We start from the raw sequence: 57,046 nt of genomic DNA, 5'->3' as shown, positions 1-57,046 counted from the left end.
TCCGCGCCGATTGGCGAGACCGCGATTTCTCAAGATTTACCGCCGACGACAAGGCGTGCCCCAAAACGCCCCCGGCGGCTCAATCCTTCGACTGGATCCGCCCTTCGACCTTGGGCGACACCGCCTTCTGCGCCGCGACATAGTCGATCACCTGGCTCGCCATCAACTGCGCGTCGATCGGACCGACCAATGGCTCGGCGTCGCGCAGCATGACATAGCCGTCGCCCCCGCCGGCCATGAAGTCATTGGTCGCCAGCGTATAACTCGCTGCCGGATCGAGCGGCTTGCCAGCCACGAGAACCGAGAGGACGCGGTCGCGCGGCGGCTTGGAAAGATCGACATCGACGGTCAGGCCCGAGACCTGCGGGAAGCGGCCGGCGCCCTGGTCGGCCTGGCTGAAGCCATTGACGAGGGCGGCAAGCAGCGTCGCTCCGGTCACCTTCAGCTTCACCGTCTTGTTGCCGAAGGGCAGCTCCGCGAAGATATCGGCGCGGGTCAGCACCGTGCCGGCCGGGTATTCGCGATCGGCACGAATGCCGCCGCCATTGGTGATCGCGACATCGGCACCGACCGCGGCGCGCATCGCATCGGCAAAGAGATTGCCGATCGCCGCTTCCTCGCCCCGCACCGTGGCGCGGCGGCTGTCGAGCGGCGTCGCGGTGGTACCGATCTCGATCTTCAATTGCTTGTCGAGTTCGTCCTGATAGGTCTTCACCACGGCGGCGATCTTGGGATCCGGCGTCACCGTGGCGCTGTCGATGATGTCGAAGCTCGGCCGCCAGGTAACCGTGGTCTTGCCGTCCTTCACTTGCTTGTCGAGATCGACGCGCGTGACGACGATGCTGTCGCCCTGCGAGCCGGATTCTGTAAGCACCGTCTTTCCGTCATAGAAGGCCATCAGATGTTCGTCATGGCCCGAGAGGACCAGATCCGCGGCATGGGCGCGGACGAGGGCGATATCGACCGAGAGCGGGGTATGCACGACGGCGACGACGAGATCGGCGCCGGCATCGCGCAGCGCCTTGGCTTTCGCCTTGCCGGTCTCGATCGAAGAGAGGAATTGCATGTCGCCGGGGCTCGACACCATGGGCGTGTCCTCGGTGGTGAGGCCGTAGAAGGCGATCTTGACGCCGCCGACTTCGACCACGCGCTCATCGAGCGTATTGGGCGGCTGGCTGCCATCCGGCTCGCGGATGTTCGAGGTCAGGACCGGAAACGTCGCCTCGCCGATCCTTGTATGGAAATTATCCTTGCCGAAATCGAACTCGTGATTGCCGGGGGTCATCGCGTCGACGCCCATCTGGTTGAGGATGGCGACGATATGGGCGCCCTTGTCGATGCCGGACAGCAGCGAGGGCGACAGCGTATCGCCGGAATGGACGAAGAACGTCGGGCCCTGCTCCCGTTCGGCGTTGACGACGGCGGCAAGACGCGCAAAACCGCCGCGGCCCTTGACCTCCTCCATGCGATCGATGTCGTTGGTCTGCACGAAGCGCAGCGTCACCGTCTCGGCGAGAGCGGCAACGGGCAGCATCATGGCGAGCGCCAGGACGCTCAGCCGGATTCGGGATCGAACGGTCATGCGGGGCTCCTTCGGTTGGCTCGGCCCTAAGCCTGCCCTATCGATATTACACCGCGATTGCATGGCCTCCGTCGACTGCAAAACGGTCGCCCCTTCGCGTTCGCCACTTCGGGCGCTAGATAGGTGCCCATGACCCATTCCAGCGCACCCACGCCGATAGCTCGGACCCATCCCCTGCCCTCGGGCCATCCGCCTGTCGCCTTCGGCAAGATCGGGCTTCTCCTCGTCAATCTCGGAACGCCCGATGCAACCGACTACTGGTCGATGCGGCGCTATCTGAAGGAGTTTCTCTCCGATCGCCGCGTCATCGAGGTGCCGCGCCTCATCTGGTGGCCGATCCTCAACCTGGTCATCCTGACGATCCGGCCGAAACGCTCCGGCCACGCCTATGAGCAGATCTGGAACCGGGAGCGCAACGAATCGCCGCTGCGGACCATAACCCGCGCCCAATCGGAAAAACTGGCCCAAGCGCTCGCCGGCGAAGTCGTCGTCGACTGGGCCATGCGCTACGGCACACCCGCCATTGCCGAGCGGATCGAAGCACTGAAGCAGGCGGGGTGCGAGCGCATCCTCGTCATGCCGCTCTACCCGCAATATGCCGCGGCGACGACGGCGACGGTCAACGACAAGGTCTTCGACACGCTGAAAGCCATGCGCTGGCAGCCGGCCATCCGCACGCTTCCGCCTTATCACGACGATCCGGTCTATATCGACGCACTCGCCCGTTCGATCGAGCGCTCGATAGCGGCGCTCGATTTCGAGCCCGAGCGGGTGCTGGCCTCGTTCCATGGCCTGCCCAAATCCTATTTCGACAAGGGCGATCCCTATCACTGCCATTGCCACAAGACGGCCCGGCTCCTGCGCGAGCGGCTTGGCTGGCCGAAGGAGCGGCTGACGCTCACCTTCCAGTCGCGCTTCGGCCGCGCCGAATGGCTGCAGCCCTATACGGATGCGACGGTCGAGGCGCTGGCGAAGAGCGGCGTCAAGCGCATCGCCGTCGTCAGCCCCGGCTTCTCGGCCGATTGCGTCGAGACTTTGGAGGAGATCGCGATGCAGAACCGTGACATCTTCCTGGAGAATGGCGGCGAGAATTTCGCAGCGCTGCCCTGCCTCAATGACAGCGCCGAGGGCATGGAACTGCTCGAGCATCTCGCCCGGCGGGAACTTCGCGGCTGGCTCTGACACGGCAGGCATGCGTCATTCACCGGTTGCATGCCTCGCGCGAACCGCATAGTTCTCACTCGTCCGATGGAGAGGGGCATGGAATTCTTCGGTTTCGACGCGACAGTCGTCGTCCTGGCTCTGCTCGTGATCGCCCTGCTGATTGCCGGGGTGAAGACCGTTCCGCAGGGTTTCAACTACACGATCGAGCGTTTTGGACGCTATACACGCACGCTCTATCCCGGCCTGAACCTGATCGTTCCGTTCATTGACCGCATCGGCGCCAAGATGAACGTGATGGAACAGGTGCTGGATGTTCCGACCCAGGAGATCATCACCAAGGATAACGCCACGGTCAGCGTCGACGGTGTCACCTTCTTCCAGGTGCTCGACGCGGCCAGGGCCGCCTATGAGGTGAGCGGGCTGCAGAACGCGCTGCTCAATCTCACCATGACCAATATCCGCACGGTCATGGGCTCGATGGATCTCGACGCCTTGTTGTCGCATCGCGACGAAATCAATGACCGCCTGCTGCGCGTCGTCGATGCCGCCGCGTCGAGCTGGGGCATCAAGATCACCCGCATCGAGATCAAGGACATCGTGCCGCCGGCCGATCTCGTCGATTCGATGGGCCGCCAGATGAAGGCCGAGCGCGAGAAGCGCGCCCAGATCCTGGAGGCCGAAGGGCTGCGCCAATCGGCGATCCTGCGCGCCGAAGGCGAGAAACAGGCCCAGATCCTTCAGGCGGAGGGACGCCGGGAAGCGGCGTTCCGCGATGCCGAAGCCCGCGAGCGCGCCGCCGAGGCGGAAGCCAAGGCAACGGCCCTCGTCAGCCGCGCCATTGCCGAGGGCGACGTGCAGGCGATCAATTATTTCGTCGCGCAGGGCTATACCAAGGCGCTTGAACATCTTGCCTCGGCGCCGAACCAGAAAGTACTGATGCTGCCGGTCGAGGCGACCGCGCTGCTCAGCTCGATCGGCGGCATCGCCGAGATCGCCCGGGAGGCCTTTGCTCCATCCGAGGCCGCTGAAACCAAGAGGCGCGGCGGAACCGTGCCGCGGATGGGAGGTTGAGTCGCGACCATGGTATTTGAAATGATCCGCGGTTGGGGCGAGTGGAACTGGATCATCCTGGGGCTGATTCTCATGCTCCTCGAGATCGCAGTGCCGGGCGCCAGCCTGATCTGGCTCGGCATTTCCGCGCTTCTCGTCGGCGGCATCGCCCTGCAGACGGACATGCCCTGGCAGATCCAGGTGCTGCTCTTCGCGGTGCTCGCGCTGATCTGCGTCTATGTCCTGCGCCGGGTGCTTCTCATGCGGGAGGCCCGCGGCGACCCGCTCCAGCTCAACTCGCGGACGGGACGGCTCTATGGACACGTCTATCCGCTGGCCGAGTCGATCGTGAACGGCGTCGGTCGCATTCGCGTCGACGATACGACCTGGGGAGTTGCGGGACCCGATCTGCCGGCCGGCACGCAGGTCCGCGTGACCGGCCATGACGGCACGCTGTTGACGGTTGCCGCGCTCGATCGGTGAGTGCCCTTAGGCGACACCGATCCGCAAGAGATCATGCACATGTAGGACGCCGATGGGGCGATCCTGCTCGACCACGAAAAACGCGGTGATCGCCGTCCGGTTCAGGAGTTCGATCGCCGCCCCGACCAGCATGTCGGGCGGGATCGTTCTCGGGCGAGGCGTCATCACCGCCTCGACCGGGCGATCCAGGAGATCGGGGCCGAGATGGCGGCGCAGATCGCCGTCCGTGACGATGCCGACGATCCGGCCGGCTTCGTCGACAACGCCGACGCAGCCCAGCGACTTCTCCGTCATCACGACAATCGCGCGGTGCATCGGCTCCCCGAGCGTGATGAGCGGCATCGCCTCGCCGGCATGCATGATGTCGCGGACGAAATGCAGGCTGGCGCCGAGGCTGCCGCCGGGATGGAACAGGCGGAAATCCTGGGCCGAGAAGCCGCGCGATTCGAGCAGCGCGATGGCGAGCGCGTCGCCAAGCGCCAGTTGCATGACCGCCGACGTCGTCGGGGCAAGCCCGTGCGGGCAGGCCTCCTCCGCGCGCGGCATCAGCAGCACATGGTCGGCCTGCCGGGCCAGGGAACTGCTCGAAACCGACGTCATCGCCACGAGGGGTATCCGGAAGCGAACGGCATATTCGACGACGGCGTGAAGCTCGGCTGTCTCGCCAGACCAGGAAATGGCAAGGATGACATCCTTGTGCGTTACCATGCCGAGGTCGCCGTGGCTTGCCTCCGAGGCATGGACGAAGAAGGCTGGCGTGCCGGTCGAGGCCAGTGTCGCAGCGATCTTGACGCCCACATGGCCGCTTTTGCCGACGCCGGTGACAACCACGCGGCCCTCGGTCGCTCGGATGGTCTCGACGACTGCCGCGAAGCTCGGCCCCAGAGGGCCGGCAAGGGCTTCTGCGAGCGCATCGAGCCCTGCCCTTTCGCTCGAAAGCGTCCGAATGCCAGAGGCGATCGTGTCGATATCGTCGACCGGCTGCGGCCGAACCGAACCCATCATGTCGGGCTCCTCGTCGTTTCCTGCGCCGGCTTCTAGCACGGCGCCGAACCGACCGCCGCTCGAAAAGCGGATGATCCCCCGAAAGCGACCGACAACTTTCTCTTAACCAAGTCCGTTTACATTTCGGAAACCATCTGCCGCCTCCGAAGCGGCATCCCACGCCTGTTACCGAAGACGGATAGCGGAATGCGCCTTTTCGTCCGGCTCCTCGCATCGGCCGCGCTTCTCGTCGCGCTCGGCCCGATGCCGGCTGCCCGGGCGCAGCAGGTCGACGCGCCGCCGATCTGGTTCGACACCGAGGACGATTTCTCGCAACTGCGCGGCACCGATCGCGGCGCGCCCGTCGAGATCGATTCCGGCCCCGGGTCGGACGTGGCCGCCCCGCCGGACGAGACCGAGGATGGCCGGCCTCTGCGCGTCGCACCACAGGCGACGATCACCGATGCGGAAGCCGCGGCGCGCCCCCGCGCGCCCAACCCCAACGCCAGCGGCGAGAACGCCTTCGAACCGCTCGGCATCCGCCTTGGCAGCTTCATCCTGAAACCAGCGATCGAGTTTCGCACGGGCTACACCAGCAACGCCGCCGGCTCATCGACCGGCGGCCCCTCCGGCGTGCTGACGGTCGCCCCCGACGTGACGCTGCAATCCGACTGGAGCGAGCATGAACTCGGCTTCCGCCTGAAGGGAGCCTACGACTATTACACCGACACCAGTGTCGCCGCCTCTCCGAACCTCTATGTCGAAACCAACGGGCGGATCGATCTGCCGAGCGACTGGGCGCTGCGCCTGAAGGCGGACTACAATTACGACAAGGAATCGGTCGACGTGCTCGGCTCTCCGGTCGATGCCGACAACCCCTCGGGCGTGAACCGCTTCGATGCCGGCGCCACGCTCGACGGCGACATGGGACGCGTCCTGTTCGAACTGCGCGGCACGGCGACGCGGATGAGCTATGAGGATGCCGAGATCGCCGGCCAGTTGGTTGGCCAGTCCTACCGCGACAACGATTTCATCGGCGGGGCGGCACGGATCGGCTACCAGGTGACGCCCGCCATCGCGCCGTTCGTCGAGACGCAGCTGACGACCCGTCTGTTCTCGCAGCCGACAGATTCGCTCGGCTACAACCGCAACTCCAACGGAATCACCATCCGCGGCGGGCTGCAATATTCCGCCGACCCAATCCTGAAGGGCGAGGTCGCCGTCGGCTGGCATCGCGAGAACTATGTCGATGCCGCCTATCCCTCCTTCGACGCCCCCACGATCGATGCCTCGCTGATCTGGTCGCCGTCGGTCCTGACGCAGGTGACGTTCCTGGCATCGACATCGGTTCAGCCAGCGGACGACATCACGGCATCGAGCACGCTCGTCTATGATCTGGCTCTCTCGGCGCAGCACTATATCCGCCGCAATTTCACACTCGAAGGCGATCTCGGCTGGCGGCGCGAGCATTACATCGGCACCGACCTGTCGGACATCACTTATGAAGCCGGCATCGGCGCGACGTGGAAGCTGAGCCGGGAGGCCTGGCTGGTCGGCCGCCTTTCGCAGGAATATTACGTCAGCGCCGCACAGGGCGGCGACTATCCGACGACGACCGCGACGATCGGCCTGCGCCTCCAGCGCTGACAGCGCTTGGCAGAACCGTGCGGCATGGCAAAGACTTGGTCCGGCGCCAGCGAAGGGACGGCTCGCCCGACGAACGGCCTCAGGGCCGAGATTCGGGCTGCCGCCATCCCCTTTCGGGCGGCTTGGAGCAGGCGGGACCCAATTCCTTTGCCGTGTCATCAACGCGACACGATTTCGGGCTAAACGAAGCCATCATGGCTTTCAATCACCGCAAGACAGTCACCTTTCGCCTCGCCCAGACCGCCCGGGCGGCACGCGGCCGTTCCGGCGGCCACCTGATCCGCATCGGCCTGCATCCCGGCCAGGAGAGCGTCCTCAAGGCGCTCGGCGAGCAGGATGGGCTGTCGATGAGCCAACTGGCCCAGACGCTTTCGGTCCAGCCGCCGACCGTCACCAAGATGGTGAGCCGGCTCGCGGCGCAAGGCTATGTCGAGCGCCGCGCCTCCAAGGGCGACGGGCGTCAGGCGCATGTCTTCCTCACCGAACAGGGTCGCGGCACGATTGCCGATGTCGATCGCGGCTGGAAACGGCTCGAGAAGGAAGCTCTCGCCGGCATCGACGAGAAGGACGTCAAGCGGCTGCGCAAGCTGCTGCGCCAGATCGAACGCAACCTGACGGCGTCGAGCGAGCAGCCCGATGAAGCCGCAGAGGACGAGCCCGAAGCCGAGGACGTCCAGATTGTCGCGGAGCCCGTGGCTTGAGGCTCACCGCCCGATCTGGTTGATTGGGGGCTAATGCGTCTTATGCCGGCTGCGCTGTCGCGACCCGGCTTCCCCTGGAGTCCCGATGCCTTCCCCGCCGTCATCGGCAGCCGATGCCGCGCATCGATTGCGCGGCATATCCATCTATTGCTGCACCATGCTGGCCTTCGCCGGTCTCGACGCATCGGCGAAATATGCCGGCCGCTATGTGCCGGCACTGGAAGTCGCCTGGGTGCGCTTTCTCGTGCATGTCGCGCTGGCCCTGCTGATCCTGCGGCCATGGCACGACTGGGGTCCTTACCGGACGAAGCGGCCCTTGCTGCAGATCCTGCGCAGCCTCTTCCTCGTCGGGTCGACCATCTTTAATTTCCTGGCCCTGCAGAGCCTTCAGCTCGATCAGACCGTATCGATCGCCTTCTCCTGCCCGTTCCTGATCGCGGCCCTTGCCGGCCCCCTGCTCGGCGAGTGGGCAGGGCCGCAGCGCTGGATTGCGATCGGCATCGGATTCCTCGGCGTGCTGGTGATCGCCATGCCGGGTTTCGGCGATGCGAAGCCGGCGCTGCTGCTGTCCTTCGGCTCGGCGATTTCCTACGCGTTCTACATCATCCTGACCCGCATGCTCTCGCCGACGGAGAGCAGCGCCAGCATGCTGCTGCTCTCCGCGGTGGTGCCGGCCATCGCGCTCGCACCCGTCGCAGTGCCTGTCAGCGTCTTGCCACCTACCCTCATCGTCGTCCTCTGCCTGTTCCTGACCGGCTTCTGCGGCCTGTTCGGACATTGGTGCGTGATCCTCGCCCACAAGCTGGCGCCGGCGCCGGTGCTCGCCCCGTTCATGTACACGCAGATCATCTGGATGATCCTGCTCGGCTATCTCGTCTTCGGTGACGTGCCGGCGCCGCGCACGCTGGCCGGCACCGGCATCATCGTGGCGAGCGGACTCTATCTGCTCTATCGCGAAAGCCGGAATTCGCACGGACGGCTAACCAGCACGCTCGACGATGCATGACGCCTGACGGCGCACAGGTGGCTCATCTCCTGGGCATTGGCCCTGCGGCCGACGGGCTGCACTGGCCTGTTGGATCTCACAGCACCTGGCCCAGCGGAGAGATCCTCGCTAATCCCGCCGCTATCCGCTTCCCGATCTCTGCGTGGCGACCGATAGCTTGACATCCATCATCCAGACTGAAATAAACCAATCCGTTAATTAATGACTTGGTTATATACGAGTTCGTCGGACGCTCTGTGAGGAAAGGAGCGAGGGCATGCTCACGCTGCCGAAGATCGTCGAGCGCCAGGCCGAGCCTTTCATCGCGCTGCGAACGCACGTCGCCATGGACGAGATCGACAAGCGCGCACCGGACCTGATCAAGGCGCTCTATGACGGCCTTGCCTTGCGCTCGATCGAGCGGGCGGGACCGCTCTTCTTCAAATACAACGTCATCGACATGGAGCGCGAACTGGAGATCGACATCGGCGTTACGCTGTCCTCGTCGACAGATATTGCCGGCTTCATCACCGGCATGCTGCCAGCCGGCCGCTATGCGAGCCTTACCTATTTCGGCCCCTTTGACGATCTCTACGAGGTCACGGCGATCATGGTCGGCTGGGCCAGGCAGCGGGGCCTTCGCTTCGATGTCCGCGAAACGCCTCTGGGCGATGCGTTCAGTTCCCGCCTGGAGATTTACAAGACCGACCCGGCGCTTGAGCCTGACAACTCGAAATGGGAAACCGAACTCGCCTTCCGCCTCGAAGACCCGTCTTCGCCATAGCGCAGGCCGCTCAAGCGGTCTCCGGGAGGGACGGGGTGGCAGGGCCAACCTCATCAGCATCGAGCCGGTCATGCAGCCGCGTCAGGATCGACTCGCACTCGGATCGGCTGAGCGGATTGGAATCGAAGAGGTCCAGGCTGCGCATGCCTTCGACCACCAGAAAGGAAATGAGCGCAATATCGGAGGACGGTGCCTTGCGCAGGCAATTCACCACTCGGATGTTGTGCTTGCGGATCGGGTCAAGGAGGCTCGGCGTCTCGGCGATCGCTGCGAGAAAGCCCCGCGCGCCGCCGGCCTTGGCGGGCGAAGAATCGCAATAGGAACGCAGCAGCCCCAGGGCGATGGCGTTGCCGTCATCCGGCGCCTCGTCGGAAGTGATGCCGACGGCCGTCTCTATGGCGGCGAGATGGCTTTCGACGATCGCTTCCAGCAAGGTCTGCTTGGTTGGGAAGTGATACAGGAGCCCGCCCTTCGACACACCGGCGCGCTCGGCGACGGCGTCGAGAGACAGATGCGCCGGACCGACATCATGGGCGACAGCCACGGCCGCATCGAGGATGCGTTGGCGGGCATTGCCGCGAACTTTGGTCCGCCGCGTTGCGGGTACTCGTTGTGACAGGCTGTGGCCCATCCTATTGTTGCCGCTTGGTCATAGAAGCTGACCAATATAACGCTGCTGCAGCGCAGCACATTGACACTACCGTCCGGACGGTACACTGATTTAGTTCGTTCGAGCAAGGACGACGGCTGAGGCATGTCGTCCCGAACCCTAGCCAGCCTGCTCCGGCGGTCGGAGCCTACGAGAACCGGAACTCCCCCATGAAGCGGACCATCGTCGCCACAATCTTTCTTGTGATCGTGGGAGCGTTCTGCGGCCTGCTGATCTTCATGAACCTGTTTTTCGACAAGGCCACGGCGCAGTTTTTCGCCAACATGAAGCAGCCTGTCGTCACCGTCTCCGCCGAAGAGCTGAAGCCGACGACCTGGCAGCCGGGCATCCAGGCTGTCGGAACCGTTGCCGCCTCGCAGGGCGTGGACATCGCGGTCGAGGCCGGCGGTATCGTGAAGCAGATCCTTTTCAAGGCGAATGATCGCGTCAAGGAAGGTCAGATCCTGGTCCAGATCGACGACGCCGTCGACCGCGCCGGTCTGCTTTCCGCCAAGACCTCGGTCGCCGTCGGACAGGAGGCGCTCGACCGCGCGCAGGCCCTGCTCGACAAGAAGGTCGGTACGATCGCCTCGCTGCAGGACGCGCAGAACAATCTCGACAAGGCCAAGGGCACGCTGCAGCAGATCGAGGCGACGCTCGACCAGAAGGCGATCAAGGCGCCCTTCGGTGGTACGATCGGTATTCCGAAGATCGATGTCGGCCAGTATGTACAGCCTGGCACGCTGATCGCGACGCTTCAGGATCTCGAAACGATGAAGGTGAACTTCACCGTTCCCGAGCAGCAGCTTGCCGCGCTCAAGATCGGCCAGTCGGCGCAGTTCGGCCTTAGCGAGACCAATCTGAACTTCACCGGAACCATTTCCGGCATCGATCCGAAGATCGATCCGAGTTCGCGCCTTGTCACGGTCCAGGCGCTTGTCAGCAATTCGGACGGGACGCTTCGGCCGGGCCAGTTCATCCATGTCCGCGTCCAGCTGCCGGAAGAGACCAACGTCCTCGCCGTGCCGCAGACCGCCGTGACGATCAGCCTCTATGGCACCTATGTCTACCTGGTAGAGAAAGCACCGCCGCCGGCCCCGGCCAAGGAGGGCGAGAAGCCCGTAGAAGCTGCCGCCCCGGCGCCGGGCGCCGCGGCTGAGCCGGCTGGGCCGGCCCTGATTGCCAAGCAGGTCTTCGTCACGACGGGCCGCCGCTCCGACACGTCCATTGAAATCGTGAAGGGTGTTGAGGCCGGCGCGATGGTGGTCACGTCGGGCCAGAACAAGCTTTCTCCCGGGAGCCCGATCGCGCTCGATCCAGCCGGCAATCCGCCGGCGGGTGCTGTCGAAAAGGCGGGTGCGGTCAAGCCATGAACTTCTCAGAGCTCTTCATCCGGCGCCCCGTCCTCACGACGGTCGTCAGCCTCCTGATCCTGCTGCTTGGCGCGCAGGGCATCCTGAACATGTCGGTTCGGCAATATCCGAAGGTCGACGAGACGGTGATCACCGTCACGACGTCCTATCCCGGCGCAAGTTCGGACGTCATCCAGGGCTTCATCACCTCGACCATCACCAAATCGGTGTCCGCGGCAGAAGGCGTCGACTATGTGACGTCGAGCAGCGCGCTCGGTCTCTCGACCGTGTCGGTCCATATGCGTCTCAACACCGACCCGGACAAGGCGCTGACCGAGGTCATCGCCAAGGTCCAGCAGGTCCGCGGAGATCTGCCGACCGAGGCTAAGGATCCGGTCATCCAGAAGGGCACCGGGTTTACCTTCGCGCTCATGTATCTGGCCGCCCGCAGCGACACGATGACGGCACAGCAGCTCACGGATTATCTGATCCGCGTGATCCAGCCGCGCTTCGCGACGGTCAATGGCGTCGCCAATGCCGAAGTGTTGGGCGCGCAGGAATTTGCCATGCGCGTCTGGCTTGACCCGATGGCGATGGCCGCCCGCAAGGTCACAGCCAACGAGGTGCTCGCCGCCATTCAAGGTTCGAACTTCCTGTCGGCTCCCGGCAAGACCAAGAACGACTACTACGCCTATTCGATCGAGGCGAAGACGACGCTGCAGGATCCCGAGACGTTCGGCGCCTTGCCGATCCGCTCGAATGGCGACGAGGTCGTACGCCTCCGGGATGTTGCCCGCGTCGAGCTTGCCGCCGCGTCCAACGATTCACGCGTGCGTTTCAACGGCCAGGACGGTGTCTTCCTCGGCATCTACCAGACGCCGTCGGCCAACCCGCTCGACGTCTCGGCCGGCGTGCTCGCTGAACTGCCGCTGATCCAGTCCTCCTTGCCGACCGGCATGCATATCGAGCTGGTCTATGATTCGACCGAGGCGATCAGCGCGTCGATCGAGGAGGTGCTGCACACGATTCTCGAAGCGGCAGCGATCGTTATCGTCGTCATCCTGCTGTTCCTCGGCTCGTTCCGCTCGGTCGTCATTCCGATCGTCACGATCCCGCTTTCGCTGATCGGCGTCTGCTTCGTGCTCTGGGCGCTCGGCTATTCGCTGAATACGCTGACATTGCTTGGGATGGTGCTGGCGATCGGCCTCGTCGTCGACGATGCGATCGTCGTGGTGGAGAACATCCACCGGCACATCGAGGAGGGCCTCTCGCCGATGAACGCATCGATCGTCGGCATGAGGGAAATCTTCTCGGCCGTCGTGTCGATGACGATCACCCTTGCCGCCGTCTATGCGCCCATCGCCTTCACCCAGGGCGTCACCGGCGCCCTGTTCCGGGAATTCGCACTAACGCTCGCCGGCGCCGTCGTCATCTCCGGCTTCATCGCGGTTACGGTCGCGCCGATGCTGGCCGCGCGCATCCTGAAGCCCGGCGGCGGCAAGCTGCAGCATTTCGTCGATCGCATCTTCGACCGGTTCGGCAATTGGTATGGCCGTCGCCTCGAAGGGTCCCTGAAGGTCCGTCCGATCACGCTGCTCATCGTCGTGGTCGTCATCGGCACCCTCGGCTTCCTGTTCACGAAGACCAGTTCCGAACTGGCCCCGGAAGAGGATCAGGGCGCCATGTTCGCCGTGATCAACGCGCCGCAATACGCGACGATCGACTACACGCAGTTCTATGTCGACCAGATTGCCCAGCGCATCAAGGATATCCCGGAGCGCGACGCCCTGTTCTCGATCTCCGGCAACGGTTCGGCCAATTCGGCATTCTCCGGCATGGTGCTGAAGCCTTGGGCGGACCGTACGCGGACGCAGGCCGAAGTGCAGAAGGAAGTCCAGGGCATTCTAGACAAGGTTGCCGGCGTTCAGTCCTTCGTCTTCGGCATCCCATCCCTGCCGGGCACGGGCGGCGGATTGCCGATCCAGGTCGTGGTCCAGTCCACCGCCGCGGCAGACCGGGTCTACCAGGTCGCCGAGACGATCAAGCAGCGCGCCATGGGCTCGGGCAAGTTCATCGTCGTCCAGAACTCGCTGTCCTTCGACACGCCCAAGGCCAATGTCGTCATCGATCGCGATCGCGCCGCCGCCCTCGGCGTTTCGGTTTCGGATATCGGCAACACCCTGACGCTGCTCGTCGGCGAGAACGGCATCTCGAAGTTCGACCGCGAAGCGCGCGCCTACGACATCATCACGCAGGTGCCGCAACAATACCGCATGAACCCCGAGGATCTCGGCAAGTTCTTCGTGCGGTCGCAGTCGGGCCAGATGGTGCCGATCTCGTCGCTGGTGACGGTGGACGCGGTTGGCTCCGCGCCCGCGATCGAGCAGTTCAACCAGCTGAACTCGGCAACGCTGTCCGCCTTGCCGCTGCCGGGCATCACATCCGGTACCGGACTTGCCGAACTCCAGCAGATTGCCCGCGAGGTCATGCCGCAAGGTTACTTCCTCGAATATGCCGGCCAGTCGCGCACGGAGATCGAGACCGGCAACACGCTGATGCTGGTGTTCGCTCTCGCCATCGTCGTGATCTACCTGGTGCTCGCCGCCCAGTTCGAAAGCTTCCGCGACCCGCTCATCATCATGATGTCGGTGCCGCTGTCGCTGTTCGGCGCCGTGGCTGTGCTCAACATCTGCTCGAGGCTCGGCAATTTCGTCCCGGCGCTATCGGGTGGAACGCTGAACATCTACAGTCAGGTCGGCTTGATCACCCTCGTCGGGCTGATCACCAAGCACGGCATCCTGATGGTGGAGTTCGCCAACCAGCAGCGCGAGGAGCGCGGGCTGGACCGGCGTCAGGCGATCATCGAGGCGGCGCGGGTTCGCCTGCGCCCCATCCTGATGACCACGGCCGCCATGGTGTTCGGCGTCGTCCCGCTGATCACCTCCGTCGGTGCCGGCGCCAAGGCCCGCTTCGCCATGGGCATCGTCATCGCCTCGGGCATGTCGGTTGGAACCATCTTCACCCTGTTCGTGGTGCCGATGTTCTACACCTACCTCTCCAGCGCCCATAAGAAGCACGACGATGAGCCGCCGGCCGCGTCGGGAACAAGCCCGCCCGCGACACCGCTTCCCGCGCATTGATGCGCGGCGGCGCTCGACAGACAATAGGAGAGAGGCCGGCCATGCCGGCCTTTTTCTTCCGCGAGCTGCGGACAAGGTGGATCGTCGGCGGCGATATATGGGTCGGATCGGGGGCTGGGCCGTGAGCGCACCGGTCATGAAAGGGGCGGCGAGGGCTTTCCTCGTCCCATCACCATGAGCGCCCCTTCGCGAGGGCGCCGTCGGCATCGCTCCGGTCCGGTCAGCGGTGGCGAGTCGCATTCGCCGGCCGAGACCCTCTCTCCGGTCCGAATCTTCGCCGAATTCCTGCGCCTCGGCCTCACCTCCTTCGGCGGACCGATTGCCCATATCGGCTATTTCCGCGAACGCTTCGTCGCCCGCCTTCGCTGGCTCGACGAGGCCGGTTTCGCCGATCTCGTCGCGCTCTGCCAGTTCTTGCCCGGCCCCGCCTCGAGCCAGCTCGGCATGGCGATCGGCCTGCAGCGCGGCGGCCTCGCCGGCGCGCTCGCGGCTTTTGTCGGCTTCACACTACCATCGGCGCTCCTGATGACCGGCATCGGCCTTGCCGTTGTGGCCGCCGGGCCCTCCGGCATCGATCACAGCGTGCTCGCAGGGCTGGCGATCGTGGCCCTCGCCGTCGTCGCCGAAGCCGTCCGAGGCATGGCCATGAGCCTGGCGCGCGGGCGCCTGCATGGCGCGATAGCGCTTCTGGCGGCGGCGATCGCCCTCGCCTGGCCATCGGCGGGCACGCAGATCGCGATCCTCCTCGGCGCCGGGCTTGCCGGCTGGTGGTTTGACCCCGCCGTCCCGCCGCCGCCCGGGCCGGCCGAACGATCACCGGTCTCGCACCGGCTCGGCGCCCTGTTCCTCGCCGTCTTCTTCCTGCTTCTCGTCGGTCTGCCACTGGTCGCGGCGATCACCTCGTCGCCGCTGGCGGGACTCGTCTCGGCCCTCTACCGGTCCGGCGCGCTCGTGTTCGGCGGCGGCCATGTCGTGCTGCCGCTGCTGCAGAACGCCGTCGTCGCGCCCGGCCTCGTTTCCGACGCGGCCTTCGTCGCGGGCTATGGCGCGGCGCAGGCCATGCCGGGACCGCTCTTCAGCCTCGCCGCCTTCCTCGGCACGGTCGCCGGCATGCCGAGCCCACTGGCCGGCGCGCTGATCGCGACGCTCGCGCTCTTCGCGCCCTCCTGGCTGCTGGTCGTCGGCGTCCTGCCTTTCTGGCTAAACTTGAAAACCATCGCGCCCTGCCGCAAGGCGCTCGCCGGCGTCAATGCCGCCGTGGTCGGCCTGCTCGGCGCCGCGCTCTATGATCCCGTCTTCCGCACGGCGATCCATGGCGGGGTGGATCTCGCCGCCGCCGTGCTGTGCTACGCGCTGCTCACCGCTGGCCGGGTCCCGGCATGGGTCGTGGTGCCGCTCGCCGCGATCGGCGGATATTTCCTGCTGTAGCTTGGGAGGATCGGCACCCCGGCCGGCCGGAAGGGCACGGTAGGGACATGGCCAGCCGGGCCGGCCAGGGCGCCGAAGGGAGCGCTACTCCAGCGCGACATGCTGCGCCGGACCCTTTTGCGGCCGGTAGCGCAGCAGCAGGAGCAGCGGAATCGTCGTCAGCGTGACGAACATCATGAACTTGAAATCGTCGATATAGGCGATGAATGCCGCCTCGCGCGTGATCACGGCGTTGATCTGCGCCAGCGTCTCGAGATTGCCCATCGCTGCCTCGGCCGAGATCGCCGGGTTGAACGGCGTGACGTGGCTGGCGAGCACTTCATGACTGATCTGCGTGTTCTGCGACAAGAGCGTCGCGACCAGCGACACGCCGATCGACGAGCCGAGATTGCGCACCAGGCTGAAAAGGCTGGCCGCGTCGGTTCGCCAATGCGGCGGCAGCGTCGCGAAGGCGATGGTCGAAAGCGGCACGAACACGAAGCCGAGGCCAAACCCCTGGACGACACCCGTGATCATGAAGGGGGTCGAACCCATCTGCGGCGCCCAGGTGGTCATGTCATAGAGCGACCAACTCGTCGCGGAGAGGCCGATCAGGATCAGCAGGCGTGGATCGACCTTGCCCATCAGCCGGCCGACCAGCAGCATCGCCGCCATCGTGCCCACGCCGCGCGGCGCCAGGATGAGGCCCGTGGCGATGACCGGATAGCCATAGAGATTCTGCAGCATCGGCGGCAGCAGCGCCATGGTGGCGAGCAGGATGATGCCGATGATGAAGATGAAGACGAGGCCGGTGACGAAGTTCCGATCCTTGAAGATATGCGGATCGAGGAAGGTATTTTTCGACGTCGCCATGTGAATGGTGAACACCCAGAAGCCGATCAGCGTCAGCGACGCCTCGATCATGACTTCCGCCGACGAGAACCAGTCGAGCTGCTCGCCCCGGTCGAGCATCATTTGCAGGGCGCCGATCCCCAGCGAGAGGAAGGCGAAGCCGAAGAAATCGAACCTCCGAAGCCGGATCGGCCCTTCCTTCATGAAAATAAAGATGCCGGTGAAGGCGATGATGCCGACCGGCAGGTTGATGAAGAACACCCAGCGCCAGTCGAAGCTGTCGGTCAGCCAGCCGCCCAGCGTCGGGCCGATGATCGGACCGACCATGATGCCGGCGCCCCACATCGCCATCGCCTGGCCATGCCGCTCCTTCGGGTTGATCGAGAGCAGCACCGATTGCGACAGCGGCACGAGCGCGGCGCCGAAAACGCCCTGCAGGATGCGGAAGCCGACCATCTGCATCAGGCTCTGCGACAGGCCGCACAGCATCGAGGCGAGCGTGAAGCCGATGATGCAGATCAGGAACAGCCGCTTGATGCCGATGCGGTCGGCCACCCAGCCGGTGATCGGCGTCGCGATCGCCGCGGCGACGATATAGGACGTCAGCACCCAGGTGATCGTATCCTGCGCCGCACCGAGCGAACCCTGCATGGAGGGCAGCGCCACATTCGCGATCGTGGTGTCGAGCACCTGCATGATCGTCGCGAGCATGATCGAAAGCGTGATCAGGCCGCGATGCGGCACCGGCTTGAAGGCGGGTGATGCGTTCATCTCGTCCAGCGACGGGCCGCGCCCGCGCCCTTCCCTACTGCGCCGGATTCGCCGCAACCGTGCGGAACGGGGCCGTGTCGGCGGCTTCCGCGGTGCCGAAGCCTGGCAGGCTGCGCTTGAAGCCCGTGTCGACATCGACCGAGGCGCTCAGGCCCGCCTGCAAAGCGGATTTGTCGACCGTGCCGTCCAGTTTGAGGCGGACCGGCACGCGCTGGACCACCTTGACCCAATTGCCCGTCGCGTTCTGCGCCGGCAACAGCGAGAATACCGAGCCGGTCCCGGCATCGATGGATTCGACCTCGGCCTTGAATTCATGGCCCGGATAGGCGTCGAGGCTGACGCTTGCGCTTTGGCCGACGCGCATATGCGTCAGGTCCGTTTCCTTGAAATTCGCCTCGACATAGGTCGTCGCCGTTTCGACGAGGCTCATCAGCGCCGTCGGCGCCATCGCCGGGTTGGTGACATATTGTCCAACCCGCAGGCGATCCGTCTGCGAGACGATGCCGTCGGCCGGCGCATAGACGGCGGTCTGCTTCAGTGCCAGCGCGGCGCTGTCATCGGCGGCCTGCGCCTGCATGACGGAGGGGTGCTTGTCGGTCGGAATGTTCGGGTCGCCATTCAAGGCCGTCAGCGCGCCGGCGACCTTTTCCTTCGCCTGGGCGAGCACCTGCTCGGCGTTGCGGAGATTGTTCTGCGCCGTGTCGAAATCGGCATTGGAACTCACGCCTCGACCGAGAAGATCCTGCTGACGGGCAAAGACCTTTTTCTGATAGTCGAGCGAATCCTGCGCGGATTGCTGGGCGGCGAGCGACTGCTGATAGGTGGAGCGAAGCTGCTCGACCTGGAGACGCGCCATGGCAACGGCTGCGTCTGCCTGTTCAAGCGCGATCTTGTAAGGCTCTGGGTCGATGCGGAACAGCAGATCGCCCTTGCTGACGCGATCATTCTCCCCGACGGCGACCTCGACGATCCGGCCCGACTGGTCGGCCGTGATTGTCACGCGGTTCTGCGCCACATAGGCATTGTCGGTCGACGCATAGCGCCCGCCGGTCAGCCACATATAGCCACCGCCAATGGCAAGCGCGACAGGCAGGGCCAGCATCAGCACCACGCGGAGGCTGAGCCGCCGCTTCGGAGCGGGAGTGTCTCCGATGATGGTCAGCTGCGGTGGCGACTTCGCCTCCGGCGTTTTGGTCTCTTCGGATGGCTGGGCGCTCATGACAGCACCTTCTGGAGCTGGGGCGAAGGCTCCGTGGCCTCGCCGGGATTGTCGGGCATTTCGATGCCGCGTCCGGCCATGTTGGCGCGCATGCGGGATAGCGAGGCGATCATTCGTTCCGTCTCCTCCGCGTCCACGCCCTCCAGCGCTGCGGCGAGGACGGACATGCCGATGCGCCGCATGTCGTTGAGCAGCGGCTGGACAGTCTCGGTCAGATGCAGGCGGCGAGCCCGGCGGTCGTTCGGATCGGGCAGCCGCGTGACGTAGCCGAGCACCTCCAGCCGGTCGATATGACGCGACAGGGTGATCGGCTCGATCTCGAGCGCCTCGGCGACGGCGGCCTGGTTCGAGCCCTCATTGTGAAAGAGATGAGCAAGAACCTGCCACTGCGCACGCGTCAGCCCCGACCCCTGAGCGCGCTGGTCGAAGGCGCGACGGAGCAGGCGAGCCACGTCGTTTATCAGGAAGGCGAGGTGTTTTTCACGCGGCGGCTTATCCATGGGGAGCAATATAATAAGCTTACTTATCATATGCAACAGGGATCGCCTTGCCAGCGGCGAAAACGTAATCGCCCAGAGGGCCGCGGCGGCACCGCGACGTCGCGAGACGAGGGATCCAATGCGCTGGGCCAACGTTGGAGACTTGCGTCGGCGCCGTATCATTGCCTTTATTGATGCTTAGCCGGCACGGGGGCGCAACGGTCCCGATATTGGGAAGATGCCATTGCTGAAGCCATTTTCGAACCCGATGGCCAGGGATTACCGGATCGATTTTTTCCGGGGCTTGGCGCTGATATCGATCTTCGTCAATCACATTCCGGGCAATTTCTATTCAAACTTCACGCACCGGAATTTCGGCCTGTCCGATTCGGCCGAAGTGTTTGTGCTGCTCGCCGGCATGTCGGCCGCGCTTGCCTATTTCCCGCGATTTCTTTCAGGCCAGGCGCCGGCCTCGATCGGCACCATCGTGAAGCGCATCGGCACGCTCTATGTCGCGCAGCTCTCCTCGGTCGCGATCGGCTTTGCGCTCTATGCCGCGGCGGCCGTGTGGCTCAACAACCCGGAACTGATGGTGCCGGACGAGCGGCACTGGATGATGGACGAGCCGCTGAAGGCGATGGCCGGCATCGGCGCGCTCACCTACCAGACCGGCAATTTCAATATCCTGCCCATGTATATCGGCCTGCTGCTGATGCTGCCGGCCATCATGGCGCTCGCCCGCATCCGCCTGTCGCTGGCGCTGGCTGCCAGCCTGGCGCTCTGGCTGCTGGCCAACATCTTCCGCCTGACGGTCCCAAACTATCCGGCACCGGGCGGCTGGTACTTCAATCCGATCACGTGGCAGCTGATCTTCACCATCGGCTTCGTCATGGGCGTCAAACTGCGCCGGGGCGACCGGGTCACCGGGTCCAGCTGGCTCTATCTTCTCGCCCTCGCCTATCTTGCCGTCAGCGCGGTGCTCGTGATGGGCGCCCATTGGGACAAGTTCCCGCCCCTGCCGGCGTGGGTCTGGGTCAGCGGTTTCGACAAGAGCTGGGTCGGCCTCTTCCGCCTCCTGCATCTGCTGGCGCTGGTCTATGTCATCGTGTTCAGCCCGATTCCGAAATTCCTGACGCGCTGGCTCGACGCCGACAACTGGGTGGTGCGCCTTGGTCGCAACACGCTTCCCGTCTTCTGGCTGTCGATTGTGCTCGCGGTGAGCGGCCACATCCTGCGCGAGAATGTTTTCGGCCTGCCGAACGATCCTACCTTCGACGCCGCCGGCATCCTGGTCGACACCGCGCTGATCGGGATCGGCATGACGCTGCTGCTTGGGCTCGCCTTCTTCCTCGACTGGAGCAAGCCGGGCGCCAAGACACGACTGGCCACGAACCCGTCGTCCAGCCGAGGCGCCATGTCGCCCGCCGAATAGAGCTGCTTCCGGCGACGGAAAAAGCCGTCGAACGGCAGCGCGCGATCGCTGCGCTGCAAAAAGAAACGCCGCGACGAAGCGCGGCGTTTCGAGATTATGGCAGTCGTTCTGACCTAGTGCATGGTCGCGTCGGTCTTCAGCCGGTTGATCTGGTCCTTGACCTGCAGCTTTCGGCGCTTCAGGGCGGCGAGCTCGATGGCATCCACGCTCGGATGGGTCTTCAACACATCGTCGATTTCCTTGGAGAGTGCCTCGTGACGGCGCTCCAACGCTTGGAGATGCGATTCAATGGACATCCAAATTGGCCTTTCTTCGCTAACCGATGACGGCGACTTCATGGTGACATAAAGCCGCCTGCCTGTCGAACGAGCGGAGCCTTCCGTGAACCAAAAATGACATTGCCGGCTCACTGGCTCCATAGGGGAGATGGAGCTGCGCGGACGATGTCTCAAGAGGGGCCGGAGACGAAACGCCTCTCGCATGGCGGACGACGAACATGTATTCTCGTCGGGCGATTGGGCGGCCCCGGAGAAGGGGGATGGATTGGGGCGCATGAACGAAGAAGACGAACAGGAACTGCGTTTCGAACTCGCCCGTCTGCGCCAGGAACATAGCGACCTCGACGCCGCGATCGCGGTCATGTCGGAGACCGGTCGTATCGACCCGCTCCGCATCCAGCGCTTGAAGAAGAAGAAGCTGGCGCTGAAGGATCGGATCGCCGTGCTGGAGGATCAGCTTCTGCCGGATATCAGCGCCTGACCGCGCGGCACGGCATATCGGCCAGCATCCCCTCCGCCCGGGCGAGCACGCCGACCGCGTTGTCACCCGCCTCGATTGCTGTCGCCACCGCGCGAATGCGCACCGCCGCCACACGGCCTTCGAGCAATCGGTCCATGCCGCCCAGCCCCGCGCGAATGAGATCGAGCCGTCGCGCGCAATCGTCCGGCGAGGCGTTCCACAGCACGACGGCGAATTGATACGGCTCGATTCGCGCGGCCACATCGCAGGAGCGGATCGCCCCGCGCAGCCGCTCCCCCATGGTGCGAAGGACCCGGCGGACGACCGGCTGGCCGTGCCGCTCGGCAACGCCGCTCATGCCATCGGCCGATAGCAGCGCAAACGCCAGATCGGCGCGATAGCGGGCACGGAATTCGATGGCCTTCTCGATCTCGCGCAGCAGGGCGCGCTGGTTCAGGAGCCCCGACACGGGATCTTCCGACGCTTCTGCCTCCAGTCGCGCTATCTTGTGTCGGCTCGCGTCGAGGGCGGAGCGAAGCGCCGCCACTTCCTGGGCCAGCCGCGCCAGCAGCGCATTCGGCTCGCCGGATTCGCGAGCGGTTTCCTCATCGTCCTCCCGCCTCGGCCGCCCGCGCATACGCAAAGACGGCATGGCCGGATTGTCGAGATTGTCGAACGGGTTGGGCTTGGCGGTCGGCATAGTCGCAGGATGCCGGAATCCGGTTCAGCAATGGTTAACGCTCCGTCACCGGAGCGGAGATAGCCGACGCGCTTGCGGCAAGGCCCTGCGATCCTATAATTCACCATCCCTTGCATCGGAGTTTCGGAGAAAACGAGCTTGGCAGTTCCCCCGCCGCCCGTCGCCATCATCATGGGCAGCCAGTCCGACTGGCAGACCATGCGTTTCGCGGCCGAGACCCTCGATGCGCTGGGCGTTGCCCATGACGACCGGATCATTTCCGCCCACCGCACCCCGCAGCGCCTCGTCGATTTCGCCACCACGGCGAAGGCGACCGGCTACAAGGTCATCGTCGCCGGTGCCGGCGGCGCTGCGCATCTGCCCGGCATGTGCGCCTCGATGACGCCGCTGCCCGTGCTGGGCGTGCCGGTCGAATCGAAGGCCTTGCATGGTGAGGACAGCCTGCTCTCCATCGTGCAGATGCCGGCCGGCATTCCCGTGGGAACGCTCGCCATCGGCAAGGCGGGCGCGATCAACGCCGCCTTGCTCGCCGCCGCTATCCTGGCGCTGGAGGATCCAGCGCTCGCCGAACGGCTCGACGCCTGGCGCGAGGCCCAGTCTTCCCGCGTAGCGGAGCGCCCGACCGACGATGTCTGATTCTGTCCTGAAGCCCGGCTCGACCATCGGTATTCTCGGCGGCGGCCAGCTCGGCCGCATGCTCGCGCTGGCCGCCGCCGAACTGGGCTTTCGCTGTCATATCTATTGCCCCGAGGGCGAAAGCCCGGCCTTCGACGTCGTCGCGGCCCGCACCGTCGCCTCGTACGAGAACCAGCGGGCGCTTGCCGCCTTCGCCGGATCGGTCGACGTCATCACCTATGAATTCGAGAACGTTCCGTCCGAAACGGCCGCCTTCCTCGAGGAGCAGGCAACCGTCCTGCCGGGCCAGCGCGCCCTCGCCGTGTCGCAGGATCGACTGTCCGAGAAGCGGCTGATGCAGGAACTGGGCATCGCCGTCGCCCCCTTCGCCACTGTCGATCGCGTCAGCGACCTTGAAACCGCGCTCTCCCGCCTCGGGCGCCCTTCGATCCTGAAGACCCGCCGCCTCGGCTATGACGGCAAGGGCCAGATCATGATCCGCGAGGGCGACGACGCGGCGGCCGCCTTCGCGGCGATCGGCGGCAAGCCGGCCGTGCTGGAAGGCTTCGTCTCGTTCACGCGCGAGATCTCGGCGCTGGTGGTCCGGTCGAAGCGCGGGGCGACCGCCGTTTACGACATCGCCGAGAATGTCCACCGCAACCACATCCTCGCCACCTCAACCGTCCCCGCTTCGATCGCGCCGGACACCGCCGCCGAGGCCCGAGCCATCGCGATTCGCATCGCCGAGGCGCTCGGCTATGTCGGGCTGCTGGCGGTCGAGATGTTCGTGACCGAGGAGGGCGGCACCGAGACGCTGCTGGTCAACGAGATCGCGCCCCGCGTCCATAACTCAGGCCATTGGACGCAGGATGGCTGCCTCGTCTCGCAATTCGAGAACCACATCCGCGCCATCGCCGGCTGGCCGCTCGGCTCGACGGAGCGCCACAGCGACGCGGTAATGACCAATCTGATCGGCTTCGAGGCCGACGACTGGACACCACTCGCCGCCAAACCCGGTGCGAGGCTGCATCTCTACGGCAAGAGCGAGACGCGCTCAGGCCGCAAGATGGGCCATGTGAACAGGATCTTCGCGAAGCGGTGAGAACGCAGCCATGAAGCTGTGCCGGCCATGGTTCACCGGCCAGACCCCCTCTCCCGCAAGCGGGAGAGGGTTGGGGTGAGGGCCTTGCTTCCTTGACGAGCCCGGAAACCAAGATCGCCCGCCGTCTCCGCCGCGACCAGACCGACGTTGAGCGGCGGCTGTGGGGATATCTTCGTGACCGACGTCTCGATGGCTGGAAATTCCGACGCCAGGTGCCGATCGATTCCTTTGTCGCGGACTTCGTCTGCAAGGAAGCGATGCTGATCGTGGAACTTGACGGCAGCCAGCATGCTGACCATCGCGCAGAGCACGATGCTCGCCGAACGGCCTCGCTGAATATCCTTGGCTATCGCGTGATCCGCTTCTGGAACAATGACGTCATCGGAAATCTCGACGGCGTTCTCAGCGCGATCCTCGCAGCCTTGAAGCAAGCCCCTCACCCCGACCCTCTCCCGCAAGCGGGAGAGGGGGAAGAAGGCACGCCTGTAGCGACGTCCTGAGCCCTTCCCCTGCCCGCTCCCGCTTTCCATATGACGCCCTCCCCGCCCAGGGGTGGCGCCTCACCGTCAAAGGCGCTATCTGAAACGCCGATTTCCGCCCAAACCGAAGACATCTCGTCATGACCGATCCGAAGACCGTCTATCCCGCCGCCGAGCCCTCGCCGTCGTTTCCGAAGATCGAGGAAGCGATCGGCGCTTGGTGGAAGGAAAACGGTACCTTCGAGGCGTCGATCCGGCAGCGCCGCGAACAGGGCGCCTCGGAATTCGTCTTCTATGACGGCCCGCCCTTCGCCAATGGCCTGCCGCATTACGGCCATCTCGTCACCGGCTTCGTCAAGGATCTGGTGCCGCGCTACCAGACCATGCGCGGCAAGGTGGTCGACCGCCGCTTCGGCTGGGATTGCCATGGCCTCCCGGCCGAGATGCAGTCCGAGAAGGAGCTTGGCGTCTCGGGACGGCTTGAAATCCTGAAATATGGCGTCGCGCGCTTCAACGAGCATTGCCGCACCTCGGTGCAGCAATTCACCTCGGACTGGGAATATTACGTCACCCGCGCCGCGCGCTGGGTCGATTTCAAGAATGATTACAAGACCATGGACCTCTCTTTCATGGAGAGCGTCATGTGGGCGTTCAAGCAGCTTCACGACAAGGGCCTCATCTATGAGGGATACCGGGTCGTGCCCTATTCATGGGCCGCGCAGACGCCGCTCTCGAACTTCGAGACCCGCCTCGACAATTCCTACCGCATGCGCCAGGACCCGGCGCTGACGGTCGGCTTCCTGCTCGACCCGCTCGCGGCAGGCGACAAGCCGACGCGGCTCGCCGCCTGGACAACGACGCCCTGGACGCTGCCCTCCAACATGGCGCTCGCCGTGGCCGCCGACGCCGATTACGCCGTGCTGGAAAAGGGCGGCGAGCGCGTCATCGTCGGCGCGCCGCTCGTCGGCAATTATGCCAAGGAACTCGAAGGCTGGTCCGAAGTCGGGCAGGTGCGGGGAGCGGAACTTGTCGGCCGCACCTACCAGCCGCTCTTCCCCTTCTTCGAGAGCCGCCGTCAGGAAGGCGCCTTCCGCGTCCATGCCGGCTCGTTCATCGAGATGACCGACGGCACCGGCGTCGTCCATATCGCGCCTGCCTTCGGCGAGGACGACATGGCGCTGGCACAGGCGAACGGCATCCCGGTCGTCGACCCGGTCGATTTCGCCGGCAATTTCACGGCCGAGGCGCCCGACTATGCCGGCACGAACGTCTTCGAGGCCAACAAGGAAGTCATCCGCGATCTGAAGCAGCAGCACAATGTCGTGCTGCGCCACGAAACCTATGACCATAATTATCCCCATTGCTGGCGCACCGACCAGCCGCTGATCTACAAGGCGCTGCGCTCCTGGTATGTGAGCGTCACCGCGTTCAAGGATCGGATGGTCGAGCTCAACCGGGACATCACCTGGGTCCCTGAGCACATCCGCGACGGCCTCTTCGGCAAATGGCTGGAGAATGCGCGCGACTGGAACATCGGCCGCAACCGCTTCTGGGGCTCGCCGATCCCGGTGTGGAAATCGGATGATCCCGATTATCCGCGCATGGACGTCTATGGCTCGCTCGACGAGATCGAGCGCGATTTCGGCGTGCGCCCGCATGATCTGCACCGCCCCTATATCGACGATCTGACCCGCCCGAACCCGGACGATCCGACCGGCAAATCCGTCATGCGCCGCGTCGAGGACGTTCTGGATTGCTGGTTCGAGAGCGGCTCGATGCCGTTCGCGCAGGTGCATTACCCGTTCGAGAACAAGGACTGGTTCGAGGACCATTTCCCCGGCGATTTCATCGTCGAATATGTCGCGCAGACGCGCGGCTGGTTCTACACGCTGATGGTCATGTCGACGGCCCTGTTCGACAAGGCGCCATTCCGCTCGGTCGTCTGCCACGGCGTCGTGCTCGACGAGAACAAGCAGAAACTCTCCAAGCGGCTGAAGAACTATCCCGACCCGATCGAGGTGTTCGATACCTATGGCGCCGATGCGCTGCGCTGGTATCTCGTCTCCTCGCCGCTGCTTTCCGGCGGCGATCTCGCCATGCCGAAGGACGGCCGCGCCATCGCCGAGACGGTGCGCCAGGTCATGCTGCCGATCTGGAACGCCTATTCCTTCTTTACCCTCTACGCCAATATCGACGGCGCGAAGGGCCGGATGGTCACGACCGCCGACAATGAGCTCGACCGCTATATCCTCGCCAAGACCGCGGATCTGATCCGCGGCATCGAGGCATCGATGGAGAAGCTCGACCTCGCCGGCGCCACCGACGCTTTCCCGCCCTTCATCGAAGCGCTGAACAACTGGTTCATCCGCCGCTCGCGCGAGCGCTTCTGGAAGGCCGAGAAGGACGCCGACAAGCAGGCCGCTTACGACACGCTCTACACCGTGCTCGTGACGATGACCCGCGCGCTGGCGCCGTTCCTGCCCTACCTGACCGAGCATATCCACCGTGCTCTGACCGGAGGCGAGAGCGTGCATCTCGCGGACTGGCCGGATGCGGCTGCGCTCGCCTATGATCCGGTCCTCGTCGAACGCATGGATGTCGCACGCGAGATCTGTTCGGCCGCCGCCTCGATCCGCACGATCAAGGGCCTTCGGAACCGCCTGCCGCTGAAGAAGCTCACCGTCGCGCATCGCGATCTCGACGTGATCTCCTTCTCGAAATGGCTGGAGCCGATCATCAAGGACGAGGCGAATGTCCGCACGGTCGAATTCTCGAACGAGCCGCTCGCCTTCGGCCGTCCGGTGCTGACGCCGAACCTTCCCGTCGTCGGCAAGCGCCTTGGCGCGCAGCTGAAGGCCGTCATCGCCGCCGCCAAGGCCGGCGACTGGAAGCTCGTCGGAGACAGCGTCGAGGTCGGCGGCGTCAGCCTCGCTTCCGGCGAGTATTTCCTGAAGTTCCAGGCCAATGACGGCGTCGACGCGGCGCCCTTCGACGGGTCGGCCGGCGTCGTCGTGCTCGACACCCATGTCGACGCGGATCTGGAGCGCGAAGGAACGGCCCGCGATTTCATCCGCCTCGTCCAGATGGCGCGCAAGGAAGCGGGTTTCCGCATCTCCGACCGCATCCATATCGAGCTGAAGACGGCCAACGGCGCCGAGGCCGCGATCCTCACCCACGCCGATACGGTGAAGGCCGAGACCTTGGCCGAAAGCCTGCGCCCGACCGGCGACACGCCGGAAGGCTTCGTCACGGAAACGACGCTGGACGACCAGCCGATCGCGATCGGCGTCAGGGTGGCGGTGTAGTCTCCGCTTCAGCCCTCCCCTTGAGGGAGGGCTGAGGAAAAGACTACTCGTTCGCCGCGCTCCTTGTTGGACCCAGCCAGACGAATTCCAGCATCAGGGTGCGCTGGATGAAGGAGAGATTGTCGTCGGAGACCAGGGTGATCCGGGGGCGGCCATCGGGGTCGGTCGTGACCGCGAGGCCTTCCATATTGTCGATCTGGTTGCCCATATTGGCCTCCATCACGACGGGACCGTCGACCAGCGCGCCGGGGCGGATGCGCGAGGCGTCCAGGCGGCGTAGGCGCATCTTGACGCCGAAGGGCAGGTCCACCATCCGCTCGAGGATCAGCAGATCGCCATTCGGCAGGAAATCGGCGTCGGTAACGTCGAAATCATCACTGCGCACCACGGAAAAAGTCCCGGCGAGCGGCCCGTTGACGACGAAGGCGCGGTGATTGCCGGCCTTGTCGAGCGTCCGCTCGGCGATGAGGATCGGCGAGCCGGCGAGCGCCGAGTTTGCCGGCGCGATCGCCAGCGCCTCGAAGCCGCGATTGCGCTTGATGCCCTTGGCGCTTTTCGGCAGGGCAATTTGCTGCGGACGGGAGAGGGCGAGATCCGGTTCGAGCCGGTAGGCCTTCAGATCATTGGTCTGCTCGAACGAGACATAGGCGACGTCGCGCCCGCCGAGCGTACCGAAGCGCAGCCCCTCAGCGTCGGCATTGCGCTTGGCACCGACCGGCTTTCCGGCCGCGTTCAGGATCGTCGCCCATTCGCCGCCCGAAATTCCCGTCAGCCAGCCATTCGAGCGTTCGACCTCGCCACGAAACCAATAGCCGATATCGGATATCGCGGTGAAGCGCTTGCCGTCCGGCGCGAAATCGAGGCCGGACAGGCCGCCGAAATTGGGTTCGCTCGACGTCACCACGATCCCGCCGCGGAACTCGAACTCGCCAAAGCGGGTCTGCGACCGGCCGATCAGGAAATTCTCTATCGCCGTCGTACGGATCTCGATCGGCGCGAAGCCGGCGGCCTCCGCCGATCCCGCCACCGAGGGCAGGAGATGAAGTGAAACAGCCGCGGCGAACAGGAAGACCCGGAAAACGGCGAATACCGCCGCCGTCATCGGCCGGCCATCCGCCGCCGGGGGGCCGGTGCCTTTGCCTTCTCATCGAACAGTTCGGCCAGCTTCTCGGTCATGGCGCCAGCCAGTTCCTCGGCATCGACGATCGTGACCGCGCGCTTGTAATAGCGCGTCACGTCATGGCCGATGCCGATCGCGATCAGCTCGACCGGCGAACGGTTTTCGATCTCGTCGATGATGAAGCGCAGATGCCGCTCCAGATAATTGCCGGTGTTCACGGAGAGCGTCGAATCATCGACCGGCGCGCCGTCGGAGATCATCATCAGGATCTTGCGCTGCTCCGAGCGCACGAGCAGTCGCTTATGCGCCCAGTCGAGCGCCTCGCCGTCGATGTTCTCCTTGAGCAGGCCTTCGCGCATCATCAGCCCGAGATTGCGCCGAGCCCGCCGCCAGGGCGCGTCCGCCGCCTTGTAGATGATGTGGCGGAGGTCGTTGAGCCGCCCGGGCGCCGCCGGCTTGCCGGCCTGCAGCCAGGCCTCGCGCGACTGCCCGCCCTTCCAGGCACGCGTCGTGAAGCCGAGGATCTCGACCTTGACTCCGCAGCGCTCCAGCGTCCGCGCCAAAATGTCGGCGCAGGTGGCCGCGACCGTGATCGGCCGGCCACGCATCGAGCCCGAATTGTCGAGCAGCAGCGTCACGACGGTATCGCGGAAATCCGTGTCTTTCTCGATCTTGAACGAGAGCGGCTGCATCGGGTCGGTGACGACGCGGTGCAGGCGCGCCGGATCGAGCATGCCCTCCTCGCGATCGAAATCCCACGACCGGCTCTGCTGCGCCATCAGGCGGCGCTGCAGCCGGTTGGCCAGCCGCCCGACCGCGCCCTGCAGATTGGAGAGCTGCTTGTCGAGAAAACCGCGCAGACGGTCGAGCTCGGCCGAATCACAGAGGTCCTCGGCCTTGATCGTCTCGTCGAAACGGGTCGTGAACGCCTTGTAGTCGGTCGTCGGGACATGCGGGGTGAACGGGCTGTCGGGCCGACGTGCCTCGCCGGCATCGCGCGCATCCTCCGCGTCCTCGCCCTCGGATTCGTCCTCCGCGCCGGCTTCCGTGGTCTCGGTATCGCCGGCATCGGTATCGTCGCCGGTCGCCTCGGATTCTTCCTGCGATTCGCTGTCGGACTGGTCGGGCTGCTCGGAGCCGTTCTCCTGCTCGGAGCCGGAATCATCGCTCGCCTCGCCGTCCTCGTCGTTCGGTTCGTCCTCGCCTTCCCCCAACTCGTCGCCCATGTCGAGCGAGGCGAGCAGCGAGCGGACGGCGGAGGCGAAGCGCTTCTGGTCGCCCAGCGTATCGGCGAGACGATCGAAGTCCTTGCCGGCCTTGTCCTCGACCCAGTCGCGCCAGAGATCGACGATGCGCTGGCTCGATTGGGGCGGCTTCAGCCCGGTCAGCTTCTCTCGGACCATGAGCGCCACGGCATCCTCGAGCGGCGCCTCGGCCCGCTCAGTGATCTCGTGGAAATTGCCACGATGGTAGCGGTCCTCCAGCGCGGCAGCGAGATTGCTGGCGACGCCGTCCATGCGCCGCGCGCCTATCGCCTCGATCCTCGCCTGCTCGACGGCATCGAAGATCGCCCGCGCGTTCTTGCCCTCGGGCGCGACCGTGCGGTGCAGCGCCGGATCATGGCAGGCAAGCCGCAGCGCCATGGAATCGCCGAGCCCGCGCGTCACAGCGATCTCGTTCGCCGTCGGCTTGCGGCCGGGCTCCGGCAGGCGGGCGCGCAGGCCGGTCAGAACGGGACGGTCGTTCGAGAAAGTGACCTCGAGATCGCTCTTGCCGGCGATGGCGCGCACGCAGCCGACCACCGCCCGCTTGAACGGCTCGGCGGCCGGTTCGCCCGGCCTCGCCCTGGTGTCGGAATTGCTGCCGGCCATGATGGTACGCCGTCGTTACGACAGGACAACGTTCGCCGCCGATTCCGCCAGTTCCTCGCCGAAGGCGCGCTGGTAGAACTCAGCGACCAGCGGCCGCTCCAGCTCGTCGCACTTGTTCAGGAAGGTGACGCGGAACGCGAAGGCGATGTCGCCGAAGATCTCGGCATTCTCGGCCCAGGTGATGACCGTGCGCGGGCTCATGACGGTCGAAAGATCGCCATTGATGAAGGCCGAGCGCGTCATGTCGGCGAGGCGGACCATGCGGCCGACCAGCGCCTTGCCCTTCGGATCGGCGAAGTGCTTCGCCTTGGAGACGACGATGCCGACCTCATTGTCATGCGGCAGATAGTTCAGCGTCGTGACGATGGACCAGCGATCCATCTGCGCCTGATTGATCTGCTGCGTGCCGTGATAAAGGCCGGACGTGTCGCCGAGGCCGACCGTATTAGCGGTGGAGAACAGGCGGAAGGCCGGATGCGGGCGGATGACGCGATTCTGGTCAAGCAGCGTCAGGCGGCCCGAGGATTCCAGGACGCGCTGGATGACGAACATCACGTCCGGACGGCCGGCGTCATATTCATCGAACACGAGCGCGACATTATGCTGGTAGGCCCAGGGCAGAATGCCGTCACGGAACTCGGTGACCTGCAGCCCATCCTTGATGACGATCGCGTCCTTGCCGATCAGGTCGATGCGGCTGATATGGCTGTCGAGATTGACGCGGATGCACGGCCAGTTGAGGCGCGCGGCGACCTGCTCGATATGGGTCGACTTGCCCGTGCCGTGATAGCCGGTGACCATGACGCGGCGGTTGCGCGCGAAGCCGGCAAGAATGGCGAGCGTCGTGGTCCGGTCGAAGAGATAGTCGGGATCCGATTCCGGGACATGCTCGTTGGCCGCGGAAAAGGCGGGGACCTTGAGGTCGGAATCGATGCCGAACACATCCCGCACCGAGATCTCGGTATCGGGGAGAGAGGCACGATCGATCGTCGTTTCAGTCATATTGGCTCCGTCGCGTTCCATGGGAACGCTTGCGGTCGGTTCCTGGAGGGGAAGGTCCAATCCGCGAATGGGAATGGCGTCCAAACCGACGTTCTAGAGCATTTCGGCGCTTCGTTGAATCGCTAAAGATGCCCGTTCTCTTCGTTCAGCCGCGTTTTCTTGACGCGTGCCGGCTATCCATCCACCCGGTCCGGCGCGAGCGTCCTAGCAGAAGCCGGCCGCCTTGAGGAAGTTATACGCCTGGATGATCTCCCGGAGCTTGTCTTCGAAGGACCGGTCGCCGCCATTGGCGTCTGGATGATAGAGCTTCACCAGCGCCTTGTAGCGCGCCTTGATATCGCTCTGGCTCTCCGAGCCTTCCAGTTCGAGCGTGTCGAAGGATTTGCGCTCCAGCGCCTTCAGATGCCGTTTCGGCGCCGCCTCCGGCTCATGCACCGTGCCGGCGCCCTGGAACATATCGAAAGGATCGCGGATTCCGCCACTCCAGTCGCGCGTCGCATGGCTTCGCACACGCTCCTTCTGCTCGCCAGCGCTGTTGACGCCCATCGTCCAGGTCGGGCGATGGCCGGTCAGCGAATCCTTCTGGTAGGCGGCGATCTGCTCGTCGCCCATGCCGGAGAAATAATTGTACGACTTGTTGTAGAGCCGAACGTGGTCGATGCAGAAATGGTGAAACTTGCCCTCGCGGCCACGGCCCATCGGCGCGCGATGCGTGCCCGGGCGGTCACAGCCCGCCCAGCCGCAGCGATGGGGAGCTTCCTCCACCAGCGTGCTGTCGGCCCGCTTGATCCGGATCCGGTCGAAGAGTTTTGAATCGAGCTTCATCGAAGGATTATGCTAGCCAGCCACCGCCCGAACAAGGCGGTGATCCAGTTGGAGTGAAAGAGGGTGTGCGGATGAATACCAAAGAGCGGATCGCCAAGCGGCTCGGCGACGCCCTGGCGCCAGAGAGCCTAGATGTGATCGACGAATCGCATCTCCACAAGGGCCATGCGGGTGCTAGGCCCGGCGGCGAGACACATTACCGCGTCCGCATCACCACAAACGCCTTCCGCGGCAAGAGCCGCATCGACATGCACCGCGCGATCAACGCTCTGCTGGCGGATGAACTCGCTGCCGGCGTCCATGCGCTCGCCATCGAGGCAAAGGCGCCGGCCTGAACCTCAACCCGGCCGCCCGGTCTCCATGGCATGCCGGCGATTGGTCGCGATCAGCTTCCGCGCCAGCGCATTGCCGATGACATGGTAGATCGCGGCGGCGATCGCCGGATCCTCGCGGCCGGCGGCCTTCAGCTTGGCGCTGTCGAGCGCGATCACGGAAAGCTCGGTCGCGGCCCGTACCGTCGCCGTCGCCGGGGCATTGGCGAGAAACGAAATCTCGCCGACGAACTCGCCGGCCCGAAGCTGGCCGACGCGCTTGCCGGAGACATCGACCACCGCCTGTCCTTCAGTAAGCAGATAGAAGGCCTCGACCGGCTCGCCCTGAATCGTCAGCACCGCGCCCGGTTCGAGGTCGAAGGCCTCGCCGAACTCGACCAATCGCGCCAGATGCTCATCGTCGAGATCCGAAATGCCCTTGCGCAGGAGATCGCCGCCGCTCGCCGCGTTCACCATGCGCCGCGCCTTGTCCAGCGCGTGAAGGCGGTAGAGATTGATCAGGATGAACAGGAAATTATAGGCGATGCCGGTATAGAGCGGCGTCTCCGCCAGCGAGAAATAGACGATCTCGAACGCGAAACCAAGGATCAGGAAAACGCGCAGCCAGAAGATGTTGGTGAGGAACAGCGAGACGGCCAACAGCAGGAAGCCGATATGGCCGGGAAGATCGATCCGGTTGCCGAAGAATAGGCTCAATATGTCGAGCACGATCGTTCCCCCGTTCCAAGCGGCGCGGCCACTCTAGAGGACGCAAGGTCCTTTACAAGCTGCGGGCGAAGCTACGCTGCCAGCGTCTCCGCCAAGAATGCCCGAACTTCGGCTGGCGGGACATCCTTGGCGATGAAGGCCTCGCCGATTCCGCGCGTCAGGATGAAAGTCAGCGTGCCGCGCGAGACCTTTTTGTCCTGCGCGATCAGCGCCATCAGCCCGTCGGCGTCAGGGAGTTCGCCCGGAATATCGGCGAGCTCCGTCGGCAGGCCGACCAGGGCGAGATGCGCGGCGACGCGGCGGCCGTCATCGGGCGAGCAGAGGTTCATCCGCGCCGAGAAGCGATGCGCCAGGACCATGCCGATCGAGACTCCCTCGCCATGGACGAGCCGCTGCGAATAATGCGTGGCCGCCTCGAGCGCATGGCCGAAGGTGTGGCCGAGATTGAGCAGCGCCCGTTCGCCGGTCTCGTGCTCGTCGGCGGCGACAACCTTGGCCTTGGCGCGGCAGCTCGTCGCCACCGCATGCTCGCGCTCCGGTCCGCCGGCGAAGATACCGCGCCAGTTCGCTTCCAGCCAGGCGAAGAAGCCCGGATCATCGATCAAGCCGTATTTCGCGACTTCGGCATAACCGGCGCGGAACTCGCGCGGCGACAGCGTGTCGAGCGCGGCGGTATCGGCCAGCACGAGTTCCGGCTGATGGAAGGCGCCCACGAGATTCTTGCCCTCTGGCGTATTGATTCCCGTCTTGCCGCCGACGGAACTGTCCACCTGCGCCAGCAACGAGGTCGGGATCTGAACGAAGCGCATGCCGCGGCGAACGACCGACGCGGCAAAACCCGAAAGATCGCCGATCACCCCGCCGCCCAGCGCCACGATGATGTCGCCCCGCTCCAGCCGCGCCGCCAGCACGGCGCGCACGACCATTTCCAGGACCGGGAAGCTCTTCGACGATTCGCCGGGCTCGACAATAACGGGGACAGCCTCGATGCCAGCCGTAGCAAGCGAGGACTGGAGCGCCGGCAGATGGGCGCCGGCGAGATTGCGGTCGGTGACGATGGCAGCCCGGACGCCCGGCAGCCGCGCCGCGATCTCACGGCCGGCCTCCGCAATCAGGCCACGTCCGATCAGGATGTCATAGGCGCGCGCACCGAGCTCGACGCGAACCTGGATGGTATCGGCCGCTTCCGTCTTGTCGTTCATGTCGTCCTCGCTTCTCCGCCCGAAGGCACACCGAGGAAGCCCGCAAGCGCGGCGAGCGCTTCCTCGGCGACGACCTCATGTGCCACGTCGCGCGACAGGATGTGAATATCGGCCTCGGCATAGATCGGATAGCGCTCGTCCATCAGGCGGCGCATCGTACCCTCCGGATCGTCGTTCAGGAGCAGCGGCCGGTTGGAGCGCTTGCGCACCCGGGCCATCAGCACGTCGAGATCGGCCCTGAGCCACAGCGACACGGCGCCCGCGGCGATCGCCGCGCGAGTTTCGCCGCTCATAAAGGCGCCGCCGCCGGTTGCCAGGACCTTGGGCCTGCCGTCGAGCAGGCGGCGGATGACGCGCCGCTCGCCATCGCGAAAATAGGCCTCGCCATGCTTCGCGAAGATTTCGGGAATGGTCGCGTTGGCGGCCTTCTCGATCTCGGCGTCGGCGTCGACGAAAGGAAGATGCAGCCGCGTGGCGATACGTTTGCCGACAGACGTCTTGCCGGCTCCCATCAGCCCGACGAGCACGATGGCACGACCTTCCAGCCGCTCGACGAGAGCCGAACGCTCGTCTTCGCCGCCGCCCTCCAAGGCCGCCTCTTCACCCATCTCTTCCGCCATTCGCACGCCTCGCCGGAATGGAGGTAGAAACGGAGGCCCGCGGCCCTGTCAATAGCACCGTGTCGCTTCGCCGCCGAAGCCGTGACCTTTCCAGCCCGGCCTTGCCAAGCGTAACCCGAGGCGGCCATAAGTCGTCAACCGCACGATGACCCAGAGCCGCTGGACGACGAAGAGCCGACCGCCGCGACATGCCGACACTCTCGCGCTTCCTCCTCGCGCTGATCGCGATCGCCCTCCTCGGCTATGCCGTGGTCTACGGCCTCGCCCATTTCGTCACGCCGTCGCAGCGCGAGATCACGGTGCGCATCCCGACCGATCGCCTGCAGCAGGATTAGGGAGACAGGATGGCCAAGCCCCAAGCGCCGGGCCGACGCCTTGCCGGCCTGCACCATCTCGAGGCCTTTCTGGAGATGATGAGCGCCGAACGCGGTGCTTCCCCCAACACGCTCGCCGCCTATCGTCGCGATATTGAGGAATATGCGGGATTTCTGGCCGACAGGGTCTCGGAATTCGAGCGCGCCGGCATCGCCGATGTGCGCGGCTACATGGCCGATCTGGAGACGCGCGGCTTAGCGGCAAGCTCCGCGGCGCGCCGCCTCTCGGCCGTACGCCAGTTCCACCGCTTCCTGTTCGCGGAAGGCGTGCGCGCCGACGATCCCTCCGGCATCGTCTCGGGACCGAAGCGCCGGCAGCCGCTGCCGAAAATTCTATCCGAGGCGGAAGTCGACAAGCTGCTGGCGACGGCGGAGGCGCGGATCACTTCCATGCCGTCGCCCGCCGCAGCGCTGCGCGCGGCCCGGCTCAACGCCCTGCTGGAAACACTCTATGCCTCGGGGCTGCGCGTCTCCGAGCTCGTCGCACTGCCGGCTTCGGCGGCGCGGCCGGAACTGCGCATGCTGATGGTCAAGGGCAAGGGTAACAAGGAGCGCGTCGTCCCCCTCACCGAGCGCGCTCGCGACGCGATCTCCCGCTATGTCGCGCTGCGGCGGGAGGATGAGAAGAAGGGCGGCGCCAGTCCGTGGCTGTTCCCGTCCTTCGGCGAGGCCGGCACGCTAACGCGCCAGGCCTTCGCCCGCGATCTGAAGGAACTCGCGGCCGAGGCGGGCATCACCCCGGCGCGGGTTTCGCCACATGTGCTGCGCCACGCCTTTGCGAGCCATCTGCTGCAGAACGGCGCGGACTTACGCGTCGTCCAGCAATTGCTCGGCCATGCCGACATCTCGACGACGCAGATCTACACCCACGTCCTGGAAGAGCGGTTGAAGGCCCTCGTCGCCGAGCATCACCCGATGGCGAAGGCCTGATCGCGTGGCTCAGGCCGCGTAGCGGTTCGGGCCGGTCTGGCTCGGCTGCACATACCAGTAGAGCAGCACCAGCGCGCCGATCAGCGGGAGCAATCCGAGGAATATCCACCAGCCCGAGCGCCCGACATCGTGCAGGCGTCGCACGGTGACGGCGATGGACGGCAGAAGCAGCCCGAGGCTCACGAGCCCGGTCAGAATTTCCGGCCCCTGGAACATCTGGGTACCCAGGATCGGAGCCACCAGGAATCCATCCACAATGGAAGCCGCGATATGGGCGAGGATGCTGAACAGCACCCACCACTAGAATTCGCTGCGCGTTGCCCGGCCCGTGAAGGTCGCATATTGCGACAGAACCGACTTTACCGCCTCGCTCATAGTCATCAGCACACCCCATTGCAGCGTTGAAGCCGATATCAGAATAATCGCGCGGCGTTGCTTCAACGTTAAGGAAGCATAGGCTGGACATACGGCCGCAACGCGACCCAGAAGAAACTCTTGCCCCAGCGACCCGCTGATGCGAAACTCGTTTGGTGCAGGCACAGCGTGCAACGGCTGCCCAAACTATGGGCTTTCCAATTGCATACAATGTAGCAATCTTTATATTGATTGGTTTTATGGGGGTTCTGCCATGATTGCTGTCCGGCACGCATTGCCTTTGGCGCTCTGGCTCGCCGCGAGCAGTGCGGCGATCGCGGCAACGGAAGCCCCGAGCGGGACGGTGGTGGCCGTCATCCAACAGGCGGACGCCAATGGTGGCCCTCCTGGCAAACGGGTGCTCTCCCCCCAGTCTTCGGTCTATATGGGCGACGTCATTAGGACTGGCGAAATCGGCGAGGCACAGCTCAAATTCCGCGACCAGACCAAGCTGGTGGTCGGACCCAATTCGCAGCTTGTGGTCGACAGCTTCGTCTTCACGAACCAGAACACGGCCCAGAGCGTCTCGATCAACGCGGTGCGCGGCACCTTCCGCTTCATCACCGGATCGAGCCCGAAATCGGCTTATGCGCTCAAGACGCCGGTCGCCACGATCGGCGTTCGCGGAACCCGGTTTGATTTCAACGTCGAAAAGAATGGCAAGACGACGCTGGTTCTCTATGAGGGCAGCGCCACGCTGTGCAACAACGGCGGTAGCTGCGTCGAGATGCGAGGTGGCTGCGGCATCGCCGTGGTACCGCCGGGCGGTCCGGCGCGGCGCGTGTCGACCCTGCGCGAGCGGGAGTCGGCTCTCAATACCAACTTCCCCTATCTAGCGCAGCAGGCCGGCCTGCAACGTGCCTTCCGGATCGATGTATCAAATTGCTCGGTCCAGAAGGCCTACGTCCCGGAGGGCAATGGCGGCGGATCGAACGCGTTCGTTCCGACCCGCACGCAAGAGACCCCTCCCCCGCCGCCAACACCGCCGGCTCCACCCCCGCCCGAGCCACCGGCGCCGCCGCCACCATCTCCGCCCGAGCCGCCGTCACCGCCTGAGCCGCCGGCACCGCCGCCACCGCCACCGAATTGCGGTGGTGGTGATCACAACGGCCATTCCCATGGCGAAGGGCCTCATGGCGACAACAATAATGGCGGCCATCACTGGGGTCCGCGCAGTGACGGACCTCATGACGGCCCGCCCGGAAACGGTGGAGAAGGTGGCGGGGGCCTCCGCCACGAGGGGTTCAGCGGTCCGGTTCAGGGTGGCGGCAACGGAGGCTAACGGACGACCTACCAAGGTCGGATGTCCTGTTGCCAACCGGCCAGCCCGTTGGCAGCGACCGTGACGATCGGATCGAAGCAAGAAGGCGCCCAAGCTCAGGGCGCCTTTTTTGTTATTTGAAGCTCCAGTGTCTCGGGACACGCAGATCAGCTTGCTCTCGTAGCGGGAGGTTCAGACCGGCGGGAGGAACAGAGGGAGATCGCTTTCAAGGGATCGCCTGTCCGCCACCGGGAAAAACAGCGGAACGAGCCTGCCGATCGTCGCAAGGGCATGGCCGGCGCACAAACGCGCGACTAAAGCCATGTCATGGCGGCACCGGTACCCGGCAATGGCGTTGGGGAGAATGGTGCCGCTTACAGGATTCGAACCTGTGACCCCATCATTACGAATGATGTGCTCTACCAGCTGAGCTAAAGCGGCGACCGTGCCTCCGCCGGCAAGCGGCGAAGTCGGCGCGTTGATAGCCATAATCGGCCGGCGATTCAAGTGCGCGGCCGCGCAATCTCACGCGCTTTTCGGATCCGCGGTTCGGATCGGCTCGGCGCTGACGATATTGGCGTCTGCGAAGCGGTCTCCGTGCCGGCCTTTCCCGATCCGCCAAGCCATACCTTCGTATGACGCATCCAACCGAGCGTAGGATTCAAGAGTCTGGGCCTCCCGGCTAGCCTTTGATGGTCAACCCGCCAAGGAGACCCGGATGAGCACCATCGAAGTCGAAGAACCCGCCGCACCCCTTTGCGGCGTTCGGCAAACCGGCTCCAGCGTGAGGAGCCTTTCATGCCGGCCATAGCTCCTTCCCTGACCCGGCGTGGCGTTCTGGCCGGCACGGCCAGCCTGACGGCGGCAACGCTTCTCTCCGCTGGCACCTTGAAGACGGCGCACGCCTCCAACCCGATCCCAGCATCCCACCCCACCTCCAAAGGAGTTTCCAAAATGAGCAGCGGATTCATCAAGACGAGCGACGGCACCGAGATCTACTACAAGGACTGGGGCTCGAAGTCGGCCCAACCGATCGTGTTCCACCATGGCTGGCCGCTGAGCAGCGACGACTGGGACACCCAGATGCTGTTCTTCCTGGCCAATGGCTACCGCGTCGTGGCGCATGACCGCCGTGGCCATGGCCGCTCGTCCCAGTCCGACACCAACAACACGATGGACCAGTATGCCGCCGACGCCTCCGCCGTCGCCGAGCATCTCGACCTGCAGAACGCCGTCCATATCGGTCATTCGACCGGCGGCGGCGAGGTGGCCCGTTATGTCGCGAAGTTCGGCCAGCCGCAGGGCCGCGTCGCCAAGGCCGTGCTGGTCAGTTCGGTCCCGCCGCTGATGCTGAAGACGGAAGCCAATCCCGGTGGCCTGCCCAGGGAAGTCTTCGACGGCATCCGCGCCGGTCTCGCCGCCAACCGCGCGCAGTTGTTCGTCGATTTCCCGACGGGGCCGTTCTACGGCTTCAACCGCCCGGACGCCAAGATTTCCCAGGGCGTCATCGACAACTGGTACCGCCAGGGCATGATGGGCGGCGCACTGGCGCAGTATGAAGGCATCAAGGCCTTCTCCGAGACCGACCAGACGGAGGATCTGAAGGCGATCACCGTGCCGACGCTGGTGCTGCAGGGCGATGACGACCAGGTGGTGCCCTACCAGGATGCCGCGCTGCTCCAGGCCAAGTTGCTGAAGAACGCGACCCTGAAGATCTATCCGGGCTTCCCGCATGGCATGCTCACCACCCATGCCGAGATCATCAACCCGGACCTGCTCGCCTTTGTAAAGGCCTGAGCGCGGAAGCTTGCCATGAAGGAGGGCGGGGAATTCCCGCCCTCCTTTGTCGTTCCTGCGTCCCGCCGCTGTAGTCTGGCTGAGCATGTCGCGCCAAACGGGCGGCAAAGAACGTTATTGCAGCCTGAGCCGATCGACGGCGGCAGGGCCATCGTCGATGCCCGGATCATCCGGCAGCGGCGGTGCGGCGACGGGTTCCTGGGCGCTGGCGGCGGGGACTTGCGGCACGGGCGCTGGCTTTGCCGGCGAAACGGCAGGCTCCGCCTTGGCGAACGGACGGCTGGTGGGGGGCGTCGCCGGCTCGATTTCCAGCAACGGCGGTTCGTCCGGAGCCGTGCCCGGTGGGGGGACCAGGTCGAGCACTGGCCGGTCCTCGCCTTCAAGCGCCAGGGTCGGCACGCGCCATTCGAAGGCGTCCAGGCGGCCCGAGACCGGCGAGACCGGCGCCCAGGCGCGGAAGACATAGCCATCGGCCATCCACACCGGATCGCGCGGTGCCCGCAGCGCGCGGGAGAGCCACTCGCGGGCGCGGCCGCGATCGCCTTCCGACGCTTCCTCCATTTCCGCCATCAGCAGGCAGAAGCGCTCCGTTCGTTCCGTCTCGTTGATAGCGGCGAGCGCCTCGCGCGCAGCAGCATAGTCGCGGGCATCGATCGCGCCGCGCGCGAGCGCATAACGGCTCTCGGCGCTGTTCGGGCGCAGCGTTACAAGCTTTTCGGCTCGCTTCAGCCGGTCGCCGGCCGCATCGCCAGGCCGCACATCGAGATAGGCTTCCGCGATCTCGGGATGCGGAGCCTCTCTCCAGGCCGCCTCCAGGATTTTCGAGGCACGCCGGAAATCGCCGTTGCGGGCGAGCAGTCGGGCCGCCAGCCTTGCGGCGGGAACGAGACCCGGCGCCAGCTTCACGGCTTCGAGGGCCAATGCTCGTGCCTCATCCGGCTCCGAGGCCTCTAAGCTTTGACCGCGCGCGGTCAGCAGCACGGCGCGAAGGCGGTGCGCCTCCGAGCGCGAGACCAGCTTGGCTTGCAGATTGGAGCCGAGCGTCAGCAGCGCGCCACGCCAGTCCGCATCGGCGGCCTGATAGGCGAAGAGCGCATTGCCCGCCCAGGCAAGGCTGGGGGCGGTGGCATGCGCCTCTTCGGCGAAATGGCGTGCCGCTTCCTGCTCGCCAGCCCGTTCTGCCTCGACGAACAGGCCGCGCAGGCCGAGTTGCTTCGTCTCCGGCTCGTCCAGCATCGCCTCGAACGCCGCCCTCGCGCCCGGAGCATCGCCCGAAAGCTGAGCCGACTGCGCGGCAAGCAATAGCGTCATCGGCTCGCTACCGAGGATCTTGCGCGATTCGATCGAATAGCGCTTCGCCCGCTTCACATCACCGGAGCCGACCGCGACCATGCCGCGCGACAGCGCACGGAAGCCGCGATCGCGGCGGCGGCCGGACATCCAGTCGCCGAAGATGCGTGGAGCGCGCAGGATTGTCGTCAGCAGGAAGGCGAGAACCGCCAGCGCGACGAACAGGGCCGCCAGCGAGATCGCCGCGACCATCAAGCTGGTTCGGACCTCATAGCCCTGCCAGACCAGCGCGATGTCGCCGGGCCGATCGGCAAGCCAGGCGAAGCCGGCCGCGACCGCGAAGAGAAGCGCGAGGAAGACGAGGATGCGGATCATCGGCCTATCCGTTCGAAGCGCCGACGGCGGGAAGGGCGCCGAGCGCCGCGTCGATGGCGATCCGACGCTGCGCGCCATCGGCCCAATCGGCGAGCGGCACCTTCGCCGCCGCGTCGAGCCCATCGGCCTCGCGGAGCGCGGCGGGAAGATCGCCCTTCGTCACCGCAGCCTCGATGCGCGAGAGGATAGCGGTCGGTGAGGATCCCTCGATCGGGCCGGCCGGTTTGACCGACACCAGCGAGCCGGCGGAAGCCGCGAGGCGGTCCCATACCGAGGCGTTGGGATCGGGCTTGGCCGAGACGGTGCGGATCTGATCGGCGACGGCCGGGAAACTTGCCTTGAGAGTTTCGAGCGAAGGCGCGCCGGCGCTCGCCAGCGGCGCCAGGACGGAGGCATCGCCGCCCAGCGCCTGATAGGCCTTGATTTCATCGGCGAAGGCGCCGCCCGACGAGGCGGCCTGGCGCAGCGACGTAAGCGCGATCGTCTGCGCCGCGATTTCCGTCTTCGGATCGACGGGCGGATGGGCCTCGATCTGGTCGAGGCGCGACTGCAGGCCACCGATCTTCGCTTCCAATGGCGTCAGGTCGACAGTCGGCGCTTGCGCCTCTGCCGGGCGGCTCTCCAGCGCGGCAATCCGGCCCTCAAGCGGCCCGAGATCAACTGCCGCGGCCGGAGCAGAAGCCGATGGCGCGGGAGCGGCTGATTTCAGTTCCGACAGCGTCGTCTCGATCGCGGCAAGGCGGGCCTCGTCCTGCGGCGCGGCTGCTGCGGCCGGTTGCTCCTTGGCTGCCGCCTCGATCCGGTCGAGCCGCGCGCCGACAGTGGCAAAACGGCTGTCGACGCTGGCATCCGTCACCGTATCCTTGGCCGGCGCCAGGATGAAGGCGGTAACGAGCCCGCCGACGACACCGCCGAGCACGGCAGCGGCAAGGACGGGCACGAAGCGCGCCGCACCGGCCCTGCGGCGATCGATGGCCTCCGTCGAGATCGTCTCTTCCGTTGCCGTCATGCTCTCCGGATCCGAATAGGCTCCCGCGGGAGCCTCCGATTGAGGGGCCGTCGCCGTGCGCGTCACCGCAACCTCAGGGTCGGCTGCGGCGGTTTCGCCTGCCAGTGATTCGGCTGGAACCTCGGCTACCGCCTCCGCTTCCAGATCGATCGTCACGGGTGGTCGCCTGCGGCGGCCTTCCGCCGTCTTGCCGGTCTCGGGCTTCGATTCGTCCGCGTCTGCCATATCGCCTCGTCTCGCGCTTCCCCAGCCCTATATAGCTTAAAGCGTCAACACTTGCCTGCGGCCGATGTTCCGCCATCGTCGGTCAGCACATCGAGAAGCGCATCCTCATTCGGCTCGGCCGCCGCGACGATCCGCCCGAAGGGCAGGCCGGCTGCAATCGACGGCGAAAGGGCAAAGCCGGTCGTGCCGCGCAGCGCACCCACAAGCCCGGCCAATTGCGCGAGCCTTACGAAGGTTTCGGCGGTACGGCGCGAATAGAGCAGTACGCCGCCGAGCCGGCCTGCCGACAGTGATTCCCGGACGGCATCCGGAAGGCTCTCGATCGGCTGCATGCGATAGACCTCGACGAGACGGGCGCGAAAGCCGGCGCTCCGCAGAGCCGTGTCGACATGCCCCGACCGCTCGGTCGCCGCCGGATAGAGGATCGTCCCGATGGTTGGCGTCAGGGTCGCCTCGATCAGGCGGACAAGATCGGACGAATCGCCATCCGCCGAGCGGACATCGATGTAGCCAGCCTCGCGAGCCGCCTCGGCCGTCCGCCCGCCGACGCTGAACACGGGGATATGTCGCCAATGACGGCTTTCGGGTGAAGCCTCGATGCCGGCCAGAGCGTTTGCGCTGGTCAGCGCGATCGCCGCCGGCAATTCGTCGATCGGGGGCAGCGGCAGCAGCACGCGCTCCAGCATCGGCACGATCATCGCCTCATGGCCAAGCGCCTCCAGCCGGGCGGCGGTCACCTCCGCATCTCCCGCCGGACGCGTCACCAGGAGGCGCACCGCCTATGCCTCGCGGAAAAATTCGCGGCCGCCACGGCCAATGAGTTCGTCGGCCGCGGCCTTGCCGATCACGGTCGCGTCGGCAATTTCTCCCGATATATGAACCGCTTCCGAGCGGCTACCATCGGGCGCCAGCACCATGCCGCGGAAGATCAGTCGGCCAGCCTCAATCGTTGCCAGCCCGCCAATCGGCGTGCGGCACGAGCCGTCGAGGGCCTCCAAAAACGCCCGTTCGGCCGAAAGCGCGATTCCCGTTGCCTCATCGCCGATGCGCTGCACCCGCTCGCGAACATGCCAGTCATCGGCGCGCGTCTCGATCGCCACCGCACCCTGCCCCACTGCCGGGAGGAAATCGTCGATGTCGAGCAGGCTCGTCGCATGCTGCGCCAGCCCGAGCCGGTTCAGTCCGGCCTTGGCAAGTAGCGTCGCCTGCGCAACCCCTTGATCTAGCTTGCGCATTCGCGTTTCGACATTGCCGCGGAACTCGACCACCCGAAGGTCGGGCCGAAGCCGGAGCGCCATGGCGCGCCGCCGCAGCGACGAGGTCCCGAGCACCGCGCCTTGCGGCAGCGCCTGCAAGGTCTCCGCTACCGGCGACAGAAATGCATCGCGGACATCCTCGCGCGGCAGGAAGGCGGAAAGCTCCAGCCCATCCGGCAACACGGTAGGCACATCCTTGGAGGAATGGACGGCGAGATCGATCTCGCCCGACAGCAACGCCGCCTCGATCTCCTTGGTAAACAGACCCTTACCGCCGACTTCCGACAGCGGCCGATCCTGGATCCGATCGCCGGAGGTGCGGATCACCACTACCTCGATCTCGGTCACCGCCATGCCCGGCAGCGCCGAGAGCCGGGCGCGAACCTCATGCGCCTGGGCCAACGCCAGCGGGCTGCCGCGCGTCCCGATGCGCAGGACCGGTGGGAGTCTGTCGGATTGCAAGGCGTTGGGTCCAGATGCTAGGGACGGGACGCGCAGTCTAGTGTTCGTGCGCCCGATCGCAATCCGATATTTCTCTGGTGTCCAAAGGCTGTTGATGCCGCCCGCCCCCGTCCTTGTCCTCGGCATCGAGACGAGCTGCGACGAAACGGCAGCCTCGGTCGTCGCCTGGAACGGCGAGGGTCCCGGCGAAATCCGCTCCAACATCGTACGCTCGCAGATCGCCGATCACGCGGCCTTTGGGGGTGTGGTGCCGGAAATCGCGGCGCGGGCCCATGTCGAGGCGCTGGATCCCATCATTGCTCGTGCCATGGCGGAAGCCGGGGTCGATTTTGCCGATCTGGATGCCATCGCCGCCACCGCAGGCCCCGGCCTGATCGGCGGGCTTATCGTCGGGCTGACGACGGCGAAGGCGATCGCGCTCGCCAGCGGCAAGCCGCTCGTCGCGGTCAACCATCTCGAAGGCCATGCGCTGACCGCGCGGCTGACGGATGGCCTCGCCTTCCCCTATCTGCTGCTGCTCGTCTCCGGCGGCCACACCCAGATCTTGCTGGTGCGCGGCGTTGGCGAGTATGAGCGCTGGGGTACGACGATCGACGATGCGCTGGGCGAGGCGTTCGACAAGACGGCCAAGTTGCTCGGTCTGCCCTATCCCGGCGGACCGGCCGTCGAGCGCGCCGCCCAAACTGGCGATCCGCTTCGCTTTGCCCTGCCGCGCCCGATGATCGGCCGGCCCGGTTGCGACTTTTCCTTTTCCGGCCTCAAGACGGCCATCCGCCACGCGGCACAGGCGGCAGCACCGCTCTCGGACGACGATGTCGCGGATCTCTGCGCCGCCTTCGAGGCCGCCGTCACCGATGTCGTGGGCGACCGGATCGGCCATGCCTTGCAACAGTTTCGCGCTGCCCATCCATCCATCGAGACGCCGACCCTCGTCGTTGCCGGCGGGGTCGCGGCCAACCGGGCTTTGCGACAACGGCTCGATGTCGAACTCACCGCCCGCGGCTTCCGCTTTCTTGCCCCGCCGATGGAACTCTGCACCGACAATGGCGCCATGATCGCGTGGGCCGGCGCCGAAAGACTGGCGCTGGGAATGACCGACGGGCTAGACGCCCTGGCCCGCCCCCGCTGGCCACTCGACCAGGTGGCAGCACCGCGGATCGGCTCGGGCGCGAAGGGAGCGAAGGCATGACCATCGAGCGCATTGCGATCGTTGGTGCCGGCGCGTGGGGAACCGCGCTGGCGCTCGCCGCCGAGCGGGCCGGCCGCGAGGTGATGCTCTGGGGCCGCAACGTCGACGCCATAGCCGCCGGCCGGCGAAACGATGCGCATCTACCCGGCGTCGCTATCCCGACCTCGATCGCGATTACCGACACCATCGCCCGCGTCGTCGGGGCCGATGCCATCCTGCTGGCGACGCCAACACAGACGGTTCGCACGGTCGCCATGCGGCTTTCGGCCATCGCGGATGGTACCCCGGTGGTGATCTGCGCCAAGGGCCTCGAACGATCGACGATGTTTCGTCCGACCGAGGTTCTCGAACAAGCCCTGCCGCCGGCTGTTCCGGCCGTTCTGTCGGGGCCCAGCTTTGCCGTCGACGTCGCGAGCGGGCTTCCAACCGCCGTGACGATCGCAGCTGCCGAACCGAAGCTCGCCATGGCGCTCTGCCAGGCGCTCGGCTCGCCAAGTTTTCGACCCTATGCCGAAACCGACATGATCGGCGTCGAGATCGGCGGCGCTTTCAAGAACGTGCTCGCCATTGCTGCCGGTATTGTCAACGGACGGGAACTCGGCGCGAGCGCGTCGGCGGCGCTGGTCGCGCGCGGCTTTGCAGAATTGCGGCGGATCGGCGCCGCGATGGGCGCACGGCCGGAGACGTTGATGGGCCTCTCCGGGCTCGGTGATCTGGTGCTCACCTGTTCTTCGGTGCAATCGCGCAATTTCGCCTATGGCCTCGCGCTCGGCCGCGGTGAGGCGCCGGCAGGCCGTCTGGTCGAGGGAGCGGCTACGGCGCCCGTCGCTCGCGAGATGGCGCGAACCCACAGCGTCCAGATGCCGATCACCGAAGCTGTCGCCGCGATCGTCGAAGGCGAGATCGATATCGACGAAGCGATTCAGGCTCTGATGAGCCGTCCGCTGAAGCGCGAGAGCGACTGAAGCCGCCAGATCCCGCCAACCCTTTACCTGTCGCGGCGGCGCGCCTAACGTTCGGCCCGCGATTTTTCTGGAGGAACCCATGCATTTCGTCGCCATTCTCGAAGACCGTGACGACGGTCTGCCGATCCGTCTCGAAACCCGCCCCGTGCACCTCGAATGGATGAAGACGGTACCCGTGCAGATCGCCGGCCCGTTCCTGGATGCAAGCGGCGAAAAGCCGATCGGCTCGCTGCTCATCGTCGAGGCCGAGAACGAAGCGGCGGCGCGTGCCATCCTGGCCGAAGATCCTTACGCGAAGGCAGGGCTGTTCAAGTCCAGCGAAGTTCGCCAGTGGCGCTGGGTCGTCGGCAAACCCGCCTGAGACGCTGAACGAAGGAGCTTCCCATGGCCTATTGGCTGTTCAAGTCCGAGCCCGACGTCTTCTCGTTCGAGGATCTGACCCGCAAGGGCGCGGACGGGCAGGAATGGGACGGCGTTCGCAACTATCAGGCGCGCAACCACATGCGCACCATGAAGGTCGGCGATCAGGGTTTCTTCTATCATTCCAACGAGGGCAAGGAGGTCGTCGGCATCGTCGAGGTGGTCAAGACCGCCCACCCCGATTCGACCGATGACAGCGGCACCTGGGAATGCGTCGATATCCGGGCGATCCGTCCCGTGATCAAGCCGGTCTCTCTCCTCGCCGCCAAGGCGGAACCGAGGTTGAAGTCCATGGCGCTCGTCGCCAATTCGCGCCTCTCGGTGCAGCCGGTCACGAACGATGAATGGGCGATCGTGTGCGAAATGGGGGGAACCGAGCCCTGAGCGATCGGGACCCTGCGCGTTTCATTCGAAACGAGACACGCCTCCTGCCGGTGCCCTTCATCCCTGAAATCCGGATTCACCAGGCCGATGAGGTCACAGCACTCTGGCACAGCACAGAGCGCGAACTGGATCAGGCCGGCCTGCAGCCGCCATTCTGGGCATTTGCCTGGGCCGGCGGTCGTGGCCTTTGCCGCTATATTCTCGACCATACCGAAACCGTCGCGGGAAAGCGCGTGCTCGATTTCGCCAGCGGCTCCGGCCTTGTGGCGATCGCGGCCGCCCTGGCCGGAGCCCGAGCGGTCGAGGCCGTCGACATCGACCCGTTCGCGGCTATAGCGATCCGCCTCAATGCGGAGGCGAACGGCGTCGTGGTCCGGGATAAAGACGGAGACAGGATCGGAAGTCCCATCGATGCCGAGATATTGCTCGCCGGCGACATCTTCTACGACCGCGGCTTCGCCGAGCGCGTCCTTCCCTGGCTGCGCGAAATCGCGGCCTCCTGCCGCGTGCTCGTCGGCGATCCCGGCCGGCATTATCGGCCGGTGCAGGGCATGCTCGAAATCGCTCGCTACGACGTGCCGGTCGAAGCCGCCCTGGAGGACGGATCTTTCAAGAGCGTCTCGATCCTGGAGATTTTGCCGGTGCCCGCAAACGCGTTCAGCGCCGATTTTCGGCCATGCGACAGCGCGTCCGTCCGATAAGCCGCCGACACGGTTGCGGCAAGGCGCCGGAATGACTTATCTCAAACACGGAGGATACCGCATCAGCTAGCGTGCGCGGGTGCGGCAATGGGAGGAAGGCATGCACGACAAGATCCATCCGATTCCGGAGGCATGGGCGCGTTCGGCCCGCGTCGATACGTCGGCGTATCAGTCGATGTACCGGCAGTCGATCGACGATCCCGATGCATTCTGGGCCGAGCAGGCCAAGCGGATCGACTGGATCCGCCCCTTCACCAAGGTGAAGAACACGTCCTTCGCCCTCGGCGATGTATCGATACGCTGGTTCGAGGACGGCGTGCTGAACGTCTCGGCAAACTGCCTCGACCGCCATATCGAGACCCGCGGCGACAAAGTCGCGATCCTTTGGGAAGGCGACGACCCTTCGGATTCGCGCGAGATCACCTATCGCGAGCTTTATGATTCGGTGAATCGCTTCGCCAATGTCATGAAGCGGCTGGGCGTCGAGAAGGGTGATCGCGTCACCATCTACATGCCAATGATCCCGGAGGCGGCCGTGGCGATGCTCGCCTGCGCCCGCATCGGCGCGATCCATTCGGTGGTCTTCGGCGGCTTCTCGCCGGACAGCCTCGCAGGCCGCATCGGCGATTGTCACTCCAAGCTGGTGATCACGGCCGATGAGGGCCTGCGCGGCGGCAAGAAGGTGCCGCTCAAGCACAATACGGATCTCGCCCTGACGCGCACGATCGGCGACGAGAAGGTCCTCGTCATCCGCCGTACCGGAGCCGAGGTCGCGATGCATGCCGGTCGCGATTACTGGTATCACGAGCTCGCGGCCCAGGTGCCGGACTATTGCGAGCCGGAGCCGATGAGTGCGGAAGACCCGCTCTTCATCCTCTATACTTCCGGCTCGACCGGACGGCCGAAAGGCGTGCTGCACACCACCGGCGGCTATCTTCTGCAGGCGGCGCTGACGCACGAGATCGTCTTCGATCTCCGGGAAGACGATATCTTCTGGTGCACGGCCGATGTCGGCTGGGTGACGGGCCACACCTATATCGTCTATGGGCCGCTCGCCAATGGCGCCACCAGCGTCATGTTCGAGGGCGTTCCCAACTACCCAACGACCTCGCGCTTCTGGGAAGTCGTGGACAAGCACAAGGTCACGATCTTCCACACGGCCCCTACCGCGATCCGTGCCCTGATGCAGGGCGGCGAAGAGCCGGTCAAGAAAACCTCGCGCGCCTCACTGCGGCTGCTCGGTTCGGTGGGCGAGCCCATCAACCCGGAAGCCTGGGAATGGTATCACCGCGTCGTCGGCGACGGCCGCTGCCCAATCGTGGATACTTGGTGGCAGACCGAGACCGGCGGCGTCCTGATCACGCCGCTGCCGGGCGCGACACCGCTGAAGCCGGGCTCGGCATCCTGGCCGTTCTTCGGCGTCCAGCCGGCGATCGTCGACGGCGACGGCAAGATCATCGAGGGAGCCTGCGAGGGCAATCTGGTCATTCTCGATTCCTGGCCCGGCCAGATGCGCACGGTCTATGGCGACCATGAGCGCTTCGAACTGACTTATTTCTCGACCTACAAGGGCATGTACTTCACCGGCGACGGCTGCCGCCGGGACGAGGATGGCTATTACTGGATCACGGGCCGTGTCGACGACGTCATCAATGTCTCCGGCCACCGCATGGGCACGGCCGAGGTCGAGAGCGCGCTCGTCTCCAACAGCCATGTCTCCGAAGCGGCCGTGGTCGGCTATCCGCATGACATCAAGGGTCAAGGCATCTACGCTTATGTGACGCTGATGCATGGGGTGACGCCGACGGAGGAGCTCAAGAAAGAGCTTCGGGACTGGGTCCGCCGCGAGATCGGCCCGATCGCGACACCCGACCTCCTCCAGTTCGCACCGGGTCTGCCGAAGACCCGATCGGGCAAGATCATGCGCCGCATCCTGCGCAAGATCGCCGAGGACGAGTTCGGGGCGCTCGGCGATATCACCACCCTCGCCGACCCAGCCGTCGTCGAGGACCTGATCGCCAACCGGCAAAACCGGCGCGACTAGCCTGACCGGGACTTTCTTCAGGGCCGCCGTTTCCGACAGGGACGGCGGCCTTTCTTTATGGGCGCTTTACATCCTCGCCCCGCATTCCGGATCGAGCCCTTATCGATCCGCGACTAGATGATGAGCCGATCCCCAAAGGAGGGCCTCATCCATGTCGGACATTCTCTATCTCATCCTCGGCATTGGCGGCTTCGCCCTGCTCATCGCCTATGCGCGCTTCGCGGCGAAGGCCTGAGCCATGCTGGACCTCGTCCTCGGCGCCGCCGTCGCCCTCGGGCTCACCGTCTATCTCGTCGCCGCCCTGCTGCGGCCCGAGAAGTTCTGACGCCCACTTCACCCGAAAGAACCTGCCATGACTGCACTTGGCTGGCTGCAAATAGCCGTCGTCTTCGCCGTCGTGCTCGCAACCGCATCTCCGCTCGGCGCCTTCATGGCCCGGATCTATGCAGGCGAGCCGACCTTTCTCTCCACGCTCCTCGGCCCCGTCGAGCGGGCACTCTATCGTTTCGCGGGGGTTGACCCTTCGCGTGAGCATAGCGCCCTCGGCTACACCGTCGCGATGCTCGTCTTCAACGCCGCCGGCTTTGCGCTGCTCTACGGGATGCTACGGCTGCAAGGGCTGCTCCCGCTAAACCCTCTGGGATTTGGCAGCCTCTCGCCGGACCTCGCCTTCAACACGGCGGTCAGCTTCGTCACCAATACGAACTGGCAGTCCTATGGCGGCGAGACGACCATGAGCCTGTTCAGCCAGATGGCCGGGCTGACGGTGCAGAACTTCCTGTCGGCTGCGACGGGCCTCGCTCTCGCGGTCGCGCTCGTTCGCGCTTTCGCCCGTTCCGGTTCGCCCACGGTCGGCAATTTCTTCGTCGATATGACGCGCTCGGTACTCTACGTCCTGCTGCCGCTCGCCATCGTATGCGCCCTGGTCCAGGTCTGGATGGGTGTTCCGCAAACGCTGGACGCCGCGACGACGGTGACCACGTTGGAAGGGGCGAAGCAGACCATCGCGCTCGGTCCGGTCGCCAGCCAGATCGCGATCAAGCAGCTCGGCACCAATGGCGGCGGCTTTTTCAACGCCAACGCCGCCCATCCGTTCGAGAACCCGACGGCTCTCTCCAACGCACTTGAGATCTGGCAGATGCTGGTCATTTCCACCGCCATCATCTTCGCCTTCGGCCGCACGATCGGCGACCGACGTCAGGCGCGCGCCCTCATCGCTTCGATCGGGCTCATCCTCGTCGTCGGCGTCGGCATCGCCTATTGGGCCGAGAGCGCCGGTACGCCGATCCTGCATGCGGCCGGCATCGATCCGGCCGGCGGCAATATGGAAGGCAAGGAAGTCCGCTTCGGCCAAGCTGCGTCGGCACTGTTCGCTACCGTGACGACCGGACTATCCGATGGCGGCGTCAACGCGATGCATGGTTCCTTCACGCCGATCGGCGGACTGGTGCCGATGTTCATGATCCAGCTCGGCGAGATTCTGCCGGGCGGCGTCGGCTCCGGCCTCTATGGCCTGCTCGTCATGGCGATCATCGCCGTCTTCGTCGCCGGCCTGATGGTCGGACGGACGCCGGAATATCTCGGCAAGAAGATCGAGGCCAAGGAAGTGAAGATGGCGATGCTGGCCATCCTGATCCTGCCGGTGGCGATCCTCGGCTTCTCGGCGGTTGCCGCCGTGCTCCCCGCCGCTCTCGCCGGGCTCGGCAATGCCGGTCCGCATGGCCTCTCCGAGATCCTCTATGCCTATTCCTCCGCGGCCGGCAACAACGGCTCCGCCTTTGGCGGCCTCTCGGCGAACAGCCCGTGGTGGAACACGACGCTCGGCATCGCGATGATGCTTGGACGGTTCGCCTACATCGTGCCGATGATGGCGATCGCGGGATCGCTCGCCGGCAAGACGCGTCTCACCGCCTCGTCCGGCACCTTCCCCACTCACGGCCTGCTCTTCGTCGGCCTCCTGACCGGCGTCATCCTCATCGTCGGCGGCCTCCAGTTCTTCCCCGCTCTCGCCCTCGGCCCGATCGCCGAACAGGTGCAGATGCTGGCCGGGAAGACGTTCTGAACCCGTCGCTTCGGAGAATATCCATGTCCCCCAAATCCCATACGGCGCAGACCGGCTCCGCCTTCGCCTCGCCCGAACTGATCGGTCGGGCGTCCCGCGACGCGCTCCTCAAGCTCAACCCGGCGCATCTCATGCGCAATCCGGTGATCTTCGTCACCGAGGTGGTGGCCGCGCTGGTCACAATCCTGTTCGTCCGCGACCTCCTCGCCGGAAATCCGCTCGGCTTCACCGGCCAGATCGCGGCCTGGCTATGGTTCACCGTGCTCTTCGCCAATTTCGCCGAGGCGATCGCCGAAGGCCGCGGCCGGGCCCAGGCCGACACGTTGCGCAAGGCACGCACCGACACGCTCGCCAAGCGTCTGCGCGACCTTGCCGACAAGGCGCGCATCGACAAGGTTTCGGCACTCGATCTGAAGGTTGGAGACCTCGTCTATGTCGAGGTCGGCGACCTGATCCCTGGCGACGGCGAGATCGTCGAGGGCATCGCCTCGGTCAACGAGGCGGCGATCACCGGCGAATCGGCCCCCGTCATCCGCGAATCGGGTGGCGACCGGTCGGCCGTCACCGGCGGCACGACCGTGATCTCGGATTGGCTTGTCGTGCGCATCACCGCCGGCCCCGGCTCCTCCTTCCTCGACCGCATGATTGCGCTGGTAGAAGGTGCCGAACGGCAGAAGACGCCAAACGAGATCGCCCTCTCGATCCTGCTGATCGGCATGACGCTGATCTTTCTGATCACCGTCGTCGCCCTCGCCGGTCTCGGCCGTTATTCCTCGGCGGACGTGCCGGTGCCGGTGCTCGTCGCCCTGCTCGTAACGCTGATCCCGACGACGATCGGCGGCCTGCTCTCGGCGATCGGTATCGCCGGCATGGACCGACTGATCCGCCACAACGTCCTCGCCATGTCCGGCCGCGCCGTCGAGGCCGCCGGTGATGTTGACACGCTGCTGCTCGACAAGACCGGCACCATCACCTTCGGCAATCGCATGGCAACCGAGATCATCCCAGTCCCCGGCATCACGGAAATCGAGGCCGCACAGCTCGCCGTCGAGGCCAGCCTTGCCGATGAGACCGCCGAGGGCCGGTCGATCCTGACGCTGGCCCGCGAGCATTTCGGCATCCCGGTTCCTCAGGGTCCGCCGGAAGGGGCCGTCTTCATCCCCTTCTCCGCCGCCACGCGCCTGTCCGGCGTCGACATCGGCGAACGCCGCATCCGCAAGGGCGCGATCGACGCCGTGAAGCGTTTTGTCGCCGGCATGACGGATCGCAGCGCGCCGGAGATCCCGGCCTTCAACGCCGCGGTCGAGCGGATCGCCCGTTCGGGTGGAACCCCGCTCGGTCTCGCCGAGAATGGCCGCCTCATCGCCGTGATCCATCTGAAGGACGTGGTGAAGCCGGACATCAAGGAGCGCTTCGCCGAACTCCGCCGCATGGGTATCCGCACGGTGATGGTGACCGGCGACAACCCGATCACCGCCGCGGCGATCGCCTCCGAGGCTGGCGTCGACGATTTCATCGCCGAGGCCACCCCGCAGGACAAGCTCGCCTATATCCGCAACGAACAGCGCCAAGGCCGGCTGGTCGCCATGTGCGGTGACGGCACCAATGACGCCCCGGCGCTCGCCCAGGCGGATGTCGGCGTTGCCATGCAGAGCGGCACCCAGGCGGCACGCGAGGCGGGCAACATGGTCGATCTCGACAGTGATCCGACCAAGCTGATCGAGATCGTCGGCATCGGCAAGCAATTGCTGATGACGCGCGGCGCGCTCACCACCTTCTCGATCGCCAATGACGTCGCGAAATATTTCGCCATCATACCGGCGCTCTTCATCGCCGCGATACCCGAGCTCGGCCTGCTCAACGTCATGGGTCTGCATTCGCCGCAGAGCGCCATTCTGTCCGCCGTCATCTTCAACGCCCTGATCATCATCGCGCTGATTCCGCTCGCCCTGCGAGGCGTCGCCTATTCGGCGCGCGAGGCCGGCGCCGTGCTCTCCCGCAACCTGCTGATCTACGGCCTTGGCGGCATTCTCGTACCCTTCATCGGCATCAAGCTCATCGATCTTGTGATCGTCGCCATCGGCCTTGCTTGAGGAATGAACCCCATGTTCTCCAATCTTCGTCCAACCCTCACCCTCCTCGCCGCCTTCACCATCGTCACCGGCATCGCCTATCCATTGGCGATGACGGAAGTCGCCGGGGCCATCCTGCCTCGCCAGGCGGGCGGCAGCCTGATCGTCCGGGACGGCACCGCCATCGGCTCCAGCCTGATCGGCCAGAGTTTCGCCGGCGCCGGCTATTTCCACCCGCGCCCCTCTGCCGCCGGCAACGGCTATGACGCCAGCGCCTCGTCGGGCACCAATCTCGCCCCGACCAGCGCCAAGCTTGCCGATCGCCTGAAGACCGATGCGGCGGCCTACCGCGCGGCCGGCATGACCGGCCCTATACCCGCCGATGCGATCACCACCTCCGGCAGCGGCCTCGATCCGCATATCTCGCCGGCCTTCGCGCAGGCGCAGATTCCGGCCGTCGCCAAGGCGCGCGGCCTGCCCGGAACGCTTGTGCGCGATCTGGTGAACGCGCACATAGAAGGTCCGGAACTCGGTTTCCTCGGCGATCCTCGCGTCAATGTGCTTCAGCTCAATCTTGCATTGGACGACGCGGCCAAGTCGTCGGGCGCCACTCCGGCTGCGCCCGGCACGTCGCCGGCACCCTGATGGAACGCGCCGATGACCGGTGACGAGGCGCCCCGCGCCTCTCCCGACGCTCTCCTCGCCGCCGCCGAGCGCGAAACGCGCGGCAAGCTTAGGATCTTCCTGGGCGCGGCGCCGGGCGTCGGCAAGACGTTCGCCATGCTGCAGGCCGCCCGCGCCGCCAAGGCGGGCGGCCTCGATGTCGTCGTGGGCCTTGCCGAGACGCATGGCCGCGCCGAGACAGAGGCGCTTGTGGCGGGTCTCGAAATTCTGCCGCGCATCAGCATTCCCTATCGCGGCAGGCTGGTGCCCGAATTCGACATCGACGCCGCCCTGCGCCGCCGGCCGCAACTGCTCCTCGTCGACGAATATGCCCATTCCAATGTCGAGGGCAGCCGCCACGCCAAACGCTGGCAGGATGTCCAGGAACTGATCGTCGCCGGCATCAACGTCTGGACGACGCTCAACATCCAGCATGTCGAGAGCCTCAACGACGTCGTGCAGCGGATCACCGGCGTCCGTGTCCGCGAGACGGTCCCGGATACGGCCCTGCAGAAGGCGGACGAGATCATCCTCGTCGACCTGCCGCCGGACGAACTGATCCAGCGCCTCGCCGAAGGCAAGGTCTATGTCGAGGACACGGCGACAAGAGCCGTCCAGAGCTTCTTCAAGCCGAGCAATCTGACGGCGCTGCGCGAACTCGCGCTTCGCCGCGTTGCCGCACGCGTCGACAGCGACCTGCTGGAACGCATGCAGGGTTCCGCCATCGAGGGACCTTGGGCGGCGGGGGAGCGACTGCTCGTCTGCGTCGGCCCCGACGTCGCCGCCGAACGGGTCGTGCGCGAGGCCAAGCGGCTCGCGGACCTCCTCGATGCCTCCTGGTTCGCCGTCACGGTCGAGCGACCCGGCCGCGCCGTCGCCGCCGGCGAACGCTCCCGCCTCGAGGCTGGCATGCGGTTGGCCGAGAGCCTCGGTGCCGAGACCCGTTCCCTCGTCGCCACGGACATCGCCGCCGAACTTCTGCGATTCTCGCGCTTCGAGAATGTAACGCAGATCGTCATCGGCAAAGCGCGGCTGCGCCGGCGCTTTCGCATTCGCACCAGCCTCGCCGACGCGCTGGTCGCCGAGGCCGACGGCGTCGCGATTCATGTCGTCACGGCGGAGACACCGGAACGCCCGTCAAAGCTTCGGGCGCGGCTCCGCCTGCCTCCGCTGGGCGGGATCGCCGGCTATGTCGCGGCGCTCGCCAGTGTTGGCCTCGCTACTTTGGTTGGACGCGGTCTGACCGAATTTGTCGCCCTGCCGAATGTCTCGATGCTCTATCTGCTGGCTGTGCTCGTTCCGGCAATCCGCTACGGCGTCTGGCCGGCGATCTTCGGGTCGGCGGTCTCCTTCCTCACCTATAATTTCTTCTTCATCGATCCGATCGGCACCTTCACCGTGGCGCGGCCGCACGAATTGCTCGCGCTGGTGATCTTTCTGTCGGTGGCCGTGCTGATCTCGACCATCGCGGGTCGCGCCCGCGAGCAGACGCGGGCGGCGATCCGGCGGATCCGGGCGACACGGCGCCTCTATGAGTTCACGCGCAAGCTATCTGCCCTGCCCGATGGGGCCTCCGTCGCGGAAGCGGCAACGGTGGAAATCCATGCGACGCTCGGCCGTGCGGCCGTCATCCTGCTCGAGAAGGCCGGAGATCTCGCGATCGCGGCTGCCTGGCCGCCCGAAGACCGGCTGGATACCGCGTCCATGACGGCGGCCCGATGGGCATTCGACCACAGCGAGCCGGCCGGGGCCGGCACGGGAACGCTGCCCAATGCGCCATGGCGTTTCGCGCCCTTCTCGGGGGCCAGCGGATCGTCACCCATCGGCGTCATCGGCGTCGAGCGACCCAGCGC

Annotated in this window: 52 protein-coding genes and 1 tRNA gene (1 of these 53 cut by a window edge); 31 read left to right on the top strand and 22 right to left on the bottom strand. The window is 65.5% G+C overall.

Annotated elements, in window-relative coordinates; translation table 11 throughout:
• Positions 1-79: 79 nt before the first annotated feature.
• On the bottom strand, positions 80-1,582 hold the full coding sequence (locus OSH05_RS11625) for a bifunctional metallophosphatase/5'-nucleotidase (RefSeq protein ID WP_104220937.1): 1,503 nt from the start codon (positions 1,580-1,582) through the stop codon (positions 80-82).
• A 129-nt stretch (positions 1,583-1,711) separates the two neighbouring features.
• Between OSH05_RS11625 and hemH the strand changes: the two genes are divergently transcribed.
• The 3 genes from hemH (at position 1,712) to OSH05_RS11610 (ending at position 4,279) form a co-directional block, all read left to right on the top strand.
• Positions 1,712-2,764: a ferrochelatase gene (hemH, locus tag OSH05_RS11620; RefSeq protein ID WP_104220936.1), complete on the top strand. Its 1,053-nt coding sequence runs from the start codon at positions 1,712-1,714 to the stop codon at positions 2,762-2,764.
• Positions 2,765-2,842: 78 nt separating this feature from the next.
• Entirely contained in the window at positions 2,843-3,817 is a 975-nt protein-coding gene (locus OSH05_RS11615; protein WP_104220935.1) for an SPFH domain-containing protein, read from the top strand.
• 9 nt (positions 3,818-3,826) lie between these two features.
• On the top strand, positions 3,827-4,279 hold the full coding sequence (locus OSH05_RS11610) for an NfeD family protein (protein WP_104220934.1): 453 nt from the start codon (positions 3,827-3,829) through the stop codon (positions 4,277-4,279).
• A gap of 6 nt (positions 4,280-4,285) precedes the next feature.
• Here the strand turns inward: OSH05_RS11610 and OSH05_RS11605 are convergent, their stop codons facing one another.
• Entirely contained in the window at positions 4,286-5,284 is a 999-nt protein-coding gene (locus OSH05_RS11605) for a KpsF/GutQ family sugar-phosphate isomerase (protein ID WP_104220933.1), read from the bottom strand.
• Between the two features lie 186 nt (positions 5,285-5,470).
• Here OSH05_RS11605 and OSH05_RS11600 point away from each other — a divergent pair, with 186 nt between their 5' ends.
• The 4 genes from OSH05_RS11600 (at position 5,471) to OSH05_RS11585 (ending at position 9,380) form a co-directional block, all read left to right on the top strand.
• The gene (locus tag OSH05_RS11600; protein ID WP_104220932.1) at positions 5,471-6,910 is read left to right on the top strand and encodes an outer membrane beta-barrel protein; all 1,440 of its coding nucleotides are present in this window, start codon (positions 5,471-5,473) and stop codon (positions 6,908-6,910) included.
• Positions 6,911-7,104: 194 nt separating this feature from the next.
• A complete protein-coding gene (locus OSH05_RS11595; RefSeq protein WP_104220931.1) occupies positions 7,105-7,611 on the top strand; it encodes a MarR family winged helix-turn-helix transcriptional regulator in 507 nt (168 codons plus the stop codon).
• Between the two features lie 85 nt (positions 7,612-7,696).
• Positions 7,697-8,617, top strand: coding sequence for a DMT family transporter (locus tag OSH05_RS11590; RefSeq protein ID WP_104220930.1), 921 nt, complete (start codon positions 7,697-7,699; stop codon positions 8,615-8,617).
• Positions 8,618-8,873: 256 nt separating this feature from the next.
• On the top strand, positions 8,874-9,380 hold the full coding sequence (locus OSH05_RS11585; RefSeq protein ID WP_104220929.1) for a GyrI-like domain-containing protein: 507 nt from the start codon (positions 8,874-8,876) through the stop codon (positions 9,378-9,380).
• A gap of 10 nt (positions 9,381-9,390) precedes the next feature.
• Here OSH05_RS11585 and OSH05_RS11580 read toward each other — a convergent pair whose 3' ends face one another.
• A complete protein-coding gene (locus OSH05_RS11580; RefSeq protein ID WP_407660362.1) occupies positions 9,391-9,924 on the bottom strand; it encodes a TetR/AcrR family transcriptional regulator in 534 nt (177 codons plus the stop codon).
• A 275-nt stretch (positions 9,925-10,199) separates the two neighbouring features.
• Here OSH05_RS11580 and OSH05_RS11575 point away from each other — a divergent pair, with 275 nt between their 5' ends.
• The 3 genes from OSH05_RS11575 (at position 10,200) to chrA (ending at position 15,949) form a co-directional block, all read left to right on the top strand.
• Entirely contained in the window at positions 10,200-11,402 is a 1,203-nt protein-coding gene (locus tag OSH05_RS11575; protein WP_104220927.1) for an efflux RND transporter periplasmic adaptor subunit, read from the top strand.
• Positions 11,399-14,521 carry an efflux RND transporter permease subunit gene (locus OSH05_RS11570; protein ID WP_104220926.1) on the top strand — a complete coding sequence of 1,041 codons (3,123 nt, stop codon included), beginning with the start codon at positions 11,399-11,401 and terminating at the stop codon, positions 14,519-14,521. The genes OSH05_RS11575 and OSH05_RS11570 overlap by 4 nt, the downstream gene beginning before the upstream one ends.
• 174 nt (positions 14,522-14,695) lie before the next feature.
• Positions 14,696-15,949 (top strand): chromate efflux transporter, encoded by a 1,254-nt coding sequence (chrA, locus tag OSH05_RS11565; RefSeq protein WP_104220925.1) that lies wholly within the window; start codon positions 14,696-14,698, stop codon positions 15,947-15,949.
• 84 nt (positions 15,950-16,033) lie between these two features.
• On the opposite strand, the gene OSH05_RS11560 is transcribed toward chrA, so the two are convergent.
• From OSH05_RS11560 to OSH05_RS11550, 3 genes are read right to left on the bottom strand one after another with little or no spacing between them, the layout of a single operon-like run.
• Entirely contained in the window at positions 16,034-17,551 is a 1,518-nt protein-coding gene (locus tag OSH05_RS11560; RefSeq protein WP_104220924.1) for a DHA2 family efflux MFS transporter permease subunit, read from the bottom strand.
• Positions 17,552-17,585: 34 nt separating this feature from the next.
• The gene (locus tag OSH05_RS11555) at positions 17,586-18,770 is read right to left on the bottom strand and encodes an HlyD family secretion protein (RefSeq protein WP_104220923.1); all 1,185 of its coding nucleotides are present in this window, start codon (positions 18,768-18,770) and stop codon (positions 17,586-17,588) included.
• Positions 18,767-19,222, bottom strand: a complete 456-nt coding sequence (locus tag OSH05_RS11550) for a MarR family winged helix-turn-helix transcriptional regulator (RefSeq protein WP_323181438.1) — start codon at positions 19,220-19,222, stop codon at positions 18,767-18,769. Before OSH05_RS11550 ends, OSH05_RS11555 begins: the two co-directional genes overlap by 4 nt.
• Positions 19,223-19,493: 271 nt before the next feature.
• Here OSH05_RS11550 and OSH05_RS11545 point away from each other — a divergent pair, with 271 nt between their 5' ends.
• Entirely contained in the window at positions 19,494-20,681 is a 1,188-nt protein-coding gene (locus OSH05_RS11545; RefSeq protein ID WP_165801706.1) for an OpgC family protein, read from the top strand.
• Positions 20,682-20,794: 113 nt separating this feature from the next.
• On the opposite strand, the gene OSH05_RS11540 is transcribed toward OSH05_RS11545, so the two are convergent.
• On the bottom strand, positions 20,795-20,977 hold the full coding sequence (locus tag OSH05_RS11540; protein WP_104220920.1) for a YdcH family protein: 183 nt from the start codon (positions 20,975-20,977) through the stop codon (positions 20,795-20,797).
• A gap of 256 nt (positions 20,978-21,233) precedes the next feature.
• Here OSH05_RS11540 and OSH05_RS11535 point away from each other — a divergent pair, with 256 nt between their 5' ends.
• On the top strand, positions 21,234-21,440 hold the full coding sequence (locus OSH05_RS11535; protein ID WP_104220959.1) for a YdcH family protein: 207 nt from the start codon (positions 21,234-21,236) through the stop codon (positions 21,438-21,440).
• Here the strand turns inward: OSH05_RS11535 and OSH05_RS11530 are convergent.
• Positions 21,430-22,119, bottom strand: coding sequence for a GGDEF domain-containing protein (locus OSH05_RS11530; protein ID WP_104220919.1), 690 nt, complete (start codon positions 22,117-22,119; stop codon positions 21,430-21,432). The genes OSH05_RS11535 and OSH05_RS11530 overlap by 11 nt on opposite strands.
• A gap of 171 nt (positions 22,120-22,290) precedes the next feature.
• Here OSH05_RS11530 and purE point away from each other — a divergent pair, with 171 nt between their 5' ends.
• From purE to ileS, 4 genes are all read left to right on the top strand, one after another.
• Entirely contained in the window at positions 22,291-22,755 is a 465-nt protein-coding gene (gene purE / locus OSH05_RS11525; protein ID WP_104220918.1) for a 5-(carboxyamino)imidazole ribonucleotide mutase, read from the top strand.
• Positions 22,748-23,836 (top strand): 5-(carboxyamino)imidazole ribonucleotide synthase, encoded by a 1,089-nt coding sequence (locus OSH05_RS11520; protein WP_104220917.1) that lies wholly within the window; start codon positions 22,748-22,750, stop codon positions 23,834-23,836. Before purE ends, OSH05_RS11520 begins: the two co-directional genes overlap by 8 nt.
• Positions 23,837-23,928: 92 nt before the next feature.
• Complete coding sequence (locus tag OSH05_RS11515) at positions 23,929-24,336, top strand: endonuclease domain-containing protein (protein WP_104220916.1); 408 nt, start codon at positions 23,929-23,931, stop codon at positions 24,334-24,336.
• Between the two features lie 119 nt (positions 24,337-24,455).
• A complete protein-coding gene (gene ileS, locus OSH05_RS11510; RefSeq protein ID WP_104220915.1) occupies positions 24,456-27,620 on the top strand; it encodes an isoleucine--tRNA ligase in 3,165 nt (1,054 codons plus the stop codon).
• A 43-nt stretch (positions 27,621-27,663) separates the two neighbouring features.
• Here ileS and OSH05_RS11505 read toward each other — a convergent pair whose 3' ends face one another.
• From OSH05_RS11505 to OSH05_RS11490, 4 genes are all read right to left on the bottom strand, one after another.
• Positions 27,664-28,722: an esterase-like activity of phytase family protein gene (locus OSH05_RS11505; RefSeq protein ID WP_104220914.1), complete on the bottom strand. Its 1,059-nt coding sequence runs from the start codon at positions 28,720-28,722 to the stop codon at positions 27,664-27,666.
• Positions 28,719-30,611 (bottom strand): cobaltochelatase subunit CobT, encoded by a 1,893-nt coding sequence (gene cobT / locus OSH05_RS11500; protein ID WP_104220913.1) that lies wholly within the window; start codon positions 30,609-30,611, stop codon positions 28,719-28,721. The genes OSH05_RS11505 and cobT overlap by 4 nt, the downstream gene beginning before the upstream one ends.
• Before the next feature lie 15 nt (positions 30,612-30,626).
• A complete protein-coding gene (gene cobS, locus OSH05_RS11495) occupies positions 30,627-31,613 on the bottom strand; it encodes a cobaltochelatase subunit CobS (protein ID WP_104220958.1) in 987 nt (328 codons plus the stop codon).
• 204 nt (positions 31,614-31,817) lie between these two features.
• Complete coding sequence (locus OSH05_RS11490; protein ID WP_104220912.1) at positions 31,818-32,438, bottom strand: J domain-containing protein; 621 nt, start codon at positions 32,436-32,438, stop codon at positions 31,818-31,820.
• Between the two features lie 71 nt (positions 32,439-32,509).
• On the opposite strand from OSH05_RS11490, the gene OSH05_RS11485 reads away from it, so the two are divergent.
• Positions 32,510-32,773, top strand: a complete 264-nt coding sequence (locus OSH05_RS11485; protein WP_104220911.1) for a BolA family protein — start codon at positions 32,510-32,512, stop codon at positions 32,771-32,773.
• Between the two features lie 3 nt (positions 32,774-32,776).
• Here OSH05_RS11485 and OSH05_RS11480 read toward each other — a convergent pair whose 3' ends face one another.
• The 3 genes from OSH05_RS11480 to OSH05_RS11470 form a co-directional block, all read right to left on the bottom strand.
• Complete coding sequence (locus tag OSH05_RS11480; RefSeq protein ID WP_104220910.1) at positions 32,777-33,478, bottom strand: Crp/Fnr family transcriptional regulator; 702 nt, start codon at positions 33,476-33,478, stop codon at positions 32,777-32,779.
• 71 nt (positions 33,479-33,549) lie between these two features.
• Positions 33,550-34,680, bottom strand: coding sequence for a 3-dehydroquinate synthase (gene aroB / locus OSH05_RS11475; protein WP_104220909.1), 1,131 nt, complete (start codon positions 34,678-34,680; stop codon positions 33,550-33,552).
• Complete coding sequence (locus OSH05_RS11470; protein ID WP_207778816.1) at positions 34,677-35,300, bottom strand: shikimate kinase; 624 nt, start codon at positions 35,298-35,300, stop codon at positions 34,677-34,679. Before OSH05_RS11470 ends, aroB begins: the two co-directional genes overlap by 4 nt.
• 188 nt (positions 35,301-35,488) lie before the next feature.
• Here OSH05_RS11470 and OSH05_RS11465 point away from each other — a divergent pair, with 188 nt between their 5' ends.
• Together OSH05_RS11465 and xerD are read left to right on the top strand one after the other, a co-directional pair.
• Positions 35,489-35,635, top strand: a complete 147-nt coding sequence (locus OSH05_RS11465; protein WP_165801705.1) for a hypothetical protein — start codon at positions 35,489-35,491, stop codon at positions 35,633-35,635.
• A 9-nt stretch (positions 35,636-35,644) separates the two neighbouring features.
• Positions 35,645-36,604 (top strand): site-specific tyrosine recombinase XerD, encoded by a 960-nt coding sequence (gene xerD / locus OSH05_RS11460; protein WP_104220908.1) that lies wholly within the window; start codon positions 35,645-35,647, stop codon positions 36,602-36,604.
• 9 nt (positions 36,605-36,613) lie between these two features.
• On the opposite strand, the gene OSH05_RS11455 is transcribed toward xerD, so the two are convergent.
• On the bottom strand, positions 36,614-36,898 hold the full coding sequence (locus OSH05_RS11455; protein WP_266352237.1) for a DUF805 domain-containing protein: 285 nt from the start codon (positions 36,896-36,898) through the stop codon (positions 36,614-36,616).
• Positions 36,899-37,232: 334 nt separating this feature from the next.
• Here OSH05_RS11455 and OSH05_RS11450 point away from each other — a divergent pair, with 334 nt between their 5' ends.
• Positions 37,233-38,300, top strand: coding sequence for a FecR family protein (locus tag OSH05_RS11450; protein WP_165801704.1), 1,068 nt, complete (start codon positions 37,233-37,235; stop codon positions 38,298-38,300).
• A 344-nt stretch (positions 38,301-38,644) separates the two neighbouring features.
• Here OSH05_RS11450 and OSH05_RS11445 read toward each other — a convergent pair.
• Positions 38,645-38,720, bottom strand: a tRNA-Thr gene (locus OSH05_RS11445).
• Between the two features lie 513 nt (positions 38,721-39,233).
• Between OSH05_RS11445 and OSH05_RS11440 the strand changes: the two genes are divergently transcribed.
• On the top strand, positions 39,234-40,076 hold the full coding sequence (locus OSH05_RS11440; RefSeq protein ID WP_104220906.1) for an alpha/beta fold hydrolase: 843 nt from the start codon (positions 39,234-39,236) through the stop codon (positions 40,074-40,076).
• Positions 40,077-40,190: 114 nt separating this feature from the next.
• Here the strand turns inward: OSH05_RS11440 and OSH05_RS11435 are convergent, their stop codons facing one another.
• From OSH05_RS11435 to hemC, 4 genes are read right to left on the bottom strand one after another with little or no spacing between them, the layout of a single operon-like run.
• Positions 40,191-41,741, bottom strand: a complete 1,551-nt coding sequence (locus OSH05_RS11435) for a heme biosynthesis protein HemY (protein ID WP_104220956.1) — start codon at positions 41,739-41,741, stop codon at positions 40,191-40,193.
• A 4-nt stretch (positions 41,742-41,745) separates the two neighbouring features.
• The gene (locus OSH05_RS11430) at positions 41,746-42,975 is read right to left on the bottom strand and encodes a COG4223 family protein (protein ID WP_104220905.1); all 1,230 of its coding nucleotides are present in this window, start codon (positions 42,973-42,975) and stop codon (positions 41,746-41,748) included.
• Between the two features lie 44 nt (positions 42,976-43,019).
• A complete protein-coding gene (locus tag OSH05_RS11425; protein WP_104220904.1) occupies positions 43,020-43,712 on the bottom strand; it encodes a uroporphyrinogen-III synthase in 693 nt (230 codons plus the stop codon).
• Positions 43,713-43,754: 42 nt separating this feature from the next.
• Positions 43,755-44,693 (bottom strand): hydroxymethylbilane synthase, encoded by a 939-nt coding sequence (gene hemC, locus OSH05_RS11420; RefSeq protein ID WP_266352235.1) that lies wholly within the window; start codon positions 44,691-44,693, stop codon positions 43,755-43,757.
• 94 nt (positions 44,694-44,787) lie between these two features.
• Here hemC and tsaD point away from each other — a divergent pair, with 94 nt between their 5' ends.
• The 6 genes from tsaD to acs all read left to right on the top strand — a co-directional run bounded on the left by tsaD (position 44,788) and on the right by acs (position 50,396).
• Positions 44,788-45,882: a tRNA (adenosine(37)-N6)-threonylcarbamoyltransferase complex transferase subunit TsaD gene (gene tsaD / locus OSH05_RS11415; protein WP_104220903.1), complete on the top strand. Its 1,095-nt coding sequence runs from the start codon at positions 44,788-44,790 to the stop codon at positions 45,880-45,882.
• A complete protein-coding gene (locus tag OSH05_RS11410; protein WP_104220902.1) occupies positions 45,879-46,847 on the top strand; it encodes an NAD(P)H-dependent glycerol-3-phosphate dehydrogenase in 969 nt (322 codons plus the stop codon). Before tsaD ends, OSH05_RS11410 begins: the two co-directional genes overlap by 4 nt.
• A gap of 79 nt (positions 46,848-46,926) precedes the next feature.
• Positions 46,927-47,208: a YciI family protein gene (locus OSH05_RS11405; RefSeq protein ID WP_104220901.1), complete on the top strand. Its 282-nt coding sequence runs from the start codon at positions 46,927-46,929 to the stop codon at positions 47,206-47,208.
• A 23-nt stretch (positions 47,209-47,231) separates the two neighbouring features.
• The gene (locus OSH05_RS11400) at positions 47,232-47,651 is read left to right on the top strand and encodes an EVE domain-containing protein (RefSeq protein ID WP_104220900.1); all 420 of its coding nucleotides are present in this window, start codon (positions 47,232-47,234) and stop codon (positions 47,649-47,651) included.
• Complete coding sequence (locus OSH05_RS11395; RefSeq protein WP_104220899.1) at positions 47,612-48,352, top strand: class I SAM-dependent methyltransferase; 741 nt, start codon at positions 47,612-47,614, stop codon at positions 48,350-48,352. Before OSH05_RS11400 ends, OSH05_RS11395 begins: the two co-directional genes overlap by 40 nt.
• A gap of 100 nt (positions 48,353-48,452) precedes the next feature.
• Positions 48,453-50,396, top strand: coding sequence for an acetate--CoA ligase (gene acs / locus OSH05_RS11390; protein WP_104220898.1), 1,944 nt, complete (start codon positions 48,453-48,455; stop codon positions 50,394-50,396).
• A 145-nt stretch (positions 50,397-50,541) separates the two neighbouring features.
• Here acs and OSH05_RS25260 read toward each other — a convergent pair whose 3' ends face one another.
• On the bottom strand, positions 50,542-50,733 hold the full coding sequence (locus tag OSH05_RS25260; protein WP_266352234.1) for a hypothetical protein: 192 nt from the start codon (positions 50,731-50,733) through the stop codon (positions 50,542-50,544).
• Between the two features lie 15 nt (positions 50,734-50,748).
• Here OSH05_RS25260 and kdpA point away from each other — a divergent pair, with 15 nt between their 5' ends.
• The 4 genes in view from kdpA to OSH05_RS11365 are tightly spaced (at most 23 nt apart) and all read left to right on the top strand, a layout consistent with a single transcriptional unit that may run on beyond the window.
• Positions 50,749-52,458 carry a potassium-transporting ATPase subunit KdpA gene (kdpA, locus tag OSH05_RS11380; RefSeq protein ID WP_266352233.1) on the top strand — a complete coding sequence of 570 codons (1,710 nt, stop codon included), beginning with the start codon at positions 50,749-50,751 and terminating at the stop codon, positions 52,456-52,458.
• Positions 52,459-52,481: 23 nt separating this feature from the next.
• Positions 52,482-54,551: a potassium-transporting ATPase subunit KdpB gene (kdpB, locus tag OSH05_RS11375; RefSeq protein WP_104221521.1), complete on the top strand. Its 2,070-nt coding sequence runs from the start codon at positions 52,482-52,484 to the stop codon at positions 54,549-54,551.
• A 12-nt stretch (positions 54,552-54,563) separates the two neighbouring features.
• Positions 54,564-55,175, top strand: coding sequence for a potassium-transporting ATPase subunit KdpC (gene kdpC, locus OSH05_RS11370; RefSeq protein WP_104221522.1), 612 nt, complete (start codon positions 54,564-54,566; stop codon positions 55,173-55,175).
• Between the two features lie 12 nt (positions 55,176-55,187).
• Positions 55,188-57,046 carry the 5' portion of a sensor histidine kinase gene (locus OSH05_RS11365; protein WP_104221523.1) on the top strand. The gene runs 838 nt beyond the window's last position, so the window shows 1,859 of its 2,697 coding nt (coding positions 1-1,859); it begins with the start codon at positions 55,188-55,190; the stop codon falls past the right edge of the window.

Source organism: Kaistia algarum, from assembly GCF_026343945.1.
Classification (GTDB): domain Bacteria; phylum Pseudomonadota; class Alphaproteobacteria; order Rhizobiales; family Kaistiaceae; genus Kaistia; species Kaistia algarum.
The sequence above is the reverse complement of the archived record's forward strand: the minus strand, read 5'-3'. Positions and strand labels throughout refer to the sequence as shown.

Coding starts and splice junctions, on each gene's coding strand:
- OSH05_RS11625 (WP_104220937.1), bottom strand. CDS start 1,582: ATGACCGTTCGATCCCGAATCCGGCTGAGCGTCCTGGCGCTCGCCATG.
- hemH (WP_104220936.1), top strand. CDS start 1,712: ATGACCCATTCCAGCGCACCCACGCCGATAGCTCGGACCCATCCCCTG.
- OSH05_RS11615 (WP_104220935.1), top strand. CDS start 2,843: ATGGAATTCTTCGGTTTCGACGCGACAGTCGTCGTCCTGGCTCTGCTC.
- OSH05_RS11610 (WP_104220934.1), top strand. CDS start 3,827: ATGGTATTTGAAATGATCCGCGGTTGGGGCGAGTGGAACTGGATCATC.
- OSH05_RS11605 (WP_104220933.1), bottom strand. CDS start 5,284: ATGATGGGTTCGGTTCGGCCGCAGCCGGTCGACGATATCGACACGATC.
- OSH05_RS11600 (WP_104220932.1), top strand. CDS start 5,471: ATGCGCCTTTTCGTCCGGCTCCTCGCATCGGCCGCGCTTCTCGTCGCG.
- OSH05_RS11595 (WP_104220931.1), top strand. CDS start 7,105: ATGGCTTTCAATCACCGCAAGACAGTCACCTTTCGCCTCGCCCAGACC.
- OSH05_RS11590 (WP_104220930.1), top strand. CDS start 7,697: ATGCCTTCCCCGCCGTCATCGGCAGCCGATGCCGCGCATCGATTGCGC.
- OSH05_RS11585 (WP_104220929.1), top strand. CDS start 8,874: ATGCTCACGCTGCCGAAGATCGTCGAGCGCCAGGCCGAGCCTTTCATC.
- OSH05_RS11575 (WP_104220927.1), top strand. CDS start 10,200: ATGAAGCGGACCATCGTCGCCACAATCTTTCTTGTGATCGTGGGAGCG.
- OSH05_RS11570 (WP_104220926.1), top strand. CDS start 11,399: ATGAACTTCTCAGAGCTCTTCATCCGGCGCCCCGTCCTCACGACGGTC.
- chrA (WP_104220925.1), top strand. CDS start 14,696: ATGAGCGCCCCTTCGCGAGGGCGCCGTCGGCATCGCTCCGGTCCGGTC.
- OSH05_RS11560 (WP_104220924.1), bottom strand. CDS start 17,551: ATGAACGCATCACCCGCCTTCAAGCCGGTGCCGCATCGCGGCCTGATC.
- OSH05_RS11555 (WP_104220923.1), bottom strand. CDS start 18,770: ATGAGCGCCCAGCCATCCGAAGAGACCAAAACGCCGGAGGCGAAGTCG.
- OSH05_RS11540 (WP_104220920.1), bottom strand. CDS start 20,977: ATGTCCATTGAATCGCATCTCCAAGCGTTGGAGCGCCGTCACGAGGCA.
- OSH05_RS11535 (WP_104220959.1), top strand. CDS start 21,234: ATGAACGAAGAAGACGAACAGGAACTGCGTTTCGAACTCGCCCGTCTG.
- OSH05_RS11530 (WP_104220919.1), bottom strand. CDS start 22,119: ATGCCGACCGCCAAGCCCAACCCGTTCGACAATCTCGACAATCCGGCC.
- purE (WP_104220918.1), top strand. CDS start 22,291: ATGGGCAGCCAGTCCGACTGGCAGACCATGCGTTTCGCGGCCGAGACC.
- OSH05_RS11520 (WP_104220917.1), top strand. CDS start 22,748: ATGTCTGATTCTGTCCTGAAGCCCGGCTCGACCATCGGTATTCTCGGC.
- ileS (WP_104220915.1), top strand. CDS start 24,456: ATGACCGATCCGAAGACCGTCTATCCCGCCGCCGAGCCCTCGCCGTCG.
- OSH05_RS11505 (WP_104220914.1), bottom strand. CDS start 28,722: ATGACGGCGGCGGTATTCGCCGTTTTCCGGGTCTTCCTGTTCGCCGCG.
- cobT (WP_104220913.1), bottom strand. CDS start 30,611: ATGGCCGGCAGCAATTCCGACACCAGGGCGAGGCCGGGCGAACCGGCC.
- cobS (WP_104220958.1), bottom strand. CDS start 31,613: ATGACTGAAACGACGATCGATCGTGCCTCTCTCCCCGATACCGAGATC.
- OSH05_RS11490 (WP_104220912.1), bottom strand. CDS start 32,438: ATGAAGCTCGATTCAAAACTCTTCGACCGGATCCGGATCAAGCGGGCC.
- OSH05_RS11485 (WP_104220911.1), top strand. CDS start 32,510: ATGAATACCAAAGAGCGGATCGCCAAGCGGCTCGGCGACGCCCTGGCG.
- aroB (WP_104220909.1), bottom strand. CDS start 34,680: ATGAACGACAAGACGGAAGCGGCCGATACCATCCAGGTTCGCGTCGAG.
- OSH05_RS11470 (WP_207778816.1), bottom strand. CDS start 35,300: ATGGCGGAAGAGATGGGTGAAGAGGCGGCCTTGGAGGGCGGCGGCGAA.
- OSH05_RS11465 (WP_165801705.1), top strand. CDS start 35,489: ATGCCGACACTCTCGCGCTTCCTCCTCGCGCTGATCGCGATCGCCCTC.
- xerD (WP_104220908.1), top strand. CDS start 35,645: ATGGCCAAGCCCCAAGCGCCGGGCCGACGCCTTGCCGGCCTGCACCAT.
- OSH05_RS11450 (WP_165801704.1), top strand. CDS start 37,233: ATGATTGCTGTCCGGCACGCATTGCCTTTGGCGCTCTGGCTCGCCGCG.
- OSH05_RS11440 (WP_104220906.1), top strand. CDS start 39,234: ATGAGCAGCGGATTCATCAAGACGAGCGACGGCACCGAGATCTACTAC.
- OSH05_RS11435 (WP_104220956.1), bottom strand. CDS start 41,741: ATGATCCGCATCCTCGTCTTCCTCGCGCTTCTCTTCGCGGTCGCGGCC.
- OSH05_RS11430 (WP_104220905.1), bottom strand. CDS start 42,975: ATGGCAGACGCGGACGAATCGAAGCCCGAGACCGGCAAGACGGCGGAA.
- tsaD (WP_104220903.1), top strand. CDS start 44,788: ATGCCGCCCGCCCCCGTCCTTGTCCTCGGCATCGAGACGAGCTGCGAC.
- OSH05_RS11410 (WP_104220902.1), top strand. CDS start 45,879: ATGACCATCGAGCGCATTGCGATCGTTGGTGCCGGCGCGTGGGGAACC.
- OSH05_RS11405 (WP_104220901.1), top strand. CDS start 46,927: ATGCATTTCGTCGCCATTCTCGAAGACCGTGACGACGGTCTGCCGATC.
- OSH05_RS11400 (WP_104220900.1), top strand. CDS start 47,232: ATGGCCTATTGGCTGTTCAAGTCCGAGCCCGACGTCTTCTCGTTCGAG.
- OSH05_RS11395 (WP_104220899.1), top strand. CDS start 47,612: ATGGGCGATCGTGTGCGAAATGGGGGGAACCGAGCCCTGAGCGATCGG.
- acs (WP_104220898.1), top strand. CDS start 48,453: ATGCACGACAAGATCCATCCGATTCCGGAGGCATGGGCGCGTTCGGCC.
- kdpA (WP_266352233.1), top strand. CDS start 50,749: ATGACTGCACTTGGCTGGCTGCAAATAGCCGTCGTCTTCGCCGTCGTG.
- kdpB (WP_104221521.1), top strand. CDS start 52,482: ATGTCCCCCAAATCCCATACGGCGCAGACCGGCTCCGCCTTCGCCTCG.
- kdpC (WP_104221522.1), top strand. CDS start 54,564: ATGTTCTCCAATCTTCGTCCAACCCTCACCCTCCTCGCCGCCTTCACC.